Raw genomic sequence first — 57,505 nt, forward strand, 5'->3', positions numbered from 1 at the left:
TTCCCTCTTGAGTGGATCCTGAGTACGGCGGGACACGTGAAATCCCGTCGGAAGCTGGGAGGACCATCTCCCAAGGCTAAATACTCCCTAGTGACCGATAGTGAACCAGTACCGTGAGGGAAAGGTGAAAAGCACCCCGGAAGGGGAGTGAAATAGAACCTGAAACCGTGTGCCTACAAGTAGTCAGAGCCCGTTAACGGGTGATGGCGTGCCTTTTGTAGAATGAACCGGCGAGTTACGATCCCATGCAAGGTTAAGTCGATGAGACGGAGCCGCAGCGAAAGCGAGTCTGAATAGGGCGAATGAGTATGTGGTCGTAGACCCGAAACCAGGTGATCTACCCATGTCCAGGATGAAGTTCAGGTAACACTGAATGGAGGTCCGAACCCACGCACGTTGAAAAGTGCGGGGATGAGGTGTGGGTAGCGGAGAAATTCCAATCGAACTTGGAGATAGCTGGTTCTCTCCGAAATAGCTTTAGGGCTAGCCTCATGTGTAAGAGTCTTGGAGGTAGAGCACTGTTTGGACTAGGGGCCCTCATCGGGTTACCGAATTCAGACAAACTCCGAATGCCAAAGACTTATCCATGGGAGTCAGACTGCGAGTGATAAGATCCGTAGTCGAAAGGGAAACAGCCCAGACCACCAGCTAAGGTCCCAAAGTATACGTTAAGTGGAAAAGGATGTGGAGTTGCTTAGACAACCAGGATGTTGGCTTAGAAGCAGCCACCATTTAAAGAGTGCGTAATAGCTCACTGGTCGAGTGACTCTGCGCCGAAAATGTACCGGGGCTAAACGTATCACCGAAGCTGTGGATTGACACCTCTAGGTGTCAGTGGTAGGAGAGCGTTCTAAGGACTGCGAAGCTAGACCGTAAGGACTGGTGGAGTGCTTAGAAGTGAGAATGCCGGTATGAGTAGCGAAAGATGGGTGAGAATCCCATCCACCGAATGCCTAAGGTTTCCTGAGGAAGGCTCGTCCGCTCAGGGTTAGTCGGGACCTAAGTCGAGGCCGATAGGCGTAGACGATGGACAACAGGTTGATATTCCTGTACCACCTCTTTTCCGTTTGAGCAATGGGGGGACGCAGGAGGATAGGGTAAGCGCACTGCTGGATATGTGCGTCTAAGCAGTTAGGCTGATGATGAGGCAAATCCCATCATTGTGAAGGCTGAGCTGTGATAGCGAGCGAATTATAGTAGCGAAGTTCCTGATTCCACACTGCCAAGAAAAGCCTCTAGCGAGGAAAAAGGTGCCCGTACCGCAAACCGACACAGGTAGGCGAGGAGAGAATCCTAAGGTGAGCGAGAGAACTCTCGTTAAGGAACTCGGCAAAATGACCCCGTAACTTCGGGAGAAGGGGTGCTCTGGTAGGGTGCAAGCCCGAGAGAGCCGCAGTGAATAGGCCCAGGCGACTGTTTAGCAAAAACACAGGTCTCTGCGAAGCCGTAAGGCGAAGTATAGGGGCTGACGCCTGCCCGGTGCTGGAAGGTTAAGAGGAGTGCTTAGCGCAAGCGAAGGTGCGAATCGAAGCCCCAGTAAACGGCGGCCGTAACTATAACGGTCCTAAGGTAGCGAAATTCCTTGTCGGGTAAGTTCCGACCCGCACGAAAGGCGTAACGATCTGGGCACTGTCTCAACGAGAGACTCGGTGAAATTATAGTACCTGTGAAGATGCAGGTTACCCGCGACAGGACGGAAAGACCCCGTGGAGCTTTACTGTAGCCTGATATTGAATTTTGGTACAGCTTGTACAGGATAGGTAGGAGCCTTGGAAGCCGGAGCGCCAGCTTCGGTGGAGGCATCGGTGGGATACTACCCTGGCTGTATTGAAATTCTAACCCGCGCCCCTTATCGGGGTGGGAGACAGTGTCAGGTGGGCAGTTTGACTGGGGCGGTCGCCTCCTAAAGAGTAACGGAGGCGCCCAAAGGTTCCCTCAGAATGGTTGGAAATCATTCGCAGAGTGTAAAGGCACAAGGGAGCTTGACTGCGAGACCTACAAGTCGAGCAGGGACGAAAGTCGGGCTTAGTGATCCGGTGGTTCCGCATGGAAGGGCCATCGCTCAACGGATAAAAGCTACCCCGGGGATAACAGGCTTATCTCCCCCAAGAGTCCACATCGACGGGGAGGTTTGGCACCTCGATGTCGGCTCATCGCATCCTGGGGCTGTAGTCGGTCCCAAGGGTTGGGCTGTTCGCCCATTAAAGCGGTACGCGAGCTGGGTTCAGAACGTCGTGAGACAGTTCGGTCCCTATCCGTCGTGGGCGCAGGAAATTTGAGAGGAGCTGTCCTTAGTACGAGAGGACCGGGATGGACGCACCGCTGGTGTACCAGTTGTCTTGCCAAAGGCATCGCTGGGTAGCTATGTGCGGAAGGGATAAGTGCTGAAAGCATCTAAGCATGAAGCCCCCCTCGAGATGAGATTTCCCATCACGTAAGTGAGTAAGATCCCTAGAAGATGACTAGGTAGATAGGTCAGAGATGGAAGCATGGCGACATGTGGAGTTGACTGATACTAATCGATCGAGGACTTAACCACAAAGAGTCATTTTTAAATGAACAACATTGGCTGATATTCGGCTTTCTTGACATCAATTCTTTATCTAGTTTTGAAGGAACAACCCTTCAATTGAATATTGTCTGGTGATAATGGCGAAGAGGTCACACCCGTTCCCATGCCGAACACGGAAGTTAAGCTCTTCAGCGCCGATGGTAGTTGGGGGATCTCCCCCTGTGAGAGTAGGACGTCGCCAGGCAATACATATTTCGGAGGATTAGCTCAGCTGGGAGAGCATCTGCCTTACAAGCAGAGGGTCGGCGGTTCGACCCCGTCATCCTCCACCATTTTTGTTTGTGAATAATTCAATATGCCGGTGTAGCTCAACTGGTAGAGCAACTGACTTGTAATCAGTAGGTTGGGGGTTCAAGTCCTCTTGCCGGCACCATAGGTTTTTTTATTTTGTCTCATTTTTTATTTTGAGAGCCATTAGCTCAGTTGGTAGAGCATCTGACTTTTAATCAGAGGGTCGAAGGTTCGAGTCCTTCATGGCTCACCAAAGATTTTTGCGGAAGCAAAATATCAATCATACATGCGGGTGTGGCGGAATTGGCAGACGCACCAGACTTAGGATCTGGCGCCGCAAGGCGTGGGGGTTCAAGTCCCTTCACCCGCACCATTTATTATGCGGAAGTAGTTCAGTGGTAGAACACCACCTTGCCAAGGTGGGGGTCGCGGGTTCGAATCCCGTCTTCCGCTCCAGACTAGCCGGGGTGGCGGAACTGGCAGACGCACAGGACTTAAAATCCTGCGGTAGGTGACTACCGTACCGGTTCGATTCCGGTCCTCGGCACCATTGATTTTTCGAAAGAAAACAACATATTTTGCGCCCGTAGCTCAATTGGATAGAGCGTTTGACTACGGATCAAAAGGTTAGGGGTTCGACTCCTCTCGGGCGCGCCATATATTTCGGGAAGTAGCTCAGCTTGGTAGAGCACTTGGTTTGGGACCAAGGGGTCGCAGGTTCGAATCCTGTCTTCCCGACCACTTCTTTGGGGCCTTAGCTCAGCTGGGAGAGCGCCTGCTTTGCACGCAGGAGGTCAGCGGTTCGATCCCGCTAGGCTCCACCAAAAAGTTTTAAAAAAAAATCATTGACACTGACTGAGTGAAAATGATATGATTATCAAGTCGCTTCAAACAGAAGCACTTACACATTGAACCTTGAAAACTGAACAAAACAAGACAATACGTCAACGTTAATTCTAGATTTATTACTAAAGAGCTATTCAAACTTTTATCGGAGAGTTTGATCCTGGCTCAGGACGAACGCTGGCGGCGTGCCTAATACATGCAAGTCGAGCGGATTGATGGGAGCTTGCTCCCATCAGTCAGCGGCGGACGGGTGAGTAACACGTGGGTAACCTGCCTGTAAGACTGGGATAACTCCGGGAAACCGGGGCTAATACCGGATAACTCATTTCCTCGCATGAGGAAATGTTGAAAGATGGCTTCGGCTATCACTTACAGATGGACCCGCGGCGCATTAGCTAGTTGGTGAGGTAACGGCTCACCAAGGCAACGATGCGTAGCCGACCTGAGAGGGTGATCGGCCACACTGGGACTGAGACACGGCCCAGACTCCTACGGGAGGCAGCAGTAGGGAATCTTCCGCAATGGACGAAAGTCTGACGGAGCAACGCCGCGTGAGTGATGAAGGTTTTCGGATCGTAAAACTCTGTTGTTAGGGAAGAACAAGTACCGTTCGAATAGGGCGGTACCTTGACGGTACCTAACCAGAAAGCCACGGCTAACTACGTGCCAGCAGCCGCGGTAATACGTAGGTGGCAAGCGTTGTCCGGAATTATTGGGCGTAAAGCGCGCGCAGGTGGTTTCTTAAGTCTGATGTGAAAGCCCACGGCTCAACCGTGGAGGGTCATTGGAAACTGGGGAACTTGAGTGCAGAAGAGGAAAGTGGAATTCCAAGTGTAGCGGTGAAATGCGTAGATATTTGGAGGAACACCAGTGGCGAAGGCGACTTTCTGGTCTGTAACTGACACTGAGGCGCGAAAGCGTGGGGAGCAAACAGGATTAGATACCCTGGTAGTCCACGCCGTAAACGATGAGTGCTAAGTGTTAGAGGGTTTCCGCCCTTTAGTGCTGCAGCTAACGCATTAAGCACTCCGCCTGGGGAGTACGGTCGCAAGACTGAAACTCAAAGGAATTGACGGGGGCCCGCACAAGCGGTGGAGCATGTGGTTTAATTCGAAGCAACGCGAAGAACCTTACCAGGTCTTGACATCCTCTGACAACCCTAGAGATAGGGCTTTCCCCTTCGGGGGACAGAGTGACAGGTGGTGCATGGTTGTCGTCAGCTCGTGTCGTGAGATGTTGGGTTAAGTCCCGCAACGAGCGCAACCCTTGATCTTAGTTGCCAGCATTCAGTTGGGCACTCTAAGATGACTGCCGGTGACAAACCGGAGGAAGGTGGGGATGACGTCAAATCATCATGCCCCTTATGACCTGGGCTACACACGTGCTACAATGGACGGTACAAAGGGCAGCAAGACCGCGAGGTTTAGCCAATCCCATAAAACCGTTCTCAGTTCGGATTGTAGGCTGCAACTCGCCTACATGAAGCTGGAATCGCTAGTAATCGCGGATCAGCATGCCGCGGTGAATACGTTCCCGGGCCTTGTACACACCGCCCGTCACACCACGAGAGTTTGTAACACCCGAAGTCGGTGAGGTAACCTTTTGGAGCCAGCCGCCTAAGGTGGGACAGATGATTGGGGTGAAGTCGTAACAAGGTAGCCGTATCGGAAGGTGCGGCTGGATCACCTCCTTTCTAAGGAAGATTTACTAAACGTTTGACAGTCGAAGTTTTGTTCAGTTTTGATGGTTCAACCATCAAAACTTTTTGTCTCTTACGAGATGAAAATGGATTTGTTCTTTGAAAACTAGATAAAGATATAATTGATAGTCAAGAAATTACCGAGTATCGCCATTTTAGGTTTTAAACCTGATGTAACAACCAATTCGGTTAAGTTATGAAGGGCGCACGGTGGATGCCTTGGCACTAGGAGCCGACGAAGGACGGGACTAACACCGATATGCTTTGGGGAGCTGTAAGTGAGCTTTGATCCAGAGATTTCCGAATGGGGGAACCCATTGTTCGTAATGGAACAATATCCTTACTTGAATACATAGAGTATGGAAGGCAGACCCAGGGAACTGAAACATCTAAGTACCTGGAGGAAGAGAAAGCAATTGCGATTCCCTGAGTAGCGGCGAGCGAAACGGGATGTAGCCCAAACCAAGAGGCTTGCCTCTTGGGGTTGTAGGACACTCTATACGGAGTTACAAAGGAATGAAGTAGACGAAGAAGTCTGGAAAGGCTCGTCAAAGAAGGTAACAACCCTGTAGTTGAAACTTCATTCCCTCTTGAGTGGATCCTGAGTACGGCGGGACACGTGAAATCCCGTCGGAAGCTGGGAGGACCATCTCCCAAGGCTAAATACTCCCTAGTGACCGATAGTGAACCAGTACCGTGAGGGAAAGGTGAAAAGCACCCCGGAAGGGGAGTGAAATAGAACCTGAAACCGTGTGCCTACAAGTAGTCAGAGCCCGTTAACGGGTGATGGCGTGCCTTTTGTAGAATGAACCGGCGAGTTACGATCCCATGCAAGGTTAAGTCGATGAGACGGAGCCGCAGCGAAAGCGAGTCTGAATAGGGCGAATGAGTATGTGGTCGTAGACCCGAAACCAGGTGATCTACCCATGTCCAGGATGAAGTTCAGGTAACACTGAATGGAGGTCCGAACCCACGCACGTTGAAAAGTGCGGGGATGAGGTGTGGGTAGCGGAGAAATTCCAATCGAACTTGGAGATAGCTGGTTCTCTCCGAAATAGCTTTAGGGCTAGCCTCATGTGTAAGAGTCTTGGAGGTAGAGCACTGTTTGGACTAGGGGCCCTCATCGGGTTACCGAATTCAGACAAACTCCGAATGCCAAAGACTTATCCATGGGAGTCAGACTGCGAGTGATAAGATCCGTAGTCGAAAGGGAAACAGCCCAGACCACCAGCTAAGGTCCCAAAGTATACGTTAAGTGGAAAAGGATGTGGAGTTGCTTAGACAACCAGGATGTTGGCTTAGAAGCAGCCACCATTTAAAGAGTGCGTAATAGCTCACTGGTCGAGTGACTCTGCGCCGAAAATGTACCGGGGCTAAACGTATCACCGAAGCTGTGGATTGACACCTCTAGGTGTCAGTGGTAGGAGAGCGTTCTAAGGACTGCGAAGCTAGACCGTAAGGACTGGTGGAGTGCTTAGAAGTGAGAATGCCGGTATGAGTAGCGAAAGATGGGTGAGAATCCCATCCACCGAATGCCTAAGGTTTCCTGAGGAAGGCTCGTCCGCTCAGGGTTAGTCGGGACCTAAGTCGAGGCCGATAGGCGTAGACGATGGACAACAGGTTGATATTCCTGTACCACCTCTTTTCCGTTTGAGCAATGGGGGGACGCAGGAGGATAGGGTAAGCGCACTGCTGGATATGTGCGTCTAAGCAGTTAGGCTGATGATGAGGCAAATCCCATCATTGTGAAGGCTGAGCTGTGATAGCGAGCGAATTATAGTAGCGAAGTTCCTGATTCCACACTGCCAAGAAAAGCCTCTAGCGAGGAAAAAGGTGCCCGTACCGCAAACCGACACAGGTAGGCGAGGAGAGAATCCTAAGGTGAGCGAGAGAACTCTCGTTAAGGAACTCGGCAAAATGACCCCGTAACTTCGGGAGAAGGGGTGCTCTGGTAGGGTGCAAGCCCGAGAGAGCCGCAGTGAATAGGCCCAGGCGACTGTTTAGCAAAAACACAGGTCTCTGCGAAGCCGTAAGGCGAAGTATAGGGGCTGACGCCTGCCCGGTGCTGGAAGGTTAAGAGGAGTGCTTAGCGCAAGCGAAGGTGCGAATCGAAGCCCCAGTAAACGGCGGCCGTAACTATAACGGTCCTAAGGTAGCGAAATTCCTTGTCGGGTAAGTTCCGACCCGCACGAAAGGCGTAACGATCTGGGCACTGTCTCAACGAGAGACTCGGTGAAATTATAGTACCTGTGAAGATGCAGGTTACCCGCGACAGGACGGAAAGACCCCGTGGAGCTTTACTGTAGCCTGATATTGAATTTTGGTACAGCTTGTACAGGATAGGTAGGAGCCTTGGAAGCCGGAGCGCCAGCTTCGGTGGAGGCATCGGTGGGATACTACCCTGGCTGTATTGAAATTCTAACCCGCGCCCCTTATCGGGGTGGGAGACAGTGTCAGGTGGGCAGTTTGACTGGGGCGGTCGCCTCCTAAAGAGTAACGGAGGCGCCCAAAGGTTCCCTCAGAATGGTTGGAAATCATTCGCAGAGTGTAAAGGCACAAGGGAGCTTGACTGCGAGACCTACAAGTCGAGCAGGGACGAAAGTCGGGCTTAGTGATCCGGTGGTTCCGCATGGAAGGGCCATCGCTCAACGGATAAAAGCTACCCCGGGGATAACAGGCTTATCTCCCCCAAGAGTCCACATCGACGGGGAGGTTTGGCACCTCGATGTCGGCTCATCGCATCCTGGGGCTGTAGTCGGTCCCAAGGGTTGGGCTGTTCGCCCATTAAAGCGGTACGCGAGCTGGGTTCAGAACGTCGTGAGACAGTTCGGTCCCTATCCGTCGTGGGCGCAGGAAATTTGAGAGGAGCTGTCCTTAGTACGAGAGGACCGGGATGGACGCACCGCTGGTGTACCAGTTGTCTTGCCAAAGGCATCGCTGGGTAGCTATGTGCGGAAGGGATAAGTGCTGAAAGCATCTAAGCATGAAGCCCCCCTCGAGATGAGATTTCCCATCACGTATGTGAGTAAGATCCCTAGAAGATGACTAGGTAGATAGGTCAGAGATGGAAGCATGGCGACATGTGGAGTTGACTGATACTAATCGATCGAGGACTTAACCACAAAGAGTCATTTTTAAATGAACAACATTGGTCGATATTCGGCTTTCTTGACATCAATTCTTTATCTAGTTTTGAAGGAACAACCCTTCAATTGAATATTCGTCTGGTGATAATGGCGAAGAGGTCACACCCGTTCCCATGCCGAACACGGAAGTTAAGCTCTTCAGCGCCGATGGTAGTTGGGGGATCTCCCCCTGTGAGAGTAGGACGTCGCCAGGCAAATGTGAAAAGAGTAACTCCAATGAGTTACTCTTTTTTTTGGTGTGATTGTTAAAATGGGTGTGCGATGAGTTTTTAAAAGATATTATTTGGTAAAATACGCAATCCCCCTCGAAAATGACGCAATTACCACAAACTTCTCAAAAACCACATTCATTTTACCAGTCAAAACACCAGTATTCGTCCTAATGAGAACACATTCACTATCTAACAAAGTGATTCTCCACACCCTTTACTAAGGAATAATCAATTCTTTCACCCAACCAAAACTTCTAATCCATCATTCCAGTAACCCACACCACATAACATCACAAATCAAAACCCACGTGAAACCAGTTCCACCAATTCCCCTCCAAGAAATTCACACCCACTCAATGCCCCATTTCCTGTTTTCTATCCAACAATCTCACAATTACACGTTTAAAACTTTCCTAAAACAGGAAAACTTCTAAGGTTAAACTTCATAATTGCAAAGATTAAAACGCAGTTGTATAATTATAGTCAAATATAGTCAAAGTCAAAATGAGGAGGAGGTTTGATGAGGAACATATCCGACATCATTGAACGTTATTTAAAGAATGTATTAGAACTGAGTGAAAGTGAGATAGTCGAGATTAAAAGAAGCGAGATCGCTGATAAGTTTCAATGTGTTCCTTCTCAAATTAATTATGTGATCAATACCCGCTTCACGATTGAAAGAGGGTATGTAGTAGAGAGTAAACGAGGTGGCGGGGGCTATATCAGGATTATGAAAGTAAAGGCCCACGATCAAGTTCATCTTATTGACCAGCTAGTGGCACTCATTACACAGACGATCAGCCAGAATACGGCAGCTGATATTGTTTTTCGTTTAGTAGAAGAGGATATCATTTCTGAACGGGAAGCAAAGATCATGCTCAGCGTGATGGATCGCTCGGTAATCATGGTAGATTTACCAGAACGGGATGTTTTGAGAGGAAGAATGCTCAGAGCCATGCTGGATTCTTTGAAGTACGAGTAAGTTTTGAGAGGTGAGTAGGATGATTTGTCAAGAGTGTAATGAAAGACCTGCAACCCTTCATTTTACCAAGGTGATAAATGGGGAAAAGACAGAGGTTCATTTATGCGAGCAATGCGCTCAGGATAAGGGTGAAATGTTTATGTTTGATTCTTCTTCCGGCTTCTCTGTGAACAATCTTTTGGCAGGTCTTCTTAATATAGCCCCTGCTATTAAGCAGGCAAAGGAAACGGAAATTCCCAAGTCAGAGGTTTTACAGTGTGAAAAGTGTAAGATGACCTTACAGCAATTTATTAATGTAGGACGATTTGGGTGTGCACATTGTTATGAGACGTTCAAGGATGAGCTGACTCCTCTATTAAAGCGTGTTCATAGTGGAAATGTGGAGCATCACGGGAAGGTACCGGAACGTATGGGCGGGGCGATTCATGTGAAGAAAAAAATTCAGCAGCTGAAGTCAGACCTGCAAACGATGATTGCGGATGAAGAGTTTGAAAAAGCAGCAGAAATACGAGACGAAATTCGCTCCCTGGAAAAAGATATTAAAAATGAGGGGGGAGATAAAGGATGAGCCTGGAAAGGTTTTTACAAAATGCCGTTAGTTCCTGGATGAATGAAGAGGGACCGAATTCGGATATTGTTCTCAGCTCACGGGTTCGCCTTGCAAGAAACCTGACAGACTTTCGTTTCTCCACTCTTTATTCTTCTGAGGAAGCAAAAGAAATCGTGGATCGTGTGAAGGATAAACTCTCTTTATACCCGAAGAAATTAGGTGAATTAGAATTTTTACCTACAAGTGAGATTCAGCCACTCCAAAAGAGGGTATTGATGGAGAAACACCTCATTAGTCCTAACTTGGCAGAGGACACGAACTATGGGGCTGTCCTTTTATCCGGTGAAGAAGATATTAGCATAATGGTAAACGAAGAGGACCATATTCGAATACAGTGTTTATATCCAGGCTTACAATTGAAGGAAGCATTACAAAGAGCGAATCAGATTGATGATTGGTTTGAAAGCGAATTTGATTTTGCTTTTGATGAGAAACATGGATATTTAACGACTTGTCCTACCAATGTAGGGACGGGGCTTAGAGCTTCTGTGATGATGCACCTGCCTGGTCTGATTTTAACCCAACAGTTGAATAGGATCATTCCTGCCATTAATCAATTAGGTCTGGTGGTAAGAGGGATTTATGGAGAAGGCAGCGAGGCGTTGGGAAACATTTTTCAGATTTCGAATCAAACGACACTAGGTAAGTCTGAGGAAGATATAGTGGAAGATTTATTGAGTGTTGTGAAACAGATCATCGATAAGGAACAATCGGCAAGGGACGCATTAGTAAAAACGTCTAACATACAATTAGAAGATAGGATATTTCGTTCACTTGGCGTTTTGGAGCACAGTCGGATCATCGAGTCCAAGGAAGCAGCGAAGTGTTTATCCGATGTCAGGCTTGGGATTGATTTAGGATACATCAAAGTCATATCTAAGAATATATTGAATGAACTAATGATTTTAACCCAACCGGGATTTTTACAACAATATTCTGGAGGTCCATTGAGACCAAATGAAAGAGATATAAGAAGGTCTTCTTTGATTAGGGAGCGAATTAAGTTAGATAAGGATACATGTGAGGAGGAAAAATAATATGATGTTTGGTCGATTTACAGAAAGAGCACAAAAGGTATTAGCGTTAGCTCAGGAAGAAGCGATTCGTTTAGCGCACAGTAATATTGGTACTGAACATATTTTATTGGGACTTGTCCGCGAGGGTGAAGGAATTGCCGCTAAAGCACTTACGGCGTTGGGACTGAGCCCTGAAAAGATTCAGAAAGAAGTGGAAGGGCTGATCGGGAAAGGAACCGAGAAATCTCAAACGATTCATTATACACCCCGAGCGAAGAAGGTGATTGAGCTCTCTATGGATGAGGCTCGTAAGCTGGGTCACTCATATGTAGGAACGGAACATATTTTACTAGGGTTGATCCGTGAAGGTGAAGGAGTGGCAGCTCGTGTACTCGGTAATCTCGGTGTCAGCTTAAATAAAGCAAGGCAGCAAGTATTGCAGTTACTTGGAAGCAATGACTCAAGCAACCACCAGGGAGGGGGCAACGCCAATGCCAATACGCCTACCCTTGATAGCTTAGCCCGGGACTTAACGGCAATTGCCCGTGAAGGAAGCTTGGATCCGGTTATCGGACGAAGCAAAGAAATTCAGCGTGTCATCGAAGTGTTAAGTCGCCGTACAAAGAATAACCCGGTGTTGATCGGTGAGCCCGGTGTAGGTAAGACAGCGATTGCTGAGGGTCTTGCACAACAGATCATTGCAAATGAAGTGCCTGAAATTCTTCGGGATAAACGGGTCATGACCCTGGATATGGGTACAGTGGTAGCCGGTACGAAATATCGCGGTGAATTCGAGGATCGATTAAAGAAAGTGATGGATGAAATTCGTCAGGCGGGTAATATCATCCTGTTTATCGATGAGCTTCATACACTAATCGGAGCAGGTGGAGCTGAAGGCGCCATAGATGCATCAAACATCTTAAAACCATCCCTTGCTCGCGGAGAGTTACAATGTATCGGTGCGACAACATTAGATGAGTACCGTAAATATATTGAAAAGGATGCTGCGCTCGAGCGTCGTTTCCAACCTATCCAAGTCAATGAGCCAACGGCAGAGGAATCTATTCAGATCCTGAAGGGCTTACGCGATCGTTATGAAGCCCATCACCGCGTATCGATCACAGATGAAGCGATTGATGCGGCAGTGAAACTGTCTGATCGCTACATTTCAGACCGGTTCTTACCGGATAAGGCAATCGATTTAATTGATGAAGCCGGTTCAAAGGTGCGTTTGCGTTCTTATACAACGCCGCCAAACCTGAAAGAGCTTGAAGCGAAGCTGGAAGAAATCCGTAAAGAGAAGGATGCAGCTGTCCAAAGCCAAGAGTTTGAAAAAGCAGCTTCTCTAAGGGATTCGGAGCAAAAGCTTCGTGAAGAGCTGGAAGAAACGAAGAATACATGGAAAGAAAAGCAAGGTCAGGAAAATACGGAAGTGACGGTAGAAGACATTGCAAAGGTTGTATCGAACTGGACGGGAGTACCGGTATCGAAACTTGCTCAGACCGAGACGGATCGATTACTTAAGTTAGAAGAGATCCTTCATTCCAGAGTCATCGGTCAATCTGAAGCAGTCGTAGCGGTATCGAAAGCAGTCCGTCGTGCAAGAGCGGGGCTGAAAGATCCGAAACGTCCGATTGGTTCCTTTATTTTCTTAGGACCTACAGGAGTAGGGAAAACGGAACTTGCCCGTGCATTAGCGGAATCTATGTTCGGTGACGAGGATGCCATGATCCGTATTGATATGTCTGAGTACATGGAGAAGCATTCGACTTCCCGTTTAGTAGGCTCTCCTCCAGGGTATGTAGGATATGAAGAAGGCGGTCAGTTAACAGAAAAAGTTCGCCGCAAGCCATATTCCGTCGTACTTTTAGATGAAATCGAAAAGGCCCATCCTGATGTATTTAACATCCTCCTTCAAGTCTTGGAAGACGGTCGTCTGACAGATTCTAAAGGAAGAACGGTAGACTTTAGAAACACGGTGTTGATCATGACATCTAACGTCGGTGCCCAGTCACTTAAGAGCAACAAATATGTCGGGTTCAATATTCAAGATGGAAAGCAGGATTATAAGGATATGAAAGGCAAGGTAATGGAGGAGCTGAAACGTGCGTTCCGACCAGAGTTCCTTAACCGTATCGATGAAATCATCGTTTTCCACTCACTTGAAAAAGATCACTTGAAAGAGATTGTGACATTAATGTCAAACCAACTGACAAGTCGCTTGAAAGAGCAGGATATTCATTTAGAGCTATCTGCTGCTGCTAAAGAAAAAATAGCAGAAGAAGGATTCGATCCTGAATACGGTGCACGCCCACTGCGCCGGGCCATTCAGAAACATGTAGAGGATAAACTGTCAGAGGAGCTGTTAAGAGGCAAGGTCCTGACAGGTCAGAATATTATCATCGATGTAGAGGATAGTGAGTTTGTTGTAAAGGTAAAAGAAGAAGAAGCAGCTAATACTCCTACTTAATACAAGGTAGAAAAGAGGTACACGTTTATGTTTTTCGTGTACCTCTTTTATCATAATGGATACCTTTTAAGGGGATCTGGAAATGCTTGTCGGGCCTGAACGAGCCGGCTCCGCTTTTCTGATTGTCCAGCTCCGGTGGCTAGAGGCTCGAGGTCATAAGCCAAGTTAACCAAAAAGGCAAAAAGCGCCTTTCCGGTTAACTCGTCTTATGCTTGTCGCCTCTGGACAAGCCACCTCCGCTTTTCTTATTGTCCAGCTCCGGTGGCTAGTCCCTCGAGGTCATAAGTCAATCTCGCCAAAAAGGCAAAGACCGCCTTTTCAACGAGCTCGACTTATGCTTGTCGGGCCTGAGCAAGCCACCTCCGCTTTTAAGTGTCCTAAATTGAATTAAATACATAAAACCGATACAATCATTTCAAATGGGATGGGTATTGTCATGAAATGTAAAAAGAACAAATAGAGTAAAAGAGGAGAAGAATAGATTGGCAAAGAAAAAGACAAAGTTTGTATGTTCATCATGTGGATATGAGTCTGCTAAATGGATGGGGAAATGTCCGGGGTGTAACGAGTGGAACACGATGGTGGAAGAAGTTGAAATGACGGGGAAAAAGCCTCGGGGATCATTTATGCATTCTGAAAATAGCGGGCCCACTAAAGCAGAAAAGCTTATCTCAATCGAAACAAAGCAAGAACCAAGAGTATTGACCGAATCGAAAGAGCTGAATCGGGTGTTAGGTGGAGGGGTAGTCCCGGGTTCACTGGTGTTGATAGGTGGAGATCCCGGGATCGGTAAATCTACTTTATTGCTTCAGGTATCTTCCCAGCTGGCCGATCAAAAACAGAAGGTCCTATATATATCCGGAGAAGAATCGATCAAGCAAACAAAACTTCGTGCAGATCGATTAAGTATCAAGTCGGATGATTTATATATATTTGCGGAAACGAACCTTGAATTGATTCATCAAACGATTGAACAAATCTCACCTGATTTTGTCATCATCGACTCGATTCAAACGATTTTCCATCCAGAAGTGACGTCTGCTCCCGGCAGTGTTTCCCAAGTAAGGGAATGTACAGCTGAATTAATGAGAATCGGAAAAACAAAAGGCATCGCCATCTTCATTGTAGGGCATGTTACAAAGGAAGGGTCGATTGCCGGACCACGTTTATTGGAACATATGGTAGATACCGTGCTGTATTTTGAAGGGGAGCGCCATCATTCATATCGTATTTTAAGAGCCGTGAAGAATCGCTTCGGTTCCACGAATGAGATGGGGATCTTTGAAATGAAGGAGCTTGGTTTGGAGGAGGTCGCAAATCCTTCCGAGATATTCCTGGAGGAGCGTTCCCAAGGTGCGGCAGGCTCAACGGTCGTTGCATCCATGGAAGGTACAAGGCCTGTTCTGGTGGAGATACAAGCCCTTGTCACACCTACAAGCTTCAATAACCCTCGACGTATGGCAACAGGGATCGATCATAGCCGTGTTTCACTTATTATGGCCGTGTTGGAGAAGCGGGCAGGAATGCTATTGCAGCAGCAGGATGCTTATTTAAAAGTGGCAGGTGGAGTCAAACTGGATGAACCTGCGATTGATCTGGCTGTTGCCGCGAGTATTGCGTCCAGCTTCCGGGATAAAGCGTCCAGTGCTCATGATTGTATCATCGGAGAGGTCGGATTGACGGGTGAAATAAGGAGGGTGTCGAGAATTGAGCAACGTGTCCAAGAAGCGGCTAAACTAGGCTTTAGACGTGTGATTATTCCCCAAAATAACTTAAGTGGATGGCAGCCGCCTTCGGATATAGAGGTCACAGGAGTAACAAATATAAACGAAGCGCTGGCTATTATTTTAGGAGGATAAGAAATGGAAGATAAGAAGGCAAGAGAAAAGTCCATGTCGGATATATTGCAATTTGTTGCTCCAGGTGCTCCGATAAGAGATGGCATCGATAATGTGCTGAGAGCCAATACGGGAGGACTGATTGTCGTTGGCTATAATGATAAGGTGAAATCTGTACTGGATGGCGGATTTCATATCAATTGTGCTTTTTCTCCTAGCTATCTGTATGAGCTGGCCAAAATGGATGGGGCCATCATCCTGAACGAAGCGGGTACGAAGATTATTTTGGCAAACGCTCAGTTGGCTCCCGATGTGTACGTTCCGTCTACGGAAACGGGAATGAGACACCGCACGGCGGAGCGGGTTGCGAGACAAACCAATGCCCTTGTCATTGCTATTTCGCAACGTAGGAACGTGATCACGTTGTATCAAGGGAATTTCCGATATGCTTTAAAAGATATCTCTGTCATCTTAACGAAGGCGAACCAGGCGATTCAGACTTTGGAGAAGTATAAAGTGGTTCTCGATCAGAGTATCTCTAATCTATCGGTTTTGGAGTTTGAGGAGCTTGTGACACAAAGTGACTTACTGCAGGTTCTTCATCGATTCGAGATGGTTTTACGGATTAAGAATGAGTTATTAACCTATCTAAGCGAGTTGGGGGTCGAGGGCAGGCTGATCCGTTTACAAATGAATGAGCTATTGGCGGATATCGAAGATGAAGCGATGTTGATTATCAGGGATTATTCCCAAGAGAGAAATATCAAGCCGTTTGAACTTCTTTATAAATTCCAGGAGCTTGTGCATTCAGAAGTGTTAGAGGATAATGTTCTATTAAAGTTATTAGGATACCATGGATATGTTCATCATGATGATGCCATTTTCCCAAGGGGCTATCGCGTGTTGAATAAGATCCCCCGTTTACCGATTGTGATCATTGAAAATCTGATTACAAGGTTTGAAACCCTTCCTCATGTGGTGAGTGCTTCAGTAGATGATTTGGATGAAGTAGAGGGAATTGGAGAAGTAAGGGCCAGAAAGATTAAAGAGGGGCTGAAACTGATCAAGGAGCAGACTTTTGCCGATCGACAGCTATAGGTATGTGGTCACGGATGTCCAGATATGATACAATATAGGTTTTTTCAAAAAATTGACAGTTTGTAATGAGGCATGTTAGCCTTTCATAGAGGACTCTATTAAAATGGGATTTTTATATCAAAATGGTTTCCTTTTGATTAAAATTTAATTTTTCAAGGGCTAATACGTTTCAAAAATAGTAAATTGTTTATAATGAATAGGAGGAGGTGAGGGAATGTTAAAAAGAATCGTTCAAGCGTGCTTCCTTATCGTCGGGGGGACACTAGGGATATTTCTGCTTCCCGAATTATTTACCGTCATAAATTTATCAGACATTCCTTTAATTAATAACCCTTATATGACTGCTATATTTGGTGCCATTATTTTTTATATTCTTACGTTTTGGGCAGTCGAGTATGTCGTCAATTTCGTCAAGTGGTTTGAAGATAGTTTAGTAAAAGCTCCAGTAACGGATCTGTTATTTGGCAGTTTAGGTCTTATTATCGGTCTTTTTGTTGCGTATTTGTTTGGGATTCCTTTCAATCAAATGGAGATTCCGATTGTCAACACAGTGGTTCCGATTCTGTTAACGTTGCTTCTTGGATATTTAGGATTTCAGGTCGGCTTTAAGAAAAGGGATGAACTTGTCAGTCTTTTCGGTACGTCAAATAGGGGTAAGAAAAAAGGGACTGACGAAGATTCTGATGAAGCGGGTGTGAAAACCCTGAAGATACTGGATACGAGTGTGATTATCGATGGTCGTATCGCTGATATCTGTCAAACTGGATTCTTAGAAGGAATTGTCGTGATTCCACAGTTTGTGCTGGAGGAGCTCCAGCATATTGCGGATTCTTCAGACGTGTTGAAACGAAACCGTGGACGTCGCGGGCTTGATATCCTGAATCGTATTCAAAAGGAGCTGCCTGTAGAGGTTCAGATTTATGAAGGTGACTTTGAGGAAATTCAGGAAGTTGATTCGAAGCTTGTGAAATTAGCGAAGCTTACGAATGGGATCGTTGTAACGAATGATTTCAACTTGAATAAAGTATGCGATCTTCAAGGTGTACAAGTATTAAATATCAATGACTTGGCAAACGCCGTTAAGCCAGTTGTATTACCTGGGGAAGAATTGAAAGTTCAGGTAATCAAAGACGGTAAAGAGCATAATCAAGGGATTGCCTATCTCGATGACGGTACGATGATCGTCGTGGAAGAGGGACGCAATTATATCGGCAAGTACATCGATGTACTTGTAACGTCAGTTCTTCAAACATCTGCAGGTCGAATGATCTTTGCGAAGCCGAAGCAATTAGAAAAAGCTTTATAAGTAATCTTTGCCCTGACTCTATTGATTCAGTGAGGTATAATAATTAGTATTACTCGAGTTAAAGGAGTTATCGTATGGAATATGAAGTTGTCATTCCGGCTGCAGGACAAGGGAAACGAATGAAAGCTGGCAAGAACAAACTGCTCCTTGAGTTGAATAGCTGTCCAGTCATTATTCATACATTGCGTGTGTTTGAAGATGATGCCCATTGTCAGGGTATCTATTTAGCGATTCATCCATCGGAACGAGATGTGTTCGAAAGTTTGCTTGAACGCTTCGGCATTACGAAGGTTGTTAAGCTTGTAGATGGCGGGGAAGAAAGACAGCATAGTGTATACAATGCATTGCTTGAGGTTGATCATGAAATTGTTCTTGTACACGACGGAGCAAGACCATTTATTAAAGAATCCACGATTCACCAATTAGTAGAAAAAACTCAATCAACAGGGGCCTCCATTGCCGCTGTTCCTGTTAAAGATACAATCAAAAAAGTGCTGGATGGAGAAGTCGAGGAAACGATTGAACGCTCAAGCTTGTGGATGGTTCAAACTCCACAAGCTTTTCGTGTTTCATTGTTGAAAAGAGCACACAGGGAAGCGGAGCAGGATGGTTTCCTTGGAACAGACGATGCTTCTCTAGTAGAAAGAATGGATGTTGAGGTTGCTGTTGTGGAGAGTGATTATGACAATATTAAACTGACAACACCTGAGGACTTATATTTTGCTGAGGCCATTTTGAAGAAGCAAGAGGAAATGAGTGGAGGAGACAAACATGTTTAGGATCGGACAAGGATTTGATGTTCATCAATTAGTGGAAGATAGACCTCTTATTATGGGAGGCATAACGATACCATATGAAAAAGGCTTATTAGGTCATTCAGATGCAGATGTATTATTACATGCTGTAGCGGATGCATGTTTGGGGGCTATTGCTGCAGGGGATATCGGCAAGCATTTTCCAGACACAGATCCTGAGTTCAAGGATGCAGATTCAGCAAAGCTTCTCGAGCATGTATGGGCCCTTGTGAAAGAGGAAGGCTATGAATTAGGCAATATCGATTGCACGATCATTGCTCAGAAACCAAAGATGGCTCCTTATATCGATGAAATGAGACAAAGCATCGCAACTTTATTAGAAGCGGATATTTCCCAAGTGAACGTGAAAGCCACAACCTCAGAGAAGCTTGGTTTTACAGGAAGAGGCGAAGGGATTGCTTCGCAAACAACCGTGTTGATCAAAAAGAAGTAAGGGGACAAATTCGCTTTATTCCCTTACATAACGGTGTTAAAATAGGTCAGAGACTTTAAAGCAGGTATACAAAGAGGAGGAAATCAAATGACAAAAGAAGTACGCGTCCGTTATGCCCCGAGTCCAACGGGCCATTTACATATAGGTAATGCACGAACCGCTTTATTTAATTATTTATACGCCCGCAGTGTAGGTGGAAAGTTCATCATCCGTATTGAAGACACGGATAAGAAACGTAATATTGAAGGCGGAGAAGAAAGTCAGCTTAAATATCTTCAATGGCTTGGAATTGATTGGGACGAAAGCGTAGATAAGCCTGGTGACTATGGCCCTTATCGCCAATCAGAGCGTAACCATATTTATGAGCAGTATTTAAATGAGCTGTTAGAAAGCGGACAAGCTTATAAATGCTACTGTACCGAAGAAGAGCTGGAAGCTGAACGTGAAGCTCAATCAGCATCAGGCCAAATGCCCCGATATTCCGGTAAATGCCGTAACCTGACAAAAGAAGATCAAGAAAGATTAGCTGCAGAAGGGCGTCAACCAAGCATTCGATTCCGTGTGCCTGCAGGAAAAGTATATTCTTTCAATGATATCGTGAAAGAAGATGTGGCATTTGAATCAGACGGAATCGGTGACTTTGTCATTGCGAAAAAAGACGGTACACCAACATATAACTTTGCCGTTGCAGTAGATGATTATCTGATGAAAATTTCACACGTTCTACGCGGGGAAGATCATATTTCCAATACACCAAAGCAATTGATGATTTTTGAAGCTCTTGGATGGGAAGCGCCTGTATACGGGCATATGACTTTAATCGTTAATGAAAGCCGCAAGAAGCTGAGTAAGCGTGATGAAAGTATCATTCAGTTCATCGAGCAATATGAAGCATTAGGCTATTTACCGGAAGCTTTATTCAACTTCATTGCCCTACTTGGCTGGTCTCCAAAAGGAGAAGAAGAAATATTTTCTAAAGATGAGTTTATTGAAATCTTTGATCCCGAGCGTTTATCTACTTCTTCTGCCCTGTTTGATAACCAGAAGCTAACATGGATGAACAATCAGTACATGAAGAATTTAGAATTAGAGCAAGTGGTGGAGTTATCACTTCCTCACTTAATCAGTGCTGGTAAAGTAGAAGAGAATATGTCTGATGAGCAGCGTGAATGGGCGAGTCGCGTCATTTCTTTATACCAGGAGCAAATGAGTTTCGGTGCTGAAATCGTGGAGCTGTCTGAAATGTTCTTCAAGACGGACCTCGAATATGATGAGGATGCAAAAGCGGTACTGGAAGAAGAGCAGGTTCCTGAAGTTCTTCAAGCCTTCTTAAATGAAATAGAAGCTCTTGAAAATTATGAAGCAGCAGAAATTAAATCATCCATTAAAGCGGTCCAAAAGTCTACGGGTCATAAAGGAAAGAAGCTGTTCATGCCGATCCGTGTAGCCGTCACTGGTCAGACTCATGGTCCTGAATTACCGAATGCAATCGAGCTTTTAGGGAAAGATACAGTTAAACATCGTCTGCAAAGTCTTTTAGGTTAACATTTTGAAGGAAATGTAATATAGTAAGAGTATCACACTAAATGATATCGCGTTGATGAGGAGAAGTAAGAAAAGGATGCTTAGAAGAGAGAACCATCACCGGCTGAAAGTGGTTTAAGCCCCTCCGATTCTGAAATGCACCTCAGAGCCCGTTACTGAAATATAGTAGGTAAAGGCGGCTTCCTACCGTTAACAGGATTCGAGTTGGAGAAGGAGTTATCTTCTCAATCAGAGTGGAACCGCGCTGCCTATGCGTCTCTGTCATTATATTGACAGGGGCGTTTTTTTATTGTCTGACCAAGCCGCCTGCGCTTTGGTTTATCCAGCTCCAGCGGCTAGGCCCTCGAGGTCATAAGCTAAATGGTCCAGGAAGGCAAAAAACGCCTTCCCGGCCCATTCATCTTATGCTTGTCGGGCCTGACCAAGCCGCCTGCGCTTTGGTTTTTTTAATGAAGGGGGGATAAGATGTTTAAGTCGTTTAAGGAAGATATAGAGGTCGTGTTTGATCAGGATCCGGCTGCGAGGAATTATGTGGAGGTCATCCTCACGTATTCGGGTCTTCATGCCATTTGGGCGCATCGCATTGCTCATGCATTTTTTAAACGTAAATTCTTTTTCATTGCACGGGTCATTTCACAGGTCAGCCGCTTCTTTACAGGAGTGGAGATTCACCCCGGTGCTAAGATCGGACGTCGTTTTTTCATCGATCATGGTATGGGTGTGGTGATTGGTGAGACGTGTGAAATCGGAGATAATGTCACGCTCTTCCAAGGGGTCACCCTCGGTGGAACCGGGAAAGAAAAAGGGAAGCGTCACCCGACGATCCAGGATAATGCGCTGATTGCTACGGGTGCGAAAGTATTAGGATCCATCGTAGTTGGGGAAAATTCTAAGGTAGGGGCAGGGTCCGTTGTCCTAAAAGATGTTCCTCCCAACTCAACCGTAGTCGGTATCCCGGGGAAGGTGGTCATTCAAGACGGAGTGAAGATACAGAAGGACCTGAATCACTGTGATCTCCCGGATCCGATGAACGACCGCATGAAGCAACTGGAAAAAGAAGTGAATGAGTTGAAATCATTATTAAGGGAATATGAGGGAAGGAGTCGATCATATTGACGATTCGTTTATATAACACACTGACAAGGCAAAAAGAGGAATTCATACCCCTAGAAGAGGGTAAAGTCAAAATGTATGTGTGCGGGCCGACGGTTTATAACTATATTCATATAGGAAACGCCCGCCCTGCCATTGTCTTCGATACGGTGAGACGCTATTTGGAATACAGGGGCTATGATGTTCATTTTGTCTCTAACTTCACAGATGTGGATGATAAATTAATAAGAGCGGCAAAGGAACTTGGAGTGGATGTTCCGACTGTTGCCCAGCGCTTTATTGAAGCTTATTTTGAAGATACGGGAGCGCTTGGCTGTAAGAAAGCGGATGTTCATCCGACTGTAACAGACAATATTGATACCATCATTGATTTTATTTCGGCTCTTGTTGAAAAAGGGTATGCGTATGAATCTCAAGGGGACGTTTATTATCGTACAAGAAAATTTGATGGCTACGGTAAACTGTCTCATCAGCCGATCGATGAGCTTAAAGCAGGTGCCCGCATTGATGTAGGGGACAAAAAAGAAGATGCTCTTGATTTCGTATTATGGAAAGCAGCGAAAGCAGGGGAAATATCGTGGGAAAGTCCCTGGGGAGAAGGTCGTCCCGGCTGGCATATTGAGTGCTCCGCCATGGCAAGACGCTATTTGGGGGAGACCATTGACATTCACGCTGGAGGGCAGGATCTAACATTCCCTCACCATGAGAATGAAATCGCTCAATCAGAAGCACTTACTGGTAAGCCATTTGCAAAGTACTGGATGCATAATGGATATATTAATATCGATAATGAGAAAATGTCTAAATCACTGGGGAATTTTGTATTGGTTCACGACATTATTAAAGAACAAGATCCACAGGTGCTTCGTTTCTTTATGCTATCTGTCCACTACCGTCATCCGATCAACTACAATTTAGAGCTTCTTCAAAACGCAGAAGCTGCTTTAGATCGTATTAAGACAGCTTATGAGAATTTGAAGCACCGCAAAGAGTCCAGTACGGACTTAACGGAGAACAACCAGGAATGGCTGGACAAAATTGCTGAGTTAAAAGGGCAGTTCATTACGGAAATGGATGATGATTTTAATACAGCCAACGGAATTTCCGTCTTATTCGAATTATCAAGGCAAGCCAATTATTATTTAATGGAAAAGAATACGTCCACAGAAGTGATTGATACGTTCTTACACCGATTCGAGGATTTCTTCTCTGTCCTCGGACTAAGCCTCCGGGAAGCGGAACTACTGGATGAAGAAGTGGAAGAATTGATCGAAAGACGAATCCAGGCACGTAAAGATCGCAACTTCCAATTAGCAGATGAAATTCGTGAAACGTTAAAAGGGATGAATATCATCTTGGAAGATACTCCTCAAGGCACTCGCTGGAAAAGAGGGTCTTAATGCTGTATGAGATAAATGAACAAATTGATGCTAAACAGATCAATGCACTTGCACTGGCTTATATGGGGGATGCTGTATATGAAACATATGTACGGCAGCTCCTCTTAACGAAAGGAAAGATCAAACCGAATCAGCTGCACAGAGCGGCGACTAAGTATGTGTCTGCTAAAGCCCAAGCGGCCATTCTCAGAACGTTGTTCGATCAGGAGTTCTTAACAGAAGAAGAGATATCGATCGTAAAGCGCGGCCGCAACGCAAAATCAGGGACAACTCCAAAAAACACAGATGTACAAACGTATAAACACAGCACTGCTTTTGAGGCTCTGATTGGATATTTGTTCTTACTTAATCGAACTGAGCGATTAGAGGAACTATTGAAGATTATTTTTGAACAAGCCCAGGCAGGAAAGGAGGAGCAGGGATGAGTAAAGATTTTATCGGGGGTAGAAATCCCGTTATGGAAGCATTGAAGTCAGGAAGGGATATCAATAAGATTTGGATCGCAGAAGGTTCCCAGAAAGGGTCCATCCAGCAAATTGTCGGACTTGCAAAGGAATCGAATGTGATGGTTCAATACGTTCCCAAGAAGAAGATTGAACAGATGGTACCTGAAAATCATCAAGGGGTCGTGGCTTCTGTAGCTGCTTATCAGTATGCAGAAATCGATGACTTGTTTCATAGAGCCAAGCAAAAAGGAGAAGACCCTTTTATTATTATCCTTGATGAATTAGAGGACCCGCATAACCTTGGCTCGATCATGAGAACAGCGGATGCGGCAGGTGCCCATGGAATCATTATTCCGAAGAGGAGAGCAGTGGGACTTACGTCAACAGTAGCCAAAGCCTCCACCGGTGCCATTGAGCACATTCCCGTCGCACGTGTAACCAATCTGTCGAGAGCGGTAGATGAGTTGAAAGAGCGTGGCGTATGGGTGGCGGGTACGGATGCGAAAGGAAAGCAGGACTTCCGCCAATTGGATGGTACCCTGCCTATCGGTTTAATTATCGGAAGCGAAGGAAAAGGGATGAGCCGTATACTCAGAGACAAATGTGATTTCCTTGTTCAGTTGCCAATGATCGGTCATGTAACATCATTAAACGCTTCGGTGGCAGCTAGTATTTTAATGTATGAGGTTTATCGAAAACGCCACCCGCTGGGAGAATAGCGGAGATGGACATTCTCCTTGTGGATGGCTATAACATAATAGGTGCCTGGTCGGAGCTGAATGAATTGAAACATAAAGATTTAGCCGCAGCAAGAGACCGCCTTGTTGAACAAATGGCAGAATATCAAGGATATACTGGCTACCGCGTGATTGTCGTGTTTGATGCTTATTACGTTCAGGGAATTGCCCGTAAATATAAAAATTATAAGGTAGAGGTCATTTTCACGAAAGAAAATGAAACAGCGGATGAACGAATTGAAAAATTAGCGATTGAGTTAAGTAATATTAAAACACAAATCCATGTAGCCACTTCTGATTTTACCGAGCAGTGGGCAATCTTTGGCCAGGGAGCCCTTCGTAAATCAGCTAGGGAGCTGCATACAGAAGTAAAAGTCATCGAAAAAAAGATCGAAAGAAAAGTGCGGAATTCAAGTGATAAAAGGCCGGCTTCCAAAATCCAATTGTCAGATGAAGTTGCTGAAATTTTCGAAAAATGGCGCCGTGGGGAACAATGAGAGGTTGACGATTGAATTTTCTGTAATGTATAATATTTCTATCTATTGTTTTGCGCGGGGGGATGTGTGTGAGCAATATCACCAGGACAGAAGCATTTGATAATCGATTAGAAGGCATGGATGATGAAGAGATAATAGAAGCCGTCCATCAGGGTCACAGCGAAGCGCTAGATTTTTTGATCAGGAAATATCGTAATTTTGTAAGAGCAAAAGCCCGCTCGTATTTTTTGATTGGAGCCGATAAGGAAGATATCGTCCAGGAGGGTATGATTGGATTATACAAGGCGATACGTGATTATAAGGAGGACAAGCTCACTTCTTTTAAAGCGTTTGCAGAGCTATGTATCACGAGACAAATCATTACAGCCATCAAGACAGCCACCAGACAGAAGCATATACCGCTCAACTCATATGTTTCATTGGATAAACCTATTTATGACGACGAGTCTGACCGAACGCTCTTAGATGTTATTTCAGGTGCGAAAGTAATGGATCCGGAAGCGCTGATTATCAATCGCGAGGAATTCGATAATATGGAAGACAAGATGGCCCAGTTATTAAGTGATCTTGAGAGGAAAGTACTGGCTCTCTATTTAGACGGTCAATCTTATCAGGAGATCTCCGAAGAACTGAACCGCCATGTGAAATCCATCGACAATGCCTTGCAGCGAGTGAAAAGAAAGCTCGAACGATACTTGGAAGTTCGCGAAATAACGATGTAAAGTCATATTGACACAAATTGGTGGTCGTGTTATTTTTGATAGGACTTACTATGGATAGTACAGGTGGAATATATGACTACTAAATTAATACTTGCTTGTACGGTGTGTGGTTCCAGGAATTATAGTGTACCGGGTAATCGTAATCAAGCAGTTCGATTAGAATTAAAGAAATTCTGTAATACATGTAATGCTCACACCCTACACAAAGAAACAAAATAGTGAAGCACCAAGTCTTGCGTATTGATATTAGTTGGAGGTTACAAACGGATGTTTAAATTCTTTCGCAATGTTGCATCGGAAATGAGAAAGGTCAGCTGGCCTAAACGTAAAGAGTTAACACGCTATACGATTACGGTTATTACGACGGTAGTATTTGTTGCCCTATTCTTTGCCGTCATTGACCTGGGAATCTCAGAACTTATGCGATTGATCATTGGTTCTAAGTAAGAGAAACATAGAATTAGTTGTATATATACCGTGAAATCATGGTATAATGAATGTTAATAGAGTACATGACCTTAGAGCCCGTTATCTTTTTACGGGTTTTTTCATTTGGAGAAAAAAGGCGGATTAGTATTCTTAAATAGCGAGGAGGGACGGACGTTTAGTCCTATTAAATGGAGAAAAATTGGTATGTAGTTCATACTTATTCAGGATATGAGAACAAGGTTAAAGCAAACCTTGAGAAACGTGTTGAATCGATGGGGATGCAAGACAAAATCTTCCGCGTGATCGTACCTGAAGAAGAAGAAACAGATTTCAAGAACGGTAAGAAAAAAGTCGTTAAGAAGAAGGTATTCCCTGGTTATGTGATCGTGGAAATCGTCATGACGGATGATTCCTGGTATGTTGTTCGTAACACGCCTGGAGTTACCGGGTTTGTCGGTTCATCAGGTTCCGGTTCGAAGCCTACTCCGTTATTACCCGAAGAAGTGACAAATCTTCTGAAGCAAATGGGTATGACAGAGAAAAAGGTAGAGATCGACTTCGAATTGGGAGAAACGGTAAAGGTGAACGAAGGACCGTTTGCGAACTTTACTGGATCGATTGAAGAGATAGATAATGCGAAAGCAAAAGTGAAAGTTCATGTTAATATGTTTGGCAGAGATACCCCGGTAGAACTGGATTTCTCCCAAATTGATAAATTATAATGGAAAAGAACTTGAAATCATTCTGAAAAAATGGTACTATTTCATAAGTCAGTGCGTCTCCACTAAAGAGATACTGAAACTAATAGACGTTCTTTATGTTGATAAAGACATTTTTTACATGAGTGGGAGGGTGAAAAACCCAATAACCACATCACGGACTTAAGGAGGTGTGTCTCGTGGCTAAAAAAGTTATTAAAATGGTTAAATTGCAGATTCCTGCCGGTAAAGCTAATCCAGCTCCACCAGTTGGTCCTGCACTAGGTCAAGCAGGTGTTAACATCATGGGATTCTGTAAGGAATTCAATGCTCGTACAGCAGATCAAGCTGGCTTAATCATTCCTGTTGAAATTACGGTATTTGAAGACCGTTCATTTACATTCATCACAAAAACTCCACCCGCTGCAGTTTTACTTAAAAAAGCAGCTGGTATCGAGTCTGGTTCAGGCGAACCAAACAGCAAGAAAGTGGCAACACTTAAACGCGACAAAGTACGTGAAATTGCTGAAACAAAAATGCCTGACTTAAATGCAGCTAGTGTTGAATCAGCTATGCGCATGGTAGAAGGAACTGCGCGCAGCATGGGTATCGTCATCGAAGACTAATCCCTGCTTCGTTAAAGTGAAAGTTCCTGTTGAACGAGGTTGCGATGATGAAATGTACGTTTCACTCGCAACCTTATTTCGTGGGAGGTTATTCCGCTAAAACCACATATAGGAGGAAATTTAAAATGGCAAAAAAAGGCAAAAAGTTTCTTGAAGCTCAAAAGCTTGTAGATCGTACTACAGCTTACTCAGTTGAAGAAGCAATCGAATTAGTAAAGAAAACAAACTTCGCTAAGTTTGACGCAACGATCGAAGTAGCGTTCCGCTTAGGTGTAGATACTCGTAAGAATGACCAGCAAATCCGTGGAGCAGTTGTACTTCCACACGGAACTGGTAAAACACAAAAAGTTCTTGTATTCGCTAAAGGCGATAAAGCAAAAGAAGCAGAAGCTGCTGGCGCTGATTTCGTAGGTGATGCGGAGCTTATCAACAAAATCAACCAAGGTTGGTTCGAGTTCGACGTAATCGTAGCAACTCCGGACATGATGGGTGAAGTTGGTAAACTTGGTCGTGTATTAGGACCTAAAGGTTTAATGCCAAACCCTAAAACTGGAACAGTTACATTCGACGTAACTAAAGCTGTCAATGAAATCAAAGCAGGTAAAGTTGAATACCGTGCTGACAAATCAGGTAACGTACACGTTCCTGTTGGAAAGATTTCATTCGACAACGAGAAGCTTGTTGAAAACTTTGCTACAATGTATGAAACAATGCTTAAAGTTAAACCTGCTGCTGCAAAAGGAACTTACATGAAAAACGTTTCTGTAACTTCTACAATGGGACCTGGCGTTAAAGTCGATCCTTCAACTTTCGCAGTTAAGGCATAATTTGGTATTGACTTACTAAGAACTAATGATTATAATTAGTTCTGTTGTTAAAAAACGAATACATTTGTACCGTAGACAGTAGGTGCTCATTCCGAGCTTAATGCCCTGCCGAGGTAATTGCGATAAAATAACCGCTTATAGCGTGTTTGCAATGCCCTTATGTCTACCTTGATATAAGGGCATTTTTTATTGGATGACGGTATAAATGTTCATCAGTCAATCTACAGGAGGTGTAATGATGAGCAGCATTCTAGAACAAAAGAAACATATCGTTGGAGAAATCTCTGACAAGCTAAAAAACAGTGTATCTACAATCATTGTAGATTACCGTGGCCTGGATGTTTCCGAAGTAACTGAGCTTCGTAAACAACTTCGTGAAGCTGGCATCGACTTCAAAGTGTACAAAAACACTATGGTTCGTCGTGCTGCAGAAGAAGCTGGTCTTGAAGGGTTAAACGAATTCCTAACTGGTCCTAACGCGATCGCGTTCAGCAGTGAAGAAGTAGTTGCACCTGCAAAGATTCTTAACAGCTTTGCTAAAGAACACGAAGCGCTTGAAATTAAAGCGGGTGTCATTGAAGGAACAATCACTTCAGTTGAGGATGTTAAAGCAATTGCTGAACTTCCAAGCCGCGAAGGACTTCTTTCTATGTTACTCAGCGTGCTTCAAGCACCAATGCGCAACTTTGCATTGGCAACAAAAGCCGTTGCAGATCAAAAAGAAGAGCAAGGCGCGTAAGTTAAAGCAAGTCGTTTAAATAAAAAACAAGCATACAATACAAGGAGGAAATTTAAAATGAGTAAAGAGCAAATCATTGACGCGATTAAAGAAATGTCAGTTCTTGAATTAAATGATCTAGTTAAAGCAATCGAAGAAGAATTCGGAGTAACTGCTGCTGCACCTGTAGCTGTAGCTGGTGGCGGAGCAGAAGCTGCTGCTGAAAAAACTGAATTCGACGTAATCCTTGAGAGCGCTGGAGCTCAAAAAATCAAAGTTATCAAAGTTGTTCGTGAAATCACAGGTCTTGGACTTAAAGAAGCGAAAGAAATGGTTGATAACACTCCTAAAGCTCTTAAAGAAGGTATTTCTAAAGAGGAAGCTGAAGAACTTAAAGCTAAACTTGAAGAAGTTGGAGCTGGCGTAGAAGTTAAGTAATGATTGTATAGATGAAAAGCTCGCTATATTTGGCGGGCTTTTTTCTTGTCTGGCTTCTAACAGAATATAAACATGGATTGTTCGTCTGTTATCATCAGAGCCTTTTCGGGAATGATGGTAAATAGACGTGATGTAAGAATGGATGGAGATGATATAATGACCGATCACTATTATTCTCATAACCCTGATGTAGAGAGCAACCCCCAAACAATTGCCTTTGAGTTAAGAGGACATGGGTTCCGTTTCAAAACGGACCAAGGTGTATTCTCGAAGAAGGAAGTTGACTTTGGTTCAAGAGTTTTAATCGAAACGTTTGAATTACCTGACGTAACAGGTCCGTTACTTGATGTCGGTTGTGGGTATGGCCCGATCGGATTGTCTTTAGCTAAAGACAATGATGATCGTAAGGTTCACATGATTGATGTAAATGAAAGAGCGTTATCTTTAGCGAAAGAAAATGCTAGAGAGAACAAAGTTCAAAACGTGACCATCTATCAAAGCGACAGATTTACGAATGTTGTTGAAACGGAATTTGCGGCCATTTTAACAAACCCGCCGATCCGGGCAGGGAAAGAAACGGTTCATTCGATTCTTGAAACCAGTTATGACTATCTGAAGGAGAATGGTGAATTGTGGGTCGTTATTCAGAAGAAACAAGGTGCTCCATCTGCCATGGATAAAATGGAAGAATTGTTTTCAAATGTAGAAATCGCAGCTAGAAGAAAGGGTTACTACATCTTGAAATCGGTAAAAGAAATCCGTTGACGTAGCTTTGCTGCTATGATAACATTATAAAATGCAAAAATATTATTTTCCGGTATTATGTCCATATGTATACATATTGGATAAATTGGAAAAGATTATAAAATAATAGTTCGTCATTTGAAAATGAGGTTTTATCATTAAAACCCTTTTTCTTTTTGTCTTGTGTAGAGTAGCATTCCTACTTTAAGGCATATAGACACAACCAAAACGCTTGATTTGAGGGGTGAATCAGTTGACAGGTCAACTAGTTCAGTATGGACGACACCGCCAACGCAGAAGTTTTGCGCGTATCAGTGAAGTTTTAGAATTACCGAATTTAATCGAAATTCAAACTTCCTCGTATCAATGGTTTCTTGATGAGGGGTTAAGAGAAATGTTCCGTGACATTTCTCCGATTGAGGACTTCACTGGTAATCTCTCTTTGGAATTTATTGATTATAGTCTGGGAGAGCCAAAGTACTCGGTGGAAGAATCAAAGGAAAGAGATGTTACTTACTCTGCACCGCTTAGAGTGAAAGTCCGTCTTGTGAACAAGGAAACAGGAGAAGTAAAAGATCAAGACGTATTTATGGGTGATTTCCCATTAATGACAGACACAGGTACTTTTGTCATTAATGGTGCTGAGCGTGTTATCGTATCTCAGTTAGTACGTTCACCTAGTGTTTACTTTAGCGGAAAAGTAGATAAGAACGGAAAGAAAGGGTTTACTGCTACCGTTATACCAAACCGCGGAGCTTGGCTTGAGTATGAAACAGATGCGAAAGATGTTGTATATGTGCGAATTGATCGAACTCGCAAACTACCGGTAACGGTTCTTTTACGTGCCCTTGGGTTTGGCTCTGATCAAGAAATCATCGATTTGATCGGTGATAATGAGTACATTCGTAACACGCTCGAGAAAGACAACACGGAAGGTATCGACAAGGCATTGCTCGAGATTTACGAGCGTCTGCGTCCAGGAGAGCCTCCTACAGTAGAAAATGCTAAAAGTTTACTCGTTTCTCGTTTCTTTGATCCTAAGCGTTATGACTTAGCAAACGTTGGACGTTACAAAATGAACAAAAAGCTTCACATTAAGAACCGTTTATTCGGTCAAACTCTAGCAGAAACTCTAGCAGATCCGGAAACGGGCGAGATTCTTGCAGAGAAGGGCACGGTTCTTGATCGTCGCGCGCTGGATAAGGTCATTCCTTATTTAGAAAACGGCATTGGATTTAAAAACTACCAACAGTCCGGCGGCGTGTTAGAAGAAGACGTAGTTCTTCAATCTATCAAAATCTATTCTCCTAACGAAGAGGGAGAAATGGAGATCAATGTAATTAGCAACGCTTATGTTGAAGAAGAGGTTAAGTACATTACACCTGCAGATATCATTTCCTCTATTTCTTACTTCTTTAATTTATTACATGGAGTAGGATTGACGGATGATATTGACCATTTAGGAAACCGTCGTTTACGTTCGGTTGGTGAATTGCTGCAAAACCAATTCCGTATCGGTTTATCACGTATGGAGCGTGTAGTTCGTGAAAGAATGTCCATCCAGGACACGAACACGATTACGCCTCAACAACTGATCAACATCCGACCGGTTATCGCTTCAATTAAAGAGTTCTTTGGAAGCTCTCAATTGTCTCAATTTATGGATCAAACGAATCCTCTTGCAGAATTAACGCACAAACGTCGTCTTTCTGCTTTAGGACCTGGTGGATTAACGCGTGAACGTGCAGGATTCGAAGTGCGTGACGTACATTATTCCCACTATGGTCGTATGTGTCCGATTGAAACTCCTGAGGGACCAAACATCGGACTGATCAACTCACTTTCTTCATTTGCGAAAGTGAATAAATTCGGCTTTATCGAAACGCCGTATCGTCGAGTTGACCCTGATACAGGGAAAGTGACCGATCGTATCGATTACTTGACAGCAGACGAAGAAGATAACTATGTAGTGGCACAGGCGAACGCACGTCTAGGTGATGACGGTGCATTCCTTGATGAAGAAGTCATCGCCCGTTTCCGTGGTGAGAACACGGTCATTAAGCGTGAACGTCTTGACTACATGGATGTATCTCCTAAACAAGTAGTATCAGCTGCGACAGCATGTATTCCTTTCTTAGAGAACGATGACTCTAACCGTGCTCTTATGGGAGCGAACATGCAACGTCAAGCAGTACCTTTAATGAATCCGGAATCACCGATTGTCGGAACGGGTATGGAGCACGTATCTGCTAAAGATTCTGGTGCAGCCGTGATTTGTAAATATGAAGGTATTGTAGAAAAGGTTGAAGCGAAACAAGTTTGGGTGCGTCGTGTGAAAGAAATCGACGGTCAAGAAGTAAAAGGTGACCTCGATAAATATCGTATGCAAAAATTCATCCGTTCTAACCAGGGAACATGTTACAACCAACGTCCGATCGTAAGTGAAGGCGACCGTGTAGTTAAAGGGGAAATCCTTGCTGATGGTCCTTCAATGGAAAAAGGTGAACTCGCCTTAGGTCGTAACGTAATGGTTGGATTCATGACTTGGGACGGTTACAACTATGAAGATGCGATCATCATGAGTGAACGTCTTGTGAAAGACGATGTATATACTTCTATTCATATTGAAGAATATGAGTCTGAATCCCGTGATACGAAATTAGGACCTGAAGAAATCACTCGTGATATTCCTAACGTTGGTGAAGATGCACTTCGCAATCTTGATGAACGTGGAATCATCCGCATCGGTGCTGAAGTGAAAGACGGCGACCTGCTTGTTGGTAAAGTAACGCCTAAAGGTGTAACGGAGTTGACTGCTGAAGAACGCTTATTACATGCAATCTTCGGTGAGAAGGCTCGAGAAGTCCGGGATACATCTCTTCGTGTACCACATGGTGGTGGAGGAATCATCCTTGATGTTAAAGTCTTCAATCGTGAAGACGGCGACGAATTGCCTCCAGGTGTAAACCAGCTTGTTCGTGTATACATCGTTCAGAAGCGTAAGATTTCTGAAGGTGACAAAATGGCTGGTCGTCACGGTAATAAGGGTGTTATCTCAAGAATTCTTCCTGAAGAAGACATGCCGTTCTTACCAGACGGTACACCAATCGATATCATGTTGAACCCACTAGGGGTACCATCTCGTATGAATATCGGACAGGTGTTGGAGCTTCACTTAGGTATGGCAGCAAGATATCTTGGTGTTCATGTCGCTTCACCGGTATTTGATGGAGCGCGAGAGGAAGACGTATGGGCAACCATCGAAGAAGCAGGTATGGCACGTGATGCGAAAACAGTTCTTTATGATGGTAGAACAGGTGAACCTTTTGATAATCGTGTATCAGTTGGTATCATGTATATGATCAAGCTTGCTCACATGGTCGATGATAAACTTCACGCTCGTTCAACTGGTCCTTATTCACTTGTTACGCAGCAGCCACTCGGTGGTAAAGCACAATTCGGTGGACAGCGTTTCGGTGAGATGGAGGTATGGGCACTTGAAGCATACGGTGCTGCTTACACTCTACAAGAAATTCTAACAGTTAAGTCTGATGATGTTGTGGGTCGTGTGAAGACATACGAAGCCATTGTCAAAGGTGAAAATGTACCTGAACCTGGTGTTCCGGAATCATTCAAGGTTCTGATCAAAGAACTTCAAAGTTTAGGTATGGATGTTAAGATCCTCTCTAGTAACGAAGAAGAAATCGAAATGCGTGACTTAGAGGATGAAGAAGAAGTACAACAAGCAGACACGCTAAATATCTCTGAATCTAATGCACAAGAATCCGAGACAGTTGGGTCAAAAGAATAAATTTAGAGCAATTAGGGTTAGAGCCTGTAGATTAAAAGGGAGGTAGGCCCCTTGCTAGATGTAAATAATTTTGAGTATATGAAAATTGGTTTAGCTTCACCCGATAAGATCCGTTCGTGGTCTTTCGGGGAAGTTAAAAAGCCCGAAACGATTAACTATCGTACGTTAAAACCAGAAAAAGATGGTTTGTTCTGTGAACGTATCTTCGGTCCTACAAAGGACTGGGAATGTCACTGTGGAAAATACAAGCGTGTCCGTTATAAAGGTGTCGTTTGTGACCGCTGTGGCGTCGAAGTAACAAAGGCGAAAGTTCGTCGTGAACGTATGGGTCACATTGAACTTGCTGCCCCTGTATCTCACATCTGGTACTTCAAAGGAATCCCAAGCCGAATGGGTCTTGTTTTAGACATGTCCCCACGTGCTTTGGAAGAAGTCATTTACTTCGCTTCCTATGTTGTAACAGAACCAGGTGACACGGCTCTGGAAAGAAAGCAACTTCTTTCTGAAAAAGAATACCGTGCCTACCGTGAGAAATACGGAGTGAAATTCCAAGCTGCAATGGGAGCTGAAGCGATTAAAAAGCTTCTGCAGGACATTGATCTGGATAAAGAAGCTGATTTCCTTAAAGAAGAACTGAAAACAGCTCAAGGTCAACGCCGTACCCGTGCAATCAAGCGTTTAGAAGTAGTGGAATCTTTCAGAAACTCAGGGAATGATCCGGATTGGATGATTCTTGATGTATTACCTGTCATTCCTCCAGAGCTTCGCCCGATGGTTCAGCTTGACGGTGGACGCTTTGCGACTTCTGACTTAAATGATTTATACCGTCGTGTTATTAACCGTAATAACCGTTTGAAACGTTTATTGGACCTTGGTGCTCCAAGCATCATCGTTCAAAACGAAAAGCGTATGCTTCAAGAAGCGGTCGACGCTTTAATTGATAATGGCCGTCGCGGACGTCCAGTCACTGGACCGGGTAACCGTCCATTAAAATCCCTTTCACATATGCTTAAAGGGAAACAGGGTCGTTTCCGTCAGAACCTTCTTGGTAAACGTGTCGACTATTCAGGTCGTTCTGTAATCGTCGTTGGACCTAACCTTAAGATGTATCAATGTGGACTTCCTAAAGAAATGGCTCTTGAGTTATTCAAACCATTTGTTATGAAAGAACTTGTTGAAAAAGGTCTGGCTCACAACATTAAGAGTGCAAAACGTAAGATTGAACGCGTACAACCGGAAGTATGGGACGTATTAGAAGGGGTTATTAAAGAACATCCAGTTCTCTTAAACCGTGCACCTACACTTCACAGACTTGGTATTCAAGCATTTGAACCAACTCTTGTCGAAGGTAGAGCGATCCGTCTCCACCCACTTGTATGTACGGCGTACAACGCGGATTTTGATGGTGACCAAATGGCGGTTCACGTACCTCTATCTTCTGAAGCACAAGCTGAAGCGCGTATGCTGATGCTTGCTGCCCAAAACATCCTTAATCCGAAAGACGGTAAACCGGTTGTTACTCCGTCACAGGATATGGTATTAGGTAACTATTACCTGACACTTGAGCGTGAAAATGCTGTAGGTGAAGGTATGATCTTCAATGATGCAAATGAAGTCATTCTTGCGTATCAAAATGGTTATGTGCACTTGCATACCCGTATTGCGATCCATGCCAGCACCATCAACAACCAAACGTTCACTGAGAAGCAAAATAAGCAATTATTGTTAACAACGGTAGGTAAAGTAATCTTTAACGAGATCTTGCCTGATACATTCCCGTTCATTAACGAACCAACAAGAACGAACTTGGAAGTGGCTACTCCTGAGAACTATTTTGTTGATCCGTCAACGGACGTTAAAGAAGTATTCCAAAACCGTGAGTTAATCAACCCGTTCAAAAAAGGATTCCTAGGGAATATCATTGCGGAAGTATTCAAGAAGTTTGCTATCACTGAAACGTCCCGTATGCTTGATAAGATGAAAGACTTAGGATTCAAATACTCTACTAAAGCCGGTATTACGGTTGGTATCGCAGATATCGTCGTACTAGCGGAAAAAGAAGAAATCTTAATCGAAGCACAAAGTAAAGTAGACAACGTATTAAAACAATTTAAACGTGGTCTTATTACAGAAGATGAAAGATACGATCGTGTTATTTCAATCTGGAGTGCTGCGAAAGATACAATTCAAGGTAAATTAATGGCGACATTGGATAAACGCAACCCAATCTTCATGATGAGTGATTCAGGTGCCCGTGGTAACGCATCTAACTTTACTCAGCTTGCTGGTATGCGTGGACTGATGGCCAACCCGGCTGGTCGTATCATTGAGTTACCGATCAAATCAAGTTTCCGTGAAGGTCTGACGGTACTTGAGTACTTTATCTCTACACATGGTGCACGTAAAGGTCTTGCCGATACAGCACTGAAAACAGCTGACTCAGGTTACCTGACACGTCGTCTAGTTGATGTGGCCCAGGATGTAATCGTTCGTGAAGAAGACTGTGGAACGGACAGAGGCCTACTTGTAGGATCCATTAAAGAGGGTACAGAAATCATCGAGCCCCTTGAAGAGCGTTTGCTTGGTCGTTACTCACGTAAAACATTGCGTCATCCTGAGACAGATGAAATCATCATCACAGAAAATCAGCTGATCACAGAAGACTTGGCTAAGACGATCATTGATGCTGGTGTCGAACATGTTTCGATCCGTTCTGCTTTCACATGTAACACTAGACATGGTGTTTGTGAGAAATGTTACGGAACGAACCTGGCAACAGGTCAAAAGGTCGAAGTAGGAGAAGCTGTGGGTATCATCGCTGCTCAATCCATCGGGGAACCGGGTACACAGTTAACGATGCGTACCTTCCATACTGGTGGGGTTGCAGGAGACGATATCACTCAAGGTTTACCGCGTATCCAAGAGATCTTCGAAGCGCGTAACCCTAAAGGTCAAGCCGTTATTTCTGAAATCGATGGTGTCATTACTTCCATCAGTGAAGGAAAAGATCGCCAGTACGAAATTACCGTTCAAGGTGACGTGGAAACGAGAAGTTACACAGCCCCTTACACAGCCCGCTTGAAATTCGCTGTGAACGATAAAGTAGCACGCGGTCAGGAAATCACTGAAGGTTCGATCGATCCGAAAGAACTTCTTAAAGTGCGTGATGTGTCAGCCGTTCAGGAATACTTGCTGCGCGAGGTACAAAAAGTATACCGTATGCAGGGGGTTGAAATCGGCGACAAACACGTTGAGGTTATGGTTCGTCAAATGTTACGCAAGGTTCGTGTTATTGATGCTGGTGAATCTGAGGTACTTCCAGGTACTCTTATGGACATCCATCAATTCAGAGATGCGAACGAAAAAGCACTATTTGGCGGAAAGCTTCCGGCAACAGGACGTCCTGTACTGCTCGGAATCACCAAAGCTTCGCTTGAAACGGACTCCTTCTTATCAGCAGCATCGTTCCAGGAAACAACTCGTGTGTTAACGGACGCTGCCATTAAAGGAAAACGTGATGAGTTACTTGGATTGAAAGAAAATGTTATCATCGGTAAATTGGTTCCTGCCGGTACAGGTATGCAACGTTACCGCAAGGCAGAGCCGGTATTAGCAGAAGATACTAGTGAAGAAACAGTAACAGTAGAGTAATCTATTCAGGCTAACTCTTAGACGCGTTTGATTGCTCAAACATAAGCTCTAAGAGTTAGCTTTTATAAATCTTTTAAATCTATGTTGACATAGAGATTTTAAGATGATAATATATTCAAGGTTGCTCCTATTAATAACCTGTTACTTTGGAGGATATGAAATGTCTTATGAAAAAGTAGCGCAGGCTAAAGAAATTATTGTAGGAACAAAGCAAGCAGTGAAAGCTCTAAAAACAGGTCATGTACTAGAAGTTGTTATTGCGGAGGATGCTGATCCCAAAGTTACAGCGAAAGTAGTCCAGGCCGCTATTGATCTTAAAGTACCGGTTAACAAAGTGGATTCCATGAAGAAACTTGGTAAATCGTGCGGAATAGATGTTGGAGCAGCAGCTGTTGCGATTATACAGTAAAATAGTTTTTGTAGAAGATATCTGCAAAAACTTTACTTTTACCCAAAAAAGAACCACCTGGATGTGTGGGCTTACCAAATAAGAAGGGAGGAAAACAAAATGCCAACTATTAACCAATTAGTTCGCAAGCCTCGTCAGTCTAAATCAACTAAATCAAAGTCACCTGCACTTAACAAAGGTTACAACAGCTTTAAGAAAGTGCACACGAACTTGTCTTCTCCACAAAAACGTGGTGTATGTACTCGTGTTGGTACAATGACTCCAAAGAAACCGAACTCGGCGCTACGTAAATATGCTCGTGTTCGTTTAACAAATGGAATCGAGGTTACTGCTTACATTCCTGGTATCGGACATAACCTTCAAGAGCACAGTGTTGTTCTTATCCGTGGAGGACGTGTAAAGGATTTACCGGGGGTACGTTATCACATCGTACGTGGTGCGCTTGATACAGCTGGAGTTGAAGGCCGTATGCAAGGACGTTCTAAATACGGAACTAAGCGCCCTAAAGCAGCTAAAAAATAATAAAAATACTATAAATTCATTTCTCGTTGAAAGGAGGAAATCACATGCCACGTAAAGGTCCTGTAGCAAAAAGAGACGTTTTACCTGATCCAATGTACAATTCAAAATTAGTTACTCGTTTAATCAACAAAATCATGATTGACGGTAAAAGAGGTAAAGCTCAAAAGAAACTATACGCTGCGTTTGATATCATTAGCGAGCGTTCAGGTAAAGATGCAATGGAAGTATTCGATGCAGCTTTGAAAAATATCATGCCGGTATTAGAAGTTAAAGCTCGTCGTGTTGGTGGTTCAAACTATCAAGTACCTGTAGAGGTGCGTCCAGAGCGTCGTACTACATTAGGTCTTCGTTGGTTAGTAAACTACTCTCGTCTTCGCGGTGAGAAGACAATGGAAGAGCGTTTAGCTAACGAAATCCTTGATGCAGCTAATAACACTGGAGCTTCTGTTAAGAAGCGTGAAGATACACACAAGATGGCTGAAGCGAACAAAGCGTTTGCTCACTATCGTTGGTAATCTGATCTTAAACAAACAAATCATTCTCATATAAGGAAGGAGAAAGACCGCATGCCTAGAGAGTTCTCCTTAGAAAACACTCGTAATATCGGTATCATGGCTCACATCGATGCTGGTAAAACAACTGCAACTGAGCGTATCCTATTTTATACAGGTCGTATCCATAAAATTGGAGAAACTCACGAAGGTGCTTCTCAAATGGACTGGATGGAGCAAGAGCAAGAACGTGGTATCACTATCACTTCTGCTGCGACAACAGCTCAATGGAAAGGCCATCGTATTAACATCATCGATACACCAGGACACGTAGACTTCACTGTTGAAGTTGAGCGTTCATTGCGTGTACTTGATGGTGCAGTAGCAGTACTTGATGCTCAATCTGGTGTTGAGCCTCAAACTGAAACTGTTTGGCGCCAAGCAACAACTTACGGGGTTCCCCGTGTTGTGTTCGTTAACAAAATGGACAAAATCGGTGCTGACTTCCTTTATTCTGTAGGTACACTTCATGAGCGTTTACAAGCGAATGCACATCCAATTCAGCTTCCAATCGGTGCTGAGGATGACTTCGAAGGTATCATCGATTTAGTAGAAATGAAAGCTTACTTCTATGAAGATGACCTTGGAACACGCGCAGAAGCTCGCGACATTCCTGAAGAGTACAAAGATCAAGCTGAAGAATACCGCGGAAAATTAATTGAAGCAGTTTCTGAACTTGATGAAGAGTTAATGATGAAATACCTGGAAGGCGAAGAGCTTACAAATGATGAGCTTAAAGCAGCTATCCGTACTGCAACTCTAACTGTAGAGTTCTATCCTGTAGTCTGTGGATCTGCCTTCAAAAACAAAGGGGTTCAATTATTAATTGACTCAGTTATCGACTATCTTCCAGCGCCAACAGACGTTGAAGATATCAAAGGTTTTGTACCTGAAACAGAAGAAGAAGTAACTCGTCCATCTTCAGACGAAGCACCATTCTCTGCTTTAGCGTTCAAAGTTGCAACTGACCCTTATGTTGGTAAATTAACTTTCTTCCGTGTTTACTCTGGTGTACTTGAGTCAGGTTCATACGTAAGAAACTCTTCAAAAGGGAAACGTGAACGTGTAGGTCGTATCCTGCAAATGCACGCTAACTCCCGTGAAGAAATCTCTAAAGTATATGCTGGAGACATTGCAGCAGCAGTTGGTCTTAAAGATACAAGTACTGGAGACACACTATGTGATGAAAAGAGCTTAGTTATTCTTGAATCAATGGTATTCCCAGAGCCGGTTATCTCACTATCTGTTGAGCCTAAATCAAAGGCCGACCAAGATAAAATGACTACTGCTCTACAAAAACTTCAAGAGGAAGATCCAACATTCCGTGCGCATACTGACCAGGAAACAGGTCAAGTTATCATCGCGGGTATGGGTGAGCTTCACTTAGATATCATCGTTGACCGTATGAAACGTGAATTCAAAGTAGAAGCAAACGTAGGTGCTCCTCAAGTATCTTACCGTGAGACTTTCCGTGACACTGCTAAAGTTGAAGGTAAGTTCGCGCGTCAATCTGGTGGACGTGGACAATTCGGTCACGTTTGGATCGAGTTCTCACCTAACGAAGAAGGTAAAGGATTCGAATTCGAGAACGGTATCGTCGGTGGTGTAGTTCCTCGTGAATACATCCCTGCAGTACAAGCCGGTCTATCTGACGCTTTAGAAAATGGTGTCTTAGCTGGTTTCCCACTTGTTGATGTTAAAGCAAGATTATTCGATGGTTCATACCATGATGTTGACTCCTCTGAAATGGCGTTTAAGATCGCTGCTTCTATGGCACTTAAGAATGCTGCTTCTAAATGTAAGCCGGTAATCTTAGAGCCAATGATGAAGGTTGAGGTTGTTATCCCTGAGGAATACCTTGGAGATATCATGGGTGATGTAACTTCTCGTCGTGGACGTGTAGAAGGTATGGAAGCACGCGGTAACGCTCAAGTTGTTAAAGCGTTCGTACCTCTATCAGAAATGTTTGGATATGCAACTTCTCTTCGTTCTAACACACAAGGACGCGGAACATACTCCATGCACTTCGATCACTATGAAGAAGTACCTAAATCGATTTCTGAAGAAATCATCAAAAAAAATAAAGGTGAATAATTGATTTATTCCCTTTAATAAAGTATAAATACTAATGTAAGCATTACTGGTTCAGGGGTGGATATAACCTGCCTCTGGATTAGCCTAACTAATATACTTATTTTCTTTAAAATTAAAGGAGGATTTTCAAATGGGTAAGGAAAAATTTGATCGTTCCAAGCAACATGCGAATATCGGTACAATCGGTCACGTTGACCATGGTAAAACAACTCTAACAGCTGCAATCACAACTACACTTCACAAGAAGTATGGTCGTGGAACTGCAATGGCATATGACCAAATCGACGGTGCTCCAGAAGAAAGAGAGCGTGGAATCACAATCTCTACTGCACACGTTGAGTATGAAACTGATACTCGTCACTATGCACACGTTGACTGCCCAGGACATGCTGACTATGTTAAAAACATGATCACTGGTGCTGCACAAATGGATGGTGGGATCCTAGTAGTTTCTGCTGCTGATGGCCCAATGCCACAAACTCGTGAGCACATCCTTCTTTCTCGTCAAGTAGGTGTACCTTACCTAGTTGTATTCATGAACAAATGTGACATGGTAGACGACGAAGAGCTACTTGAATTAGTAGAAATGGAAGTACGTGACCTTCTTTCTGAGTACGATTTCCCTGGCGATGACGTACCAGTAATCAAAGGTTCTGCTCTTAAAGCTCTTGAGGGAGACCCTGAGTGGGAAGCGAAAATCTTCGAACTTATGGAAGCTGTAGATAGCTACATCCCAACTCCAGAGCGTGACACTGAAAAACCATTCATGATGCCTGTTGAGGATGTATTCTCAATCACAGGTCGTGGTACAGTTGCTACTGGTCGTGTTGAGCGTGGACAAGTTAAAGTTGGAGACACTATCGACATCATCGGTCTTTCTGAAGAGCCAAAATCTACTACTGTAACAGGTGTAGAAATGTTCCGTAAGCTTCTTGACTATGCTGAAGCTGGAGACAACATCGGTGCACTACTTCGTGGTGTAGCTCGTGAAGATATCCAACGTGGACAAGTACTTGCTAAGCCAGGTACAATCACTCCACACACAAAGTTCAAAGCAGAAGTTTATGTTCTTTCTAAAGAAGAAGGTGGACGTCACACTCCATTCTTCACTAACTACCGCCCACAGTTCTACTTCCGTACAACTGACGTAACTGGTATCTGTAACCTTCCTGAAGGTGTAGAAATGGTTATGCCTGGCGATAACATCGAAATGACTGTTGAGCTTATCGCTCCAATCGCTATCGAAGAAGGTACTAAGTTCTCTATCCGTGAGGGTGGACGTACTGTAGGTGCTGGAGTAGTAGCTACAATCACTGAGTAATCATTGATATCAAAAACAGATGGACACCATGTCCATCTGTTTTTTTGTGCGCAATTTTAATGAGGGGGAAGATAATGGCTGGGACAAAACGATATAGATCTATAATCTAAAAGACTAAAAAGAATCAATTTGTTACGTCGCTGTTGATTTCCGCGCAAGACTTCGCTTTCCTCGGGCGGAAGGCGAGCCTCCTCGTCGCTATCGCTCCTGCGGGGTCTCACCTATTCCGCTTTTCCCGTAGGAGTCTTCTTCTTGCACTCCAATCAACAGCTAGTGACTGCAAAATTCACATTATGTGCTTTTAAATAAACAACAAAGAGATTTACCGGATTAGATATTGATCAAAAAACCTCGAGTGTTTGTCCCGCACTCTTTTTGAGTTATGAATGAGAAGTTCGTTCCATCAAGATGAATGATTTTTTTTTGCGACTTTCTTCTATATATAATGTGATGACTCCATTGTTAACAAGGTGTTATTAAAGTAAATAATTGCATTTGAATATTCAACTTTCATATAAGCTCTTAGGAACAGTTATCTCTAAAACAATAATTTATAAAACCCATTGTTGATTGAAACGGAAGGCAGCTTGACTCCTGCGGGAAACGTGGGACAGGTGAGACCCCACAGGGCGAAGCCCGACACCCCGCGGAAAGCGAGCTGCCTGCAGTGGAAATCAACATGCACTCACTCATGAACATGTATTTAGGTAACTTCAAGTCATAAAACAATATAAACTATCTATAAATTATAGCTACAAAAAGTTACTTAATGATCGTTATATTAAATATTGTGAAAATACCACATAACCTTGAAAATAACACGCTTCGTTTGTATAATAGAGAAAGTGTGCAAAACATAAAGAAATTGCAAGAAACCCTTGCATCTTCTAGGTGTTTTAGTTATAATAGACAATGTTGGTCTTTGACTGCGATGAAACAGAAGGTTGCTGACACACACGGCCGCTTTGCCATGGCGAGTGTGTGGGAAATTTCTGTGGAGAATGTCTATTCAAAAATAGGCGATAAAGGAGGGAAAATAATGGCAAAACAAAAGATTCGTATCCGTTTAAAGGCTTATGATCACAGAATTCTTGATCAATCAGCTGAGAAAATTGTTGAAACAGCAAAACGTTCTGGTGCGGCGGTTTCTGGACCGATCCCACTACCAACAGAAAAGTCTGTTTACACAATCTTACGTGCTGTGCACAAATACAAAGATTCTCGTGAGCAATTCGAAATGCGTACTCATAAACGCTTAATCGACATTGTAAACCCAACACCTCAAACAGTTGATGCGCTTATGCGTTTAGACTTACCATCAGGTGTAGATATCGAAATCAAACTTTAATTCATAAAAACCATAATTATTAGGAGGTGTGACTTATGACCAAAGGAATCTTAGGAAGAAAGATCGGTATGACTCAAGTTTTCGCTGAAAACGGTGATCTTATCCCTGTAACTGTTATCGAAGCTGCTCAAAACGTGGTACTTCAAAAGAAATCTATCGATGTTGATGGCTACGAAGCTATCCAAGTAGGTTTTGAAGACAAACGTGAAAAGCTTTCTAACAAACCAGAGAGAGGCCACGTTGCTAAAGCTGAAACTGCTCCTAAGCGCTTCATCCGTGAAATCCGCGGTGTAAACGTAGAAGAGTACGAAGTTGGTCAAGAAGTCAAAGTTGATATTTTCGCAGCAGGCGAAATCGTAGATGTAACAGGAGTTTCAAAAGGTAAAGGATTCCAAGGTGCTATCAAGCGTCATAACCAATCTCGCGGACCTATGTCCCATGGTTCTCGTTATCACCGTCGTCCTGGTTCAATGGGTCCAGTTGATCCAAACCGTGTATTCAAAGGTAAATTACTACCTGGACGTATGGGCGGAGAGCAAATTACAATTCAAAACCTTGAAATTGTAAAAGTTGATGCTGAACGTAACCTTATCTTAGTAAAAGGTAATGTACCTGGACCTAAGAAACAACTAATCAAAGTAAAGTCAGCTATTAAAGCAAACTAATAGAACTTTTCAAGAAAGGAGGAAACAAGAATGCCGAAAGTAGCATTATTCAACCAAAGCGGTTCTAAAGTTGGTGAAATCGAACTTAATGACACTGTTTTTGGTATTGAACCAAACACACATGTGATGACTGAAGCGGTATTGATGCAAAGAGCTTCTTTACGTCAAGGTAATCACAAAGTAAAAAATCGTTCTGAAGTACGTGGCGGTGGGCGTAAGCCTTGGCGTCAAAAAGGAACAGGTCGTGCTCGTCAAGGGTCAATCCGTTCTCCACAATGGCGCGGTGGTGGTACTGTATTTGGACCAGTTCCACGCAGCTACAGCTACAAACTTCCTAAAAAAGTACGTCGCTTAGCGATTAAATCTGCTCTTTCTTCTAAAGTAGTAGAAGAAAACATCTTAGTATTAGAAGCATTATCATTCGATGCTCCTAAAACAAAAGAATTTGCTAACGTTCTTAAAGGTCTTTCTGTTGATTCTAAAACATTAGTAATCACTGACGGTCTTGACGAAAACGTAGCACTTTCAGCTCGTAACATCCCTGGTGTAACTGTTGTTCCTGCTGATGGAATTAGCGTTCTAGATGTAATTGGACACGACAAACTAGTGATGACTAAATCAGCTGTTGAAAAAGTAGAGGAGGTGCTCGCATAATGGATGTACGTGAAATCATTAAGCGCCCCGTAATTACAGAGGCTTCAACTGATCTTATGTCTGAGAAAAAATATACTTTCGAAGTTGATACTAGAGCGAACAAGACTCAAGTAAAAGACGCTGTTCAAGCTATCTTTGACGTGAAAGTAGATAAAGTAAATATCATGAACTACAAAGGTAAGTTCAAGCGCATGGGTAAACACGCTGGTTACACTAACAAGCGTCGTAAAGCTATCGTTAAGCTTACTGCTGATAGTAAAGAAATCGAATTCTTTGAAGTATAAAATCTTTTAATTAAGAAGAGGAGGGAAAAACATGGCGATTAAAAAGTATAAACCTACCTCTAATGGTCGTCGCGGTATGACTAGTTCTGATTTCGCTGAAATCACTACGGATTCTCCGGAAAAGTCACTTTTAGCACCCCTACACAAAAAGGGTGGCCGTAACAACCAAGGTAAGTTAACAGTTCGTCATCAAGGTGGCGGTCATAAGCGCCAATACCGTATCATCGACTTCAAACGTGAAAAAGATGGTATACCTGGACGCGTTGCTACGATCGAATACGATCCAAACCGCTCAGCAAACATTGCACTAATCAACTACGCTGATGGGGAAAAACGTTACATTCTTGCACCGAAAACAATCGAAGTAGGTATGGAAGTAATGTCTGGACCTGAAGCAGATATTAAAGTGGGTAACGCTTTACCACTTATCAACATCCCTGTTGGTACAATTGTACACAATATCGAACTTAAACCAGGTAAGGGTGGCCAGTTAGTACGTTCTGCTGGAACATCTGCACAAGTACTTGGTAAAGAAGGTAAATATGTACTTGTACGTCTTAACTCTGGTGAAACTCGTATGATCCTTTCTGCTTGTCGTGCTACTGTAGGTCAAGTTGGAAATGAACAACACGAATTAATCAACATTGGTAAAGCCGGACGTTCTCGTTGGTTAGGTAAACGCCCAACAGTTCGTGGTTCTGTAATGAACCCTAACGATCACCCACACGGTGGTGGTGAAGGACGCGCTCCAATCGGACGTAAATCACCAATGTCTCCATGGGGTAAACCTACTCTTGGATACAAGACACGTAAGAAAAACAACAAATCTGATAAATTTATTGTGCGTCGTCGCAAAAAATAACGGGATTGTACTACGGTTCCTGAAAAGAGCCGTAGATCAATCACGAAGGGAGGTTCAAACATGGGTCGTAGCTTAAAAAAAGGACCTTTTGTTGATGATCATTTAATGAATAAGATCGAGAAATTGAACGAAACTGAAGGCAAACAAGTTGTAAAAACTTGGTCTCGTCGCTCAACGATCTTCCCAGCATTCATCGGTCACACTATCGCAGTTTACGATGGTCGTAAACATGTACCTGTATACGTCACTGAAGACATGGTAGGACACAAGCTTGGTGAATTCGCGCCATCTCGTACTTACAAAGGTCATGCAAGTGATGATAAGAAAACAAGACGCTAATTGAGAGGAGGGTATCCTAATGCAAGCAAAAGCTGTTGCAAGAACAGTACGTATTGCTCCTCGTAAAGTACGTTTAGTCGTTGATCTAATCCGAGGTAAGCAAGTTGGAGAAGCGGTTGCTATCTTAAAGCACACACCTAAAGCTGCTTCACCAGTAATCGAAAAAGTACTTAAGTCTGCTATTGCGAACGCAGAGCACAACTTTGATATGGATATTAATAGCCTAGTGGTAACTGAGGCTTATGTAAATGAAGGACCAACACTTAAACGTTTCCGTCCTCGTGCGATGGGACGTGCAAGTCAAATTAACAAACGTACAAGTCACATTACACTTGTCGTATCAGAAAAGAAGGAGGGATAAGCTGTGGGTCAAAAAGTACATCCGGTCGGACTTCGTGTCGGTATAATCCGTGATTGGGAATCTAAATGGTACGCAGATAAAGATTACGCTAATCTATTACACGAAGACATTAAAGTACGTGAATATATTGCAAAACGTTTAGTAGACGCTTCAGTTTCTAAAGTAGAGATCGAACGCGCTGCAAATCGTATTAACATTACTGTTCATACAGCTAAGCCTGGTATGGTTATCGGTAAAGGTGGTACAGAAGTTGAAGCACTTCGTAAAGCTCTTAACGAACTTACTTCAAAGCGTGTACACATCAACATCGTTGAAATTAAAAGAGCAGACGTTGACGCTAAATTAGTAGCTGAAAACATCGCTCGTCAATTAGAAAATCGTGTTTCTTTCCGTCGTGCTCAGAAGCAATCGATCCAACGTGCTATGCGTGCTGGGGCAAAAGGAATCAAAACACAAGTATCTGGTCGTTTAGGCGGAGCAGATATCGCTCGTGCAGAACATTACAGTGAAGGTACTGTTCCACTTCATACACTACGCGCTGACATTGACTATGCTCATGCAGAAGCTGACACAACTTATGGTAAGCTTGGCGTTAAAGTATGGATCTACCGTGGAGAAGTTCTTCCTACAAGAAAGAAATCTGAGGAAGGAGGCAAATAATTATGTTATTACCTAAACGCGTTAAACATCGTCGCGAACACCGCGGAAAAATGCGTGGACGTGCTAAAGGCGGTCAAGAGGTAGCGTTCGGTGAATACGGTTTACAAGCAGTGGAAGCTTCTTGGATCACTAACCGTCAAATCGAAGCAGCTCGTATCGCTATGACTCGTTACATGAAACGTGGCGGTAAAGTATGGATTAAAATCTTCCCTCATAAACCTTACACTGCAAAACCTTTAGAAGTACGTATGGGTTCAGGTAAAGGTGCTCCAGAAGGTTGGGTAGCAGTAGTTAAGCCTGGAAAAATCATGTTTGAAATCGCTGGTGTATCTGAAGAGGTAGCTCGTGAAGCGCTTCGTCTAGCATCACATAAACTTCCAATCAAAACGAAGTTTGTAAAACGTGAGGAAATTGGTGGTGAATCAAATGAAAACTAATGAAATTCGTGACCTAACCACTGCTGAAATTGAACAAAAAGTAAAAACTCTGAAAGAAGAGTTATTTAACCTTCGCTTCCAACTTGCGACTGGGCAATTAGAAAACACAGCTCGCATCCGTGAAGTCCGCAAAGGGATCGCTCGTATGAAAACTGTAATCCGTGAAAGAGAGATCGGGGTTAACAATCGATAAATGAGAGGAGGTTTGCTTAAATGAGTGACCGCAACCAACGTAAGGTATACACTGGCCGTGTTGTTTCCGACAAAATGGATAAAACAGTAACGGTTATGGTAGAAACTTATAAAAAGCATTCTCTATACGGCAAGCGCGTTAAGTACTCTAAGAAGTTTAAAACTCATGATGAGAACAACGAAGCAAAAGTAGGCGATATCGTACGTATCATGGAGACTCGTCCACTATCTGCTACAAAACGTTTCCGTTTAGTAGAAGTTGTTGAAAAAGCAGTTATTATCTAATATATTTGTTCGGATATTTTATATTCCGAAGGGAGGTTACCTACATGATTCAACAAGAATCACGTTTAAAAGTTGCTGACAACTCTGGTGCTCGTGAAGTATTAACTATCAAAGTACTTGGTGGTTCTGGACGCAAAACAGCTAACATCGGTGATGTTATCGTGTGTACAGTAAAACAAGCAACACCAGGTGGCGTTGTTAAAAAAGGTGACGTAGTAAAAGCGGTTGTTGTACGTACTAAATCTGGTGTACGTCGTCAAGACGGTACTTACATTAAGTTCGACGAGAACGCTTGTGTAATTATCCGTGACGATAAGGGACCACGTGGAACTCGTATCTTCGGACCTGTTGCCCGTGAACTACGTGACAGCAACTTTATGAAAATTGTATCTTTAGCTCCAGAAGTTCTTTAATAGATATTAGCATTGGGCCATTCAAGGAGGTGCGATGAAATGCATGTAAAAAAAGGCGATAAAGTAATGGTCATTACTGGGAAAGACAAAGGCAAAACAGGTGTTGTTCTTGCTTCATTCCCTAAGAAAGACCGAGTGCTAGTTGAAGGCATCAACGTTGTAAAAAAACACGCTAAGCCTTCACAGATGAACCCGCAAGGCGGAATCATCAGCCAAGAAGCATCTATCCATGTATCAAATGTTATGCTTCTAGATCCGAAATCTAACGAGCCAACTCGTGTAGGTTATAAGACAGAAGACGGCAAGAAAGTACGTGTAGCAAAAAAATCAGGTGAAGTTCTAGATAAATAGTACGATTAAGAAGGGAGGTATTCTGAATGAACCGCCTAAAAGAAAAATTTCAACAAGAAATCAGTCCAGCTCTAGTTAGCAAATTCAATTACAAATCAGTAATGGAAGTACCTAAAGTTGAAAAGATCGTTGTCAATATGGGTATCGGTGATGCTGTTCAAAACTCAAAAGCTCTTGATGTAGCTGTTGATGAACTAACTCAAATCACTGGTCAAAAGCCAGTTGTAACGAAAGCTAAAAAATCTATCGCAGGCTTCCGTCTACGTGAAGGTATGCCAATCGGTGCAAAAGTTACTCTACGCGGAGAGCGTATGTACCAATTCTTAGATAAATTAATTTCTGTTTCACTTCCACGTGTACGTGACTTCCGTGGTGTTTCTAAAAAAGCATTCGACGGTCGCGGTAACTATACATTAGGAGTTAAAGAGCAATTGATTTTCCCTGAGATTGACTATGATAAAGTGTCTAAAGTACGCGGTATGGATATCGTAATCGTAACAACTGCGAACACAGACGAAGAAGCTCGTGAATTATTGACACAAATCGGAATGCCATTCCAAAAGTAATCGCTATATAAGGGAGGCGAAAATGTGGCTAAAAAATCTATGATTGCGAAACAAAAACGCGCGCCAAAGCATAATGTTCAAGCGTACACACGTTGCGAACGTTGCGGACGTCCTCATTCAGTAATCCGTAAATTCAAGCTTTGCCGTATTTGTTTCCGTGAACTTGCATACAAGGGTCAGATTCCTGGCGTTAAGAAAGCTAGTTGGTAATACCCTATATTGGGAAGGAGGTAAATTATTATGACAATGACAGATCCAATTGCAGATTTGCTAACTCGCATCCGTAATGCGAACATGGTTCGTCACGAAAGATTAGAAGTTCCTGCTTCTAACATCAAGAAAGAAATTGCAGAAATCCTTAAACGTGAAGGTTTCGTACGTGACGTAGAATATGTAGAAGATAACAAGCAAGGTGTTATCCGCATTTTCTTGAAATATGGAGCAAACAACGAACGCGTAATTACTGGATTAAAGCGTATCTCTAAACCTGGTTTACGTGTATATGCAAAATCAACTGAAGTACCTAAAGTATTAAACGGTTTAGGTATCGCACTTGTTTCTACTTCTTCAGGTGTTTTGACTGATAAAGAAGCTCGTGCTCAACAAGTAGGCGGAGAAGTACTAGCTTACGTTTGGTAATATTTTTTATATGAATGGAGGTGCAACAGGATGTCACGTGTAGGAAAACTACCAATCGAAATTCCATCTGACGTTACTCTAACAGTAGGTGAAAACAACACTGTAACTGTAAAAGGACCTAAAGGGGAACTTTCTCGTACATTCAATTCTGATATTAAAGTAGAATTAGAAGGAAACGTAGCAACAGTTACTCGTCCTTCTGATGCAAAAGAACACCGCGCGTTACACGGTACAACTCGTGCTCTTATCGCGAACATGGTTGAAGGTGTATCTAAAGGATTCCAAAGAAATCTTGAGCTAGTCGGTGTAGGTTACCGTGCTCAAAAACAAGGTACTAAGCTTGTACTTAACGTTGGTTACTCTCACCCAGTTGAGATCGAACCAGAACAAGGTATCGAGATCGAAGTACCGGCAAACACAAAGATATCTATCAAAGGTATCGACAAAGAACGTGTTGGAGCATTAGCTGCTAACATTCGTGCTGTACGCTCTCCTGAGCCTTACAAAGGAAAAGGTATTCGCTACGAAGGTGAATATGTTCGTCGTAAAGAAGGTAAAACAGGTAAATAATGCCGCGTAGGCAAAAGAAAGGAGTGACCGTAGGTGATTACTAAGCCAGATAAGAACAAAACACGTAAGAAGAGACATGCTCGTGTCCGTTCAAAAATTACTGGAACTGAAACTCGTCCTCGTTTGAACGTTTTCCGTTCTAACAAAAATATCTACGCTCAACTTATCGATGATATGAACGGTGTTACTCTAGTAAGTGCATCTTCTCAAGATAAAGATTTCGATCTAGACTCAGCTGCTACTATCGATGCAGCAGCAAAAGTTGGAGAACTAGTTGCGAAACGTGCAGTAGAAAAAGGATTGAAATCCGTAGTGTTTGACCGTGGTGGATATTTATATCATGGCCGTATCAAAGCTTTAGCTGAAGCAGCTCGTGAAAACGGCTTAGAATTTTAATAAAAAAAGGAGGGACAATCCAGATGCGTCGTATTGATCCAAGTAAACTAGAATTTGAAGAACGCGTAGTTACAATCAATCGTGTTGCGAAAGTTGTTAAAGGTGGACGTCGTTTCCGTTTCGCTGCTCTTGTAGTAGTAGGCGACAAAAACGGTCACGTTGGTTTCGGAACTGGTAAAGCTCAAGAAGTACCTGATGCAATCCGTAAAGCGATTGAAGATGCGAAGAAAAATCTAATTGAAGTTCCTATGGTTGAAGGTACAACTCCTCACCTGGTAACTGGACGATTTGGTGCTGGTCAAATTCTTATCAAACCTGCTTCTGCGGGTACAGGAATTATTGCTGGTGGACCTGTTCGTGCCGTACTTGAATTAGCTGGTGTTCAAGATATCCTATCTAAATCTTTAGGATCTAACACTCCAATCAACATGGTTCGCGCAACTATCGAAGGTTTAAAACAATTAAAGCGTGCTGAAGACGTAGCGAAACTACGTGGTAAATCAGTAGAAGAGATCTTAGGTTAAGGGAGGGATAACGATGGCTAACAAACTAGAAATTACCCTCACTCGCAGCACAATTGGCCGTCCTCAAGATCAACGCAAAACGGTTGAAGCTTTAGGACTTCGCAAAATGCACCAAACAGTTGAACAACAAGATAATGCTGCTATCCGCGGTATGATCAACAAAGTTGCTCACCTTGTGACAGTAACTGAAAAATAATTCTTAACGCTTAAAAAGAAGGAGGTGCCGACATGAAATTACATGAGTTAAAGCCTACAGAAGGTTCACGTAAAGTCCGCAATCGCGTAGGACGTGGTATTGGTTCAGGTAATGGAAAGACTGCTGGTAAAGGTCATAAAGGTCAAAACGCCCGTTCAGGTGGCGGAACTCGTCCTGGCTTCGAGGGTGGTCAAACACCATTATTCCAACGTCTACCAAAACGTGGATTCACGAACATCAATCGTAAAGAATATGCAATCGTCAACCTTGACGCATTGAATCGCTTCGAAGATGGTACAGAAGTTACTCCAGCGCTACTAGTAGAATCTGGTGTAGTGAGTAACGAAAAAGCAGGAATTAAGATTCTTGGTAAAGGTTCAATCGAGAAAAAGCTTACAGTAAAAGCACACAAATTCTCAACCACTGCTAAAGAAGCTATCGAAGCTGCTGGCGGTACATCCGAGGTGATCTAATGTTTCAGACTGTCTCCAATTTTATGCGCGTGGGTGATATAAGAAATAAAATTATTTTCACCCTTCTAATGTTAATAGTCTTCCGTCTTGGTACCTTCATTCCGGTACCAAACGTAGATGCTAATGTGTTGAAAATGCAAGACCAGGCAGGAATTCTTGGATTCCTGAATACATTTGGTGGCGGTGCTCTTCAAAACTTCTCCATCTTTGCTATGGGTATCATGCCTTACATTACTGCTTCAATCATCGTACAGCTCCTGCAAATGGACGTTGTTCCGAAGTTTACAGAGTGGTCTAAGCAAGGTGAAGTCGGACGCCGTAAATTAGCTCAGTTTACACGTTATTTCACCATCGTTCTAGGGTTTATCCAAGCTTTAGGTATGTCCTATGGTTTCAACAGAATATATGGTGGAATGCTCATCCAAAGCCCAGGAGTTAGTACGTACCTACTAATAGCGTTAGTTCTAACAGCTGGTACGGCTTTTCTTATGTGGTTAGGTGAACAAATCACGGCTAAAGGTGTGGGGAATGGTATCTCGATCCTGATCTTTGCAGGTATCGTTGCGGCTATCCCTAACACAGTAAACCAAATCTATGCTCAACAAATTGAAGGAGCAGGCGAACAGCTCTTCCTTCGAATTGTGGTTCTTGCACTTCTTGTTTTAGCAGTTATTGCAATCGTAGTTGGTGTTGTGTTTATTCAACAAGCACTTCGTAAAATTCCGATTCAATATGCAAAACGTTTAGTGGGGCGTAGTCCGGTTGGTGGACAATCAACACATCTACCATTAAAGGTGAATGCTGCGGGTGTTATTCCAGTTATCTTTGCGATTTCTTTCATTATCACGCCACAGACCATTTCATCCTTCTTTGGAGAAAATGATGTGACCAGTACAATTCAGTACATTTTTGATTACACTAAACCAGTTGGTATGATCATCTATGTAGCTCTGATCGTTGCCTTTACGTATTTCTATGCTTTCATTCAAGTGAATCCAGAACAAATGGCTGAAAACTTGAAGAAGCAAGGTGGATATATCCCTGGTATTCGTCCAGGTAAAACCACACAAGAGTATCTCACTCGCGTTCTGTATCGTCTAACATTTGTTGGGGCAATCTTCTTAGCTGTTATCTCAATTCTTCCTGTTTTCTTCATTAACTTTGCAGGTTTACCTCCTGCAGCTCAAATCGGTGGAACAAGCTTACTCATCGTAGTGGGTGTTGCACTTGAGACTATGAAGCAACTGGAAGCACAGTTAGTGAAACGTCACTACAAAGGATTTATTAAATAAGAGGGTTTTCGGGAACATCTTGTTCCTGAGGCCATTTTATAGACAATTAGGGGGAGTTCGAGTGAATATAGTTCTTATGGGCTTACCAGGCGCAGGAAAAGGCACTCAAGCTGAAAAGATCGTAGAAAAATATGGTATCCCCCATATCTCTACAGGCGATATGTTCCGTGCAGCTATCAAAGGCGGCACTGAACTAGGCTTGAAAGCTAAATCATTCATGGATAATGGCGATCTTGTTCCTGATGAAGTAACAATCGGTATTGTTCGTGAACGTTTAAGCAAAGAGGACTGTGAAAAAGGCTTCTTACTGGATGGGTTTCCAAGAACGGTTGCTCAGGCAGAAGCACTTGAAAACATCCTGGCTGATCTTGGTAAAAAAATGAATTATGTCATTAATATAAATGTAGATAAGGACATCCTGATGGAGCGCTTGACAGGTCGCAGGATCTGTAAAGAGTGCGGCGCTACTTATCATCTTGTCTTTAATCCGCCAACAGAAGAGGGCGTTTGTGATCGCTGCGGCGGTGAGTTATATCAACGCGCAGATGATAACGAAGAAACGGTTCAAAATCGTTTAGACGTGAACATTAAACAAACTCAACCACTATTGGCTTACTACGAAGACAAAGGCTATCTGAAAAACATTGACGGTCAACAAGACATCCATAGAGTGTTTGATGACATTGATGAACTACTTGGAGGCCTTTCATAATGATCATTTCTAAAACTCCGAGAGAGATTGAGATTATGCGGCAAGCTGGTAAGATTGTGGCATTAACTCATGCGGAATTGCGAAAGTATATTTCTCCGGGAATATCGACGAAGGAATTGGATGCAATTGCTGAAAAATTCATTCGTAAACATGATGCAATTCCATCTTTTAAAGGGTATAATGGGTTTCGTGGCAGCATCTGTGCTTCAGTCAACAATGAGTTGGTTCATGGAATTCCAGGCGATCGGGTATTAAAGGATGGCGATATAATCAGTATCGATATCGGTGCTAAATATAACGGTTATCATGGCGACTCAGCTTGGACGTATCCAGTTGGAACAATAGATGATGAAACCCAGAAGCTTCTCGATGTTACAGAAGAATCATTATTTCTGGGGCTTAAGGAAGCTAAACCAGGCGAGCGTCTGTCGAATATCTCTCATAGTATACAAACATTTGTTGAGGCTAATGGCTTTTCTATCGTTCGAGAGTATGTGGGACACGGAGTTGGTCAAGACTTACATGAGGACCCGCAAATTCCTCATTATGGACCACCCAACAAAGGTCCTCGTTTAAAGCCTGGCATGGTACTGGCTATTGAACCAATGGTTAATGCAGGAAGTCGATATGTTAGAACGTTATCAGATAACTGGACAGTCGTCACAGTAGATGATAAAATGTGTGCGCACTTTGAACACACCATTGCAATTACTGAAGACGGCTATGAGATATTGACGAAAGCCTAAGTGAAGGTGATTGGATTGATCGAGTCAGATTCGACGATTCCGAGGATTGGCCAGATTGTTCAAACCCTTAAAGGGAGAGAAACTGGAAGCTACTCGGTCGTTGTTCAGCAATTGGATGAACGTTTTGTACTCATAGCAGATGGGGATAGACGAAAGTTTGATCGCGCCAAGCGAAAGAACATCGCTCATCTTCACTTGTGTGACTATGTTTCTCCAGAAGTTCAAAACAGTATGATCGAAACGGGCAGAGTAACGAACGGTAAACTGCGTTATGCTGTTTCAAAGTTTGTTAACGAAGTTTTAAATGATGAGAAGAAGGGAGACATGTTCGATGGCTAAGGATGATGTAATTGAAGTTGAAGGTAAGGTCGCTGAGACTTTGCCCAATGCGATGTTTAAGGTAGAATTAGAAAATGGTCATACAGTACTGGCACATGTTTCAGGAAAGATCCGTATGCATTTCATTCGTATCCTACCTGGTGACAAGGTAACAGTAGAATTATCACCGTATGACTTAACTCGTGGTAGAATCACTTATCGTTATAAATAATCTATTGCACTCCGTACTATTAAGGAGGTTAGAATAAGATGAAAGTTAGACCATCTGTTAAACCAATCTGCGAAAAATGTAAAGTTATTCGTAGAAAAGGTAAAGTTATGGTTATCTGTGAAAACCCTAAACATAAACAAAAACAAGGCTAATCTTAAAGGAGGTGCGCTATCACTATGGCACGTATTGCTGGTGTAGACATTCCACGTGACAAACGTGTTGTCATTTCATTAACATACATCTACGGTATTGGTAAAAATACTGCAGCGAAAATCTTATCTGAAGCTGGTGTATCTGAGGATACTCGCGTTCGCGATCTTACTGACGACGAACTAGGAAAGATTCGTGATATCGTTGATAAATTAAAAGTAGAAGGTGATCTTCGTCGTGAAGTATCACTAAACATCAAACGTCTTATGGAAATCGGTTCATACCGCGGTCTTCGTCACCGTCGTGGACTACCTGTTCGTGGACAACATACGAAGAACAATGCTCGTACACGTAAAGGTCCTCGTAAGACTGTAGCTAACAAGAAAAAATAATAGGTAAAGGAGGTTACTTCTTAGTATGGCACGTAAAACAAACACTCGTAAACGTCGTGTGAAAAAGAATATCGAAGCTGGTATTGCACACATTCGTTCTACATTCAATAACACAATCGTAACTATTACTGATGTTCACGGAAATGCTGTTGCTTGGTCAAGTGCAGGTTCACTAGGATTCAGAGGTTCTCGTAAATCCACTCCATTCGCAGCGCAAATGGCAGCTGAAACTGCAGCGAAAGCTTCTCAAGAACATGGTTTAAAAACTCTTGAAGTAACAGTTAAAGGTCCTGGTGCTGGTCGTGAAGCAGCTATCCGTGCTCTTCAAGCAGCAGGTCTAGAAGTTACTGCAATCAGAGACGTTACTCCAGTTCCTCATAATGGATGCCGTCCACCAAAACGTCGCCGCGTTTAATTTTTCTGTATAAATTTTGTATCGTTGTCTATAATGGGATATGATACAAGATACGTTCATTCAGAAAAGTAACCAGTTGTTGGTGCACAATAGGGAACGTAAACATGGGGAATTTCGGACTTTATCTTATTTAGCCCGGAGTTTCGACGTTTTGAAGGAGGGTAAATATTAATGATCGAAATTGAAAAGCCAAAAATTGAAACGGTTGAGATCAGCGATGATGCCACATATGGAAAGTTCGTCGTAGAACCACTTGAGCGTGGATATGGTACAACTTTGGGTAACTCCTTACGTCGTATCCTACTATCGTCACTCCCAGGTGCTGCTGTCACATCTATTCAAATAGATGGAGTACTGCATGAATTTTCAACAATTGAAGGCGTCGTAGAGGATGTCACATCCATCATTTTGAATATCAAAAAGTTAGCGTTAAAGATCTACTCTGATGAAGAGAAAACGC

Annotated in this window: 61 protein-coding genes, 9 tRNA genes, 5 rRNA genes and 2 other annotated features (2 of these 77 cut by a window edge); all 75 genes read left to right on the plus strand. The window is 43.4% G+C overall.

Annotated elements, in window-relative coordinates:
- Positions 1-2,539: ribosomal RNA gene (locus ACCB35_RS00500) — 23S ribosomal RNA — on the plus strand; it begins 396 nt to the left of the window's first position.
- 100 nt (positions 2,540-2,639) lie between these two features.
- Positions 2,640-2,756: ribosomal RNA gene (rrf, locus tag ACCB35_RS00505) — 5S ribosomal RNA — on the plus strand.
- A gap of 12 nt (positions 2,757-2,768) precedes the next feature.
- Positions 2,769-2,844: transfer RNA gene (locus ACCB35_RS00510), tRNA-Val, on the plus strand.
- 25 nt (positions 2,845-2,869) lie between these two features.
- Positions 2,870-2,945: transfer RNA gene (locus tag ACCB35_RS00515), tRNA-Thr, on the plus strand.
- Between the two features lie 35 nt (positions 2,946-2,980).
- A tRNA-Lys gene (locus tag ACCB35_RS00520) sits at positions 2,981-3,056 on the plus strand.
- A gap of 35 nt (positions 3,057-3,091) precedes the next feature.
- Positions 3,092-3,176 (plus strand) — tRNA-Leu (locus ACCB35_RS00525).
- 8 nt (positions 3,177-3,184) lie between these two features.
- Positions 3,185-3,259 (plus strand) — tRNA-Gly (locus ACCB35_RS00530).
- A gap of 5 nt (positions 3,260-3,264) precedes the next feature.
- Positions 3,265-3,353: transfer RNA gene (locus ACCB35_RS00535), tRNA-Leu, on the plus strand.
- A 30-nt stretch (positions 3,354-3,383) separates the two neighbouring features.
- Positions 3,384-3,460 (plus strand) — tRNA-Arg (locus ACCB35_RS00540).
- 7 nt (positions 3,461-3,467) lie between these two features.
- Positions 3,468-3,544, plus strand: a tRNA-Pro gene (locus ACCB35_RS00545).
- Between the two features lie 7 nt (positions 3,545-3,551).
- A tRNA-Ala gene (locus tag ACCB35_RS00550) sits at positions 3,552-3,627 on the plus strand.
- 164 nt (positions 3,628-3,791) lie between these two features.
- Positions 3,792-5,342 (plus strand): 16S ribosomal RNA (locus tag ACCB35_RS00555).
- 193 nt (positions 5,343-5,535) lie between these two features.
- Positions 5,536-8,470 (plus strand): 23S ribosomal RNA (locus tag ACCB35_RS00560).
- 101 nt (positions 8,471-8,571) lie between these two features.
- Positions 8,572-8,688, plus strand: a 5S ribosomal RNA gene (gene rrf / locus ACCB35_RS00565).
- The 16S, 23S and 5S rRNA genes sit together here with 9 tRNA genes alongside, the layout of an rRNA operon.
- 538 nt (positions 8,689-9,226) lie before the next feature.
- Positions 9,227-9,688, plus strand: coding sequence for a CtsR family transcriptional regulator (locus tag ACCB35_RS00570; protein WP_044340497.1), 462 nt, complete (start codon positions 9,227-9,229; stop codon positions 9,686-9,688).
- 19 nt (positions 9,689-9,707) lie between these two features.
- Entirely contained in the window at positions 9,708-10,256 is a 549-nt protein-coding gene (locus tag ACCB35_RS00575; RefSeq protein WP_374056918.1) for a UvrB/UvrC motif-containing protein, read from the plus strand.
- Positions 10,253-11,335, plus strand: a complete 1,083-nt coding sequence (locus ACCB35_RS00580; RefSeq protein WP_374055387.1) for a protein arginine kinase — start codon at positions 10,253-10,255, stop codon at positions 11,333-11,335. Before ACCB35_RS00575 ends, ACCB35_RS00580 begins: the two co-directional genes overlap by 4 nt.
- A 1-nt stretch (position 11,336) precedes the next feature.
- Complete coding sequence (clpC, locus tag ACCB35_RS00585; RefSeq protein WP_044340500.1) at positions 11,337-13,784, plus strand: ATP-dependent protease ATP-binding subunit ClpC; 2,448 nt, start codon at positions 11,337-11,339, stop codon at positions 13,782-13,784.
- Positions 13,785-14,266: 482 nt separating this feature from the next.
- Positions 14,267-15,643: a DNA repair protein RadA gene (radA, locus tag ACCB35_RS00590; RefSeq protein ID WP_374055388.1), complete on the plus strand. Its 1,377-nt coding sequence runs from the start codon at positions 14,267-14,269 to the stop codon at positions 15,641-15,643.
- Positions 15,644-15,646: 3 nt separating this feature from the next.
- On the plus strand, positions 15,647-16,720 hold the full coding sequence (gene disA / locus ACCB35_RS00595; RefSeq protein ID WP_044340502.1) for a DNA integrity scanning diadenylate cyclase DisA: 1,074 nt from the start codon (positions 15,647-15,649) through the stop codon (positions 16,718-16,720).
- A 214-nt stretch (positions 16,721-16,934) separates the two neighbouring features.
- Positions 16,935-18,026 (plus strand): PIN/TRAM domain-containing protein, encoded by a 1,092-nt coding sequence (locus ACCB35_RS00600; RefSeq protein WP_374055389.1) that lies wholly within the window; start codon positions 16,935-16,937, stop codon positions 18,024-18,026.
- A 74-nt stretch (positions 18,027-18,100) separates the two neighbouring features.
- Complete coding sequence (ispD, locus tag ACCB35_RS00605; RefSeq protein WP_374055390.1) at positions 18,101-18,805, plus strand: 2-C-methyl-D-erythritol 4-phosphate cytidylyltransferase; 705 nt, start codon at positions 18,101-18,103, stop codon at positions 18,803-18,805.
- On the plus strand, positions 18,798-19,274 hold the full coding sequence (ispF, locus tag ACCB35_RS00610; protein WP_374055391.1) for a 2-C-methyl-D-erythritol 2,4-cyclodiphosphate synthase: 477 nt from the start codon (positions 18,798-18,800) through the stop codon (positions 19,272-19,274). The genes ispD and ispF overlap by 8 nt, the downstream gene beginning before the upstream one ends.
- 87 nt (positions 19,275-19,361) lie before the next feature.
- Positions 19,362-20,819, plus strand: coding sequence for a glutamate--tRNA ligase (gene gltX / locus ACCB35_RS00615; RefSeq protein ID WP_374055392.1), 1,458 nt, complete (start codon positions 19,362-19,364; stop codon positions 20,817-20,819).
- 43 nt (positions 20,820-20,862) lie between these two features.
- Positions 20,863-21,082, plus strand: a binding site (T-box leader).
- A 202-nt stretch (positions 21,083-21,284) separates the two neighbouring features.
- A complete protein-coding gene (gene cysE, locus ACCB35_RS00620; protein WP_044340507.1) occupies positions 21,285-21,935 on the plus strand; it encodes a serine O-acetyltransferase in 651 nt (216 codons plus the stop codon).
- Positions 21,932-23,332 (plus strand): cysteine--tRNA ligase, encoded by a 1,401-nt coding sequence (cysS, locus tag ACCB35_RS00625; protein WP_374055393.1) that lies wholly within the window; start codon positions 21,932-21,934, stop codon positions 23,330-23,332. Before cysE ends, cysS begins: the two co-directional genes overlap by 4 nt.
- Entirely contained in the window at positions 23,332-23,757 is a 426-nt protein-coding gene (locus ACCB35_RS00630) for a Mini-ribonuclease 3 (RefSeq protein ID WP_374055394.1), read from the plus strand. The genes cysS and ACCB35_RS00630 overlap by 1 nt, the downstream gene beginning before the upstream one ends.
- Entirely contained in the window at positions 23,754-24,497 is a 744-nt protein-coding gene (gene rlmB, locus ACCB35_RS00635; RefSeq protein WP_374055395.1) for a 23S rRNA (guanosine(2251)-2'-O)-methyltransferase RlmB, read from the plus strand. Before ACCB35_RS00630 ends, rlmB begins: the two co-directional genes overlap by 4 nt.
- A gap of 5 nt (positions 24,498-24,502) precedes the next feature.
- Positions 24,503-25,012 carry an NYN domain-containing protein gene (locus ACCB35_RS00640; RefSeq protein ID WP_044340511.1) on the plus strand — a complete coding sequence of 170 codons (510 nt, stop codon included), beginning with the start codon at positions 24,503-24,505 and terminating at the stop codon, positions 25,010-25,012.
- 77 nt (positions 25,013-25,089) lie between these two features.
- Complete coding sequence (gene sigH / locus ACCB35_RS00645) at positions 25,090-25,734, plus strand: RNA polymerase sporulation sigma factor SigH (protein WP_374056919.1); 645 nt, start codon at positions 25,090-25,092, stop codon at positions 25,732-25,734.
- Positions 25,735-25,806: 72 nt separating this feature from the next.
- Positions 25,807-25,953 carry a 50S ribosomal protein L33 gene (gene rpmG, locus ACCB35_RS00650; RefSeq protein WP_079534455.1) on the plus strand — a complete coding sequence of 49 codons (147 nt, stop codon included), beginning with the start codon at positions 25,807-25,809 and terminating at the stop codon, positions 25,951-25,953.
- A gap of 48 nt (positions 25,954-26,001) precedes the next feature.
- The gene (secE, locus tag ACCB35_RS00655; protein WP_044340513.1) at positions 26,002-26,181 is read left to right on the plus strand and encodes a preprotein translocase subunit SecE; all 180 of its coding nucleotides are present in this window, start codon (positions 26,002-26,004) and stop codon (positions 26,179-26,181) included.
- A gap of 170 nt (positions 26,182-26,351) precedes the next feature.
- Complete coding sequence (gene nusG / locus ACCB35_RS00660; protein ID WP_044340514.1) at positions 26,352-26,885, plus strand: transcription termination/antitermination protein NusG; 534 nt, start codon at positions 26,352-26,354, stop codon at positions 26,883-26,885.
- A gap of 176 nt (positions 26,886-27,061) precedes the next feature.
- Complete coding sequence (rplK, locus tag ACCB35_RS00665) at positions 27,062-27,487, plus strand: 50S ribosomal protein L11 (protein ID WP_032085258.1); 426 nt, start codon at positions 27,062-27,064, stop codon at positions 27,485-27,487.
- Positions 27,488-27,567: 80 nt separating this feature from the next.
- Positions 27,568-28,314, plus strand: a complete 747-nt coding sequence (gene rplA / locus ACCB35_RS00670; RefSeq protein ID WP_299746265.1) for a 50S ribosomal protein L1 — start codon at positions 27,568-27,570, stop codon at positions 28,312-28,314.
- 51 nt (positions 28,315-28,365) lie between these two features.
- Positions 28,366-28,510: a sequence feature (ribosomal protein L10 leader region), on the plus strand.
- Positions 28,511-28,552: 42 nt separating this feature from the next.
- A complete protein-coding gene (rplJ, locus tag ACCB35_RS00675; protein WP_044340515.1) occupies positions 28,553-29,053 on the plus strand; it encodes a 50S ribosomal protein L10 in 501 nt (166 codons plus the stop codon).
- A 57-nt stretch (positions 29,054-29,110) separates the two neighbouring features.
- A complete protein-coding gene (rplL, locus tag ACCB35_RS00680; RefSeq protein WP_044340516.1) occupies positions 29,111-29,470 on the plus strand; it encodes a 50S ribosomal protein L7/L12 in 360 nt (119 codons plus the stop codon).
- Positions 29,471-29,626: 156 nt separating this feature from the next.
- Entirely contained in the window at positions 29,627-30,235 is a 609-nt protein-coding gene (locus ACCB35_RS00685) for a class I SAM-dependent methyltransferase (protein WP_374056920.1), read from the plus strand.
- A gap of 232 nt (positions 30,236-30,467) precedes the next feature.
- Positions 30,468-34,025 carry a DNA-directed RNA polymerase subunit beta gene (gene rpoB, locus ACCB35_RS00690; RefSeq protein ID WP_044340518.1) on the plus strand — a complete coding sequence of 1,186 codons (3,558 nt, stop codon included), beginning with the start codon at positions 30,468-30,470 and terminating at the stop codon, positions 34,023-34,025.
- A gap of 51 nt (positions 34,026-34,076) precedes the next feature.
- Positions 34,077-37,676, plus strand: a complete 3,600-nt coding sequence (gene rpoC / locus ACCB35_RS00695; protein WP_374055396.1) for a DNA-directed RNA polymerase subunit beta' — start codon at positions 34,077-34,079, stop codon at positions 37,674-37,676.
- Between the two features lie 160 nt (positions 37,677-37,836).
- Positions 37,837-38,085 carry a 50S ribosomal protein L7ae-like protein gene (locus ACCB35_RS00700; RefSeq protein ID WP_148971237.1) on the plus strand — a complete coding sequence of 83 codons (249 nt, stop codon included), beginning with the start codon at positions 37,837-37,839 and terminating at the stop codon, positions 38,083-38,085.
- 99 nt (positions 38,086-38,184) lie between these two features.
- Positions 38,185-38,607: a 30S ribosomal protein S12 gene (gene rpsL, locus ACCB35_RS00705; protein WP_032085266.1), complete on the plus strand. Its 423-nt coding sequence runs from the start codon at positions 38,185-38,187 to the stop codon at positions 38,605-38,607.
- Positions 38,608-38,651: 44 nt separating this feature from the next.
- Entirely contained in the window at positions 38,652-39,122 is a 471-nt protein-coding gene (gene rpsG / locus ACCB35_RS00710; RefSeq protein WP_034765993.1) for a 30S ribosomal protein S7, read from the plus strand.
- A 51-nt stretch (positions 39,123-39,173) separates the two neighbouring features.
- Positions 39,174-41,252 (plus strand): elongation factor G, encoded by a 2,079-nt coding sequence (fusA, locus tag ACCB35_RS00715; RefSeq protein WP_374055397.1) that lies wholly within the window; start codon positions 39,174-39,176, stop codon positions 41,250-41,252.
- Positions 41,253-41,382: 130 nt separating this feature from the next.
- Positions 41,383-42,573: an elongation factor Tu gene (tuf, locus tag ACCB35_RS00720; RefSeq protein ID WP_374055398.1), complete on the plus strand. Its 1,191-nt coding sequence runs from the start codon at positions 41,383-41,385 to the stop codon at positions 42,571-42,573.
- Between the two features lie 1,039 nt (positions 42,574-43,612).
- Positions 43,613-43,921 (plus strand): 30S ribosomal protein S10, encoded by a 309-nt coding sequence (gene rpsJ, locus ACCB35_RS00725; RefSeq protein WP_007085291.1) that lies wholly within the window; start codon positions 43,613-43,615, stop codon positions 43,919-43,921.
- Between the two features lie 35 nt (positions 43,922-43,956).
- Positions 43,957-44,586 (plus strand): 50S ribosomal protein L3, encoded by a 630-nt coding sequence (gene rplC / locus ACCB35_RS00730; protein ID WP_044340523.1) that lies wholly within the window; start codon positions 43,957-43,959, stop codon positions 44,584-44,586.
- A 30-nt stretch (positions 44,587-44,616) separates the two neighbouring features.
- A complete protein-coding gene (rplD, locus tag ACCB35_RS00735) occupies positions 44,617-45,240 on the plus strand; it encodes a 50S ribosomal protein L4 (RefSeq protein ID WP_044340524.1) in 624 nt (207 codons plus the stop codon).
- Positions 45,240-45,524 (plus strand): 50S ribosomal protein L23, encoded by a 285-nt coding sequence (gene rplW, locus ACCB35_RS00740; RefSeq protein ID WP_034765982.1) that lies wholly within the window; start codon positions 45,240-45,242, stop codon positions 45,522-45,524. The genes rplD and rplW overlap by 1 nt, the downstream gene beginning before the upstream one ends.
- A 31-nt stretch (positions 45,525-45,555) precedes the next feature.
- Complete coding sequence (gene rplB, locus ACCB35_RS00745) at positions 45,556-46,386, plus strand: 50S ribosomal protein L2 (protein ID WP_044340525.1); 831 nt, start codon at positions 45,556-45,558, stop codon at positions 46,384-46,386.
- 60 nt (positions 46,387-46,446) lie between these two features.
- Positions 46,447-46,725: a 30S ribosomal protein S19 gene (rpsS, locus tag ACCB35_RS00750; protein ID WP_044340526.1), complete on the plus strand. Its 279-nt coding sequence runs from the start codon at positions 46,447-46,449 to the stop codon at positions 46,723-46,725.
- A 19-nt stretch (positions 46,726-46,744) separates the two neighbouring features.
- Positions 46,745-47,086: a 50S ribosomal protein L22 gene (gene rplV / locus ACCB35_RS00755; protein ID WP_034765976.1), complete on the plus strand. Its 342-nt coding sequence runs from the start codon at positions 46,745-46,747 to the stop codon at positions 47,084-47,086.
- 3 nt (positions 47,087-47,089) lie between these two features.
- Complete coding sequence (rpsC, locus tag ACCB35_RS00760; RefSeq protein ID WP_034765973.1) at positions 47,090-47,746, plus strand: 30S ribosomal protein S3; 657 nt, start codon at positions 47,090-47,092, stop codon at positions 47,744-47,746.
- 2 nt (positions 47,747-47,748) lie between these two features.
- Entirely contained in the window at positions 47,749-48,183 is a 435-nt protein-coding gene (rplP, locus tag ACCB35_RS00765) for a 50S ribosomal protein L16 (protein WP_044340527.1), read from the plus strand.
- Positions 48,173-48,376 carry a 50S ribosomal protein L29 gene (gene rpmC, locus ACCB35_RS00770; protein WP_032085278.1) on the plus strand — a complete coding sequence of 68 codons (204 nt, stop codon included), beginning with the start codon at positions 48,173-48,175 and terminating at the stop codon, positions 48,374-48,376. Before rplP ends, rpmC begins: the two co-directional genes overlap by 11 nt.
- 20 nt (positions 48,377-48,396) lie before the next feature.
- Positions 48,397-48,660, plus strand: a complete 264-nt coding sequence (gene rpsQ, locus ACCB35_RS00775; protein WP_032085279.1) for a 30S ribosomal protein S17 — start codon at positions 48,397-48,399, stop codon at positions 48,658-48,660.
- A gap of 44 nt (positions 48,661-48,704) precedes the next feature.
- A complete protein-coding gene (rplN, locus tag ACCB35_RS00780) occupies positions 48,705-49,073 on the plus strand; it encodes a 50S ribosomal protein L14 (protein ID WP_032085280.1) in 369 nt (122 codons plus the stop codon).
- Positions 49,074-49,112: 39 nt separating this feature from the next.
- Positions 49,113-49,424 (plus strand): 50S ribosomal protein L24, encoded by a 312-nt coding sequence (gene rplX, locus ACCB35_RS00785; protein WP_034765969.1) that lies wholly within the window; start codon positions 49,113-49,115, stop codon positions 49,422-49,424.
- Positions 49,425-49,450: 26 nt separating this feature from the next.
- Positions 49,451-49,990, plus strand: a complete 540-nt coding sequence (gene rplE, locus ACCB35_RS00790; RefSeq protein WP_034765967.1) for a 50S ribosomal protein L5 — start codon at positions 49,451-49,453, stop codon at positions 49,988-49,990.
- A gap of 24 nt (positions 49,991-50,014) precedes the next feature.
- Positions 50,015-50,200: a type Z 30S ribosomal protein S14 gene (locus ACCB35_RS00795; RefSeq protein WP_044340528.1), complete on the plus strand. Its 186-nt coding sequence runs from the start codon at positions 50,015-50,017 to the stop codon at positions 50,198-50,200.
- Between the two features lie 30 nt (positions 50,201-50,230).
- Entirely contained in the window at positions 50,231-50,629 is a 399-nt protein-coding gene (rpsH, locus tag ACCB35_RS00800) for a 30S ribosomal protein S8 (RefSeq protein WP_299746197.1), read from the plus strand.
- Between the two features lie 30 nt (positions 50,630-50,659).
- Positions 50,660-51,199, plus strand: coding sequence for a 50S ribosomal protein L6 (gene rplF / locus ACCB35_RS00805; RefSeq protein WP_044340529.1), 540 nt, complete (start codon positions 50,660-50,662; stop codon positions 51,197-51,199).
- Positions 51,200-51,232: 33 nt separating this feature from the next.
- Complete coding sequence (gene rplR / locus ACCB35_RS00810) at positions 51,233-51,595, plus strand: 50S ribosomal protein L18 (RefSeq protein ID WP_044340530.1); 363 nt, start codon at positions 51,233-51,235, stop codon at positions 51,593-51,595.
- A 23-nt stretch (positions 51,596-51,618) separates the two neighbouring features.
- Positions 51,619-52,119 (plus strand): 30S ribosomal protein S5, encoded by a 501-nt coding sequence (rpsE, locus tag ACCB35_RS00815; RefSeq protein WP_044340531.1) that lies wholly within the window; start codon positions 51,619-51,621, stop codon positions 52,117-52,119.
- A 13-nt stretch (positions 52,120-52,132) separates the two neighbouring features.
- Positions 52,133-52,315 (plus strand): 50S ribosomal protein L30, encoded by a 183-nt coding sequence (gene rpmD, locus ACCB35_RS00820; RefSeq protein WP_044340532.1) that lies wholly within the window; start codon positions 52,133-52,135, stop codon positions 52,313-52,315.
- Between the two features lie 32 nt (positions 52,316-52,347).
- Positions 52,348-52,788: a 50S ribosomal protein L15 gene (rplO, locus tag ACCB35_RS00825; protein WP_098353385.1), complete on the plus strand. Its 441-nt coding sequence runs from the start codon at positions 52,348-52,350 to the stop codon at positions 52,786-52,788.
- A complete protein-coding gene (gene secY / locus ACCB35_RS00830; protein WP_044340534.1) occupies positions 52,788-54,080 on the plus strand; it encodes a preprotein translocase subunit SecY in 1,293 nt (430 codons plus the stop codon). Before rplO ends, secY begins: the two co-directional genes overlap by 1 nt.
- Positions 54,081-54,141: 61 nt before the next feature.
- A complete protein-coding gene (locus tag ACCB35_RS00835; RefSeq protein ID WP_299746202.1) occupies positions 54,142-54,792 on the plus strand; it encodes an adenylate kinase in 651 nt (216 codons plus the stop codon).
- Entirely contained in the window at positions 54,792-55,538 is a 747-nt protein-coding gene (gene map / locus ACCB35_RS00840) for a type I methionyl aminopeptidase (RefSeq protein ID WP_044340536.1), read from the plus strand. Before ACCB35_RS00835 ends, map begins: the two co-directional genes overlap by 1 nt.
- Before the next feature lie 15 nt (positions 55,539-55,553).
- Positions 55,554-55,877, plus strand: a complete 324-nt coding sequence (locus ACCB35_RS00845; RefSeq protein WP_044340537.1) for a KOW domain-containing RNA-binding protein — start codon at positions 55,554-55,556, stop codon at positions 55,875-55,877.
- Positions 55,870-56,088, plus strand: a complete 219-nt coding sequence (infA, locus tag ACCB35_RS00850) for a translation initiation factor IF-1 (protein WP_034765945.1) — start codon at positions 55,870-55,872, stop codon at positions 56,086-56,088. The genes ACCB35_RS00845 and infA overlap by 8 nt, the downstream gene beginning before the upstream one ends.
- Positions 56,089-56,126: 38 nt before the next feature.
- The gene (rpmJ, locus tag ACCB35_RS00855) at positions 56,127-56,240 is read left to right on the plus strand and encodes a 50S ribosomal protein L36 (RefSeq protein ID WP_003156543.1); all 114 of its coding nucleotides are present in this window, start codon (positions 56,127-56,129) and stop codon (positions 56,238-56,240) included.
- A gap of 24 nt (positions 56,241-56,264) precedes the next feature.
- Positions 56,265-56,630 (plus strand): 30S ribosomal protein S13, encoded by a 366-nt coding sequence (gene rpsM / locus ACCB35_RS00860; RefSeq protein ID WP_034765943.1) that lies wholly within the window; start codon positions 56,265-56,267, stop codon positions 56,628-56,630.
- Positions 56,631-56,655: 25 nt separating this feature from the next.
- Positions 56,656-57,045, plus strand: a complete 390-nt coding sequence (gene rpsK, locus ACCB35_RS00865; RefSeq protein ID WP_032085294.1) for a 30S ribosomal protein S11 — start codon at positions 56,656-56,658, stop codon at positions 57,043-57,045.
- Positions 57,046-57,216: 171 nt separating this feature from the next.
- Positions 57,217-57,505: the beginning of a DNA-directed RNA polymerase subunit alpha gene (locus tag ACCB35_RS00870; RefSeq protein ID WP_034765941.1), read on the plus strand. It continues 656 nt past the right edge of the window; 289 of the gene's 945 nt are visible here — the first part of the coding sequence; the start codon lies at positions 57,217-57,219; its stop codon lies beyond the right edge, outside the window.

The sequence above is a fragment of the Rossellomorea sp. FM04394 genome (assembly GCF_041889765.1).
In the GTDB taxonomy this organism is placed as follows: domain Bacteria; phylum Bacillota; class Bacilli; order Bacillales; family Bacillaceae_B; genus Rossellomorea; species Rossellomorea aquimaris_B.

Bases quoted from the DNA above. Each gene is read 5' to 3' on its own strand.
- gltX (WP_374055392.1), top strand. From the start codon at position 19,362: ATGACAAAAGAAGTACGCGTCCGTTATGCCCCGAGTCCAACGGGCCAT.
- rplV (WP_034765976.1), top strand. From the start codon at position 46,745: ATGCAAGCAAAAGCTGTTGCAAGAACAGTACGTATTGCTCCTCGTAAA.
- map (WP_044340536.1), top strand. From the start codon at position 54,792: ATGATCATTTCTAAAACTCCGAGAGAGATTGAGATTATGCGGCAAGCT.
- rpmJ (WP_003156543.1), top strand. From the start codon at position 56,127: ATGAAAGTTAGACCATCTGTTAAACCAATCTGCGAAAAATGTAAAGTT.
- rplW (WP_034765982.1), top strand. From the start codon at position 45,240: ATGGATGTACGTGAAATCATTAAGCGCCCCGTAATTACAGAGGCTTCA.
- rplE (WP_034765967.1), top strand. From the start codon at position 49,451: ATGAACCGCCTAAAAGAAAAATTTCAACAAGAAATCAGTCCAGCTCTA.
- rpsG (WP_034765993.1), top strand. From the start codon at position 38,652: ATGCCACGTAAAGGTCCTGTAGCAAAAAGAGACGTTTTACCTGATCCA.
- ACCB35_RS00575 (WP_374056918.1), top strand. From the start codon at position 9,708: ATGATTTGTCAAGAGTGTAATGAAAGACCTGCAACCCTTCATTTTACC.
- ACCB35_RS00630 (WP_374055394.1), top strand. From the start codon at position 23,332: ATGCTGTATGAGATAAATGAACAAATTGATGCTAAACAGATCAATGCA.
- secE (WP_044340513.1), top strand. From the start codon at position 26,002: ATGTTTAAATTCTTTCGCAATGTTGCATCGGAAATGAGAAAGGTCAGC.
- ACCB35_RS00700 (WP_148971237.1), top strand. From the start codon at position 37,837: ATGTCTTATGAAAAAGTAGCGCAGGCTAAAGAAATTATTGTAGGAACA.
- ACCB35_RS00640 (WP_044340511.1), top strand. From the start codon at position 24,503: ATGGACATTCTCCTTGTGGATGGCTATAACATAATAGGTGCCTGGTCG.
- rpsE (WP_044340531.1), top strand. From the start codon at position 51,619: ATGCGTCGTATTGATCCAAGTAAACTAGAATTTGAAGAACGCGTAGTT.
- rpsL (WP_032085266.1), top strand. From the start codon at position 38,185: ATGCCAACTATTAACCAATTAGTTCGCAAGCCTCGTCAGTCTAAATCA.
- rpmD (WP_044340532.1), top strand. From the start codon at position 52,133: ATGGCTAACAAACTAGAAATTACCCTCACTCGCAGCACAATTGGCCGT.
- rpsQ (WP_032085279.1), top strand. From the start codon at position 48,397: ATGAGTGACCGCAACCAACGTAAGGTATACACTGGCCGTGTTGTTTCC.
- rplL (WP_044340516.1), top strand. From the start codon at position 29,111: ATGAGTAAAGAGCAAATCATTGACGCGATTAAAGAAATGTCAGTTCTT.
- rplJ (WP_044340515.1), top strand. From the start codon at position 28,553: ATGAGCAGCATTCTAGAACAAAAGAAACATATCGTTGGAGAAATCTCT.
- ACCB35_RS00685 (WP_374056920.1), top strand. From the start codon at position 29,627: ATGACCGATCACTATTATTCTCATAACCCTGATGTAGAGAGCAACCCC.
- rplN (WP_032085280.1), top strand. From the start codon at position 48,705: ATGATTCAACAAGAATCACGTTTAAAAGTTGCTGACAACTCTGGTGCT.
- ACCB35_RS00600 (WP_374055389.1), top strand. From the start codon at position 16,935: ATGTTAAAAAGAATCGTTCAAGCGTGCTTCCTTATCGTCGGGGGGACA.
- rplO (WP_098353385.1), top strand. From the start codon at position 52,348: ATGAAATTACATGAGTTAAAGCCTACAGAAGGTTCACGTAAAGTCCGC.
- rpsS (WP_044340526.1), top strand. From the start codon at position 46,447: ATGGGTCGTAGCTTAAAAAAAGGACCTTTTGTTGATGATCATTTAATG.
- ACCB35_RS00570 (WP_044340497.1), top strand. From the start codon at position 9,227: ATGAGGAACATATCCGACATCATTGAACGTTATTTAAAGAATGTATTA.
- rpsH (WP_299746197.1), top strand. From the start codon at position 50,231: ATGACAATGACAGATCCAATTGCAGATTTGCTAACTCGCATCCGTAAT.
- rpsM (WP_034765943.1), top strand. From the start codon at position 56,265: ATGGCACGTATTGCTGGTGTAGACATTCCACGTGACAAACGTGTTGTC.
- rlmB (WP_374055395.1), top strand. From the start codon at position 23,754: ATGAGTAAAGATTTTATCGGGGGTAGAAATCCCGTTATGGAAGCATTG.
- infA (WP_034765945.1), top strand. From the start codon at position 55,870: ATGGCTAAGGATGATGTAATTGAAGTTGAAGGTAAGGTCGCTGAGACT.
- rplB (WP_044340525.1), top strand. From the start codon at position 45,556: ATGGCGATTAAAAAGTATAAACCTACCTCTAATGGTCGTCGCGGTATG.
- rplD (WP_044340524.1), top strand. From the start codon at position 44,617: ATGCCGAAAGTAGCATTATTCAACCAAAGCGGTTCTAAAGTTGGTGAA.
- fusA (WP_374055397.1), top strand. From the start codon at position 39,174: ATGCCTAGAGAGTTCTCCTTAGAAAACACTCGTAATATCGGTATCATG.
- ACCB35_RS00580 (WP_374055387.1), top strand. From the start codon at position 10,253: ATGAGCCTGGAAAGGTTTTTACAAAATGCCGTTAGTTCCTGGATGAAT.
- rplX (WP_034765969.1), top strand. From the start codon at position 49,113: ATGCATGTAAAAAAAGGCGATAAAGTAATGGTCATTACTGGGAAAGAC.
- ispF (WP_374055391.1), top strand. From the start codon at position 18,798: ATGTTTAGGATCGGACAAGGATTTGATGTTCATCAATTAGTGGAAGAT.
- rpsJ (WP_007085291.1), top strand. From the start codon at position 43,613: ATGGCAAAACAAAAGATTCGTATCCGTTTAAAGGCTTATGATCACAGA.
- ispD (WP_374055390.1), top strand. From the start codon at position 18,101: ATGGAATATGAAGTTGTCATTCCGGCTGCAGGACAAGGGAAACGAATG.
- secY (WP_044340534.1), top strand. From the start codon at position 52,788: ATGTTTCAGACTGTCTCCAATTTTATGCGCGTGGGTGATATAAGAAAT.
- rplF (WP_044340529.1), top strand. From the start codon at position 50,660: ATGTCACGTGTAGGAAAACTACCAATCGAAATTCCATCTGACGTTACT.
- tuf (WP_374055398.1), top strand. From the start codon at position 41,383: ATGGGTAAGGAAAAATTTGATCGTTCCAAGCAACATGCGAATATCGGT.
- rplC (WP_044340523.1), top strand. From the start codon at position 43,957: ATGACCAAAGGAATCTTAGGAAGAAAGATCGGTATGACTCAAGTTTTC.
- rpmG (WP_079534455.1), top strand. From the start codon at position 25,807: ATGACTACTAAATTAATACTTGCTTGTACGGTGTGTGGTTCCAGGAAT.
- disA (WP_044340502.1), top strand. From the start codon at position 15,647: ATGGAAGATAAGAAGGCAAGAGAAAAGTCCATGTCGGATATATTGCAA.
- rplP (WP_044340527.1), top strand. From the start codon at position 47,749: ATGTTATTACCTAAACGCGTTAAACATCGTCGCGAACACCGCGGAAAA.
- nusG (WP_044340514.1), top strand. From the start codon at position 26,352: ATGGAGAAAAATTGGTATGTAGTTCATACTTATTCAGGATATGAGAAC.
- clpC (WP_044340500.1), top strand. From the start codon at position 11,337: ATGATGTTTGGTCGATTTACAGAAAGAGCACAAAAGGTATTAGCGTTA.
- rpmC (WP_032085278.1), top strand. From the start codon at position 48,173: ATGAAAACTAATGAAATTCGTGACCTAACCACTGCTGAAATTGAACAA.
- cysE (WP_044340507.1), top strand. From the start codon at position 21,285: ATGTTTAAGTCGTTTAAGGAAGATATAGAGGTCGTGTTTGATCAGGAT.
- rpsK (WP_032085294.1), top strand. From the start codon at position 56,656: ATGGCACGTAAAACAAACACTCGTAAACGTCGTGTGAAAAAGAATATC.